At 40.5% G+C, this 57,671-nt stretch carries 54 protein-coding genes, 2 riboswitches and 1 other annotated feature (1 of these 57 only partly in view); of the genes, 43 read left to right on the top strand and 11 right to left on the bottom strand.

All coding sequences use genetic code 11. The features are described 5' to 3' along the window. Positions 1-283 precede the first annotated feature (283 nt). Positions 284-2,230 carry an endonuclease MutS2 gene (locus K0R93_RS12380; protein ID WP_300301734.1) on the top strand — a complete coding sequence of 649 codons (1,947 nt, stop codon included), beginning with the start codon at positions 284-286 and terminating at the stop codon, positions 2,228-2,230. 134 nt (positions 2,231-2,364) lie between these two features. Continuing rightward, complete coding sequence (locus K0R93_RS12375) at positions 2,365-2,610, top strand: hypothetical protein (protein WP_300301731.1); 246 nt, start codon at positions 2,365-2,367, stop codon at positions 2,608-2,610. Between the two features lie 54 nt (positions 2,611-2,664). Here K0R93_RS12375 and K0R93_RS12370 read toward each other — a convergent pair whose 3' ends face one another. Beyond that, on the bottom strand, positions 2,665-4,023 hold the full coding sequence (locus tag K0R93_RS12370; RefSeq protein ID WP_330685156.1) for an NCS2 family permease: 1,359 nt from the start codon (positions 4,021-4,023) through the stop codon (positions 2,665-2,667). Between the two features lie 91 nt (positions 4,024-4,114). Continuing rightward, positions 4,115-4,215: riboswitch (purine riboswitch) on the bottom strand. 322 nt (positions 4,216-4,537) lie between these two features. On the opposite strand from K0R93_RS12370, the gene K0R93_RS12365 reads away from it, so the two are divergent. The 5 genes from K0R93_RS12365 to K0R93_RS12345 all read left to right on the top strand — a co-directional run bounded on the left by K0R93_RS12365 (position 4,538) and on the right by K0R93_RS12345 (position 11,528). After that, positions 4,538-5,941: an NAD(P)/FAD-dependent oxidoreductase gene (locus tag K0R93_RS12365; protein WP_330685155.1), complete on the top strand. Its 1,404-nt coding sequence runs from the start codon at positions 4,538-4,540 to the stop codon at positions 5,939-5,941. A gap of 254 nt (positions 5,942-6,195) precedes the next feature. Beyond that, a complete protein-coding gene (locus tag K0R93_RS12360) occupies positions 6,196-6,906 on the top strand; it encodes a response regulator transcription factor (protein ID WP_300301728.1) in 711 nt (236 codons plus the stop codon). A gap of 3 nt (positions 6,907-6,909) precedes the next feature. Next, a complete protein-coding gene (locus K0R93_RS12355) occupies positions 6,910-8,163 on the top strand; it encodes a HAMP domain-containing sensor histidine kinase (RefSeq protein WP_300301725.1) in 1,254 nt (417 codons plus the stop codon). Positions 8,164-8,259: 96 nt separating this feature from the next. Beyond that, a complete protein-coding gene (locus K0R93_RS12350; protein ID WP_300301723.1) occupies positions 8,260-8,943 on the top strand; it encodes an ABC transporter ATP-binding protein in 684 nt (227 codons plus the stop codon). Next, a complete protein-coding gene (locus K0R93_RS12345) occupies positions 8,940-11,528 on the top strand; it encodes an ABC transporter permease (RefSeq protein WP_300301721.1) in 2,589 nt (862 codons plus the stop codon). Before K0R93_RS12350 ends, K0R93_RS12345 begins: the two co-directional genes overlap by 4 nt. A gap of 69 nt (positions 11,529-11,597) precedes the next feature. On the opposite strand, the gene K0R93_RS12340 is transcribed toward K0R93_RS12345, so the two are convergent. Beyond that, entirely contained in the window at positions 11,598-12,209 is a 612-nt protein-coding gene (locus K0R93_RS12340; RefSeq protein ID WP_300301718.1) for a superoxide dismutase, read from the bottom strand. A 468-nt stretch (positions 12,210-12,677) separates the two neighbouring features. Between K0R93_RS12340 and K0R93_RS12335 the strand changes: the two genes are divergently transcribed. Further along, a complete protein-coding gene (locus K0R93_RS12335) occupies positions 12,678-13,616 on the top strand; it encodes a M15 family metallopeptidase (protein WP_300301716.1) in 939 nt (312 codons plus the stop codon). Between the two features lie 377 nt (positions 13,617-13,993). Further along, positions 13,994-14,368, top strand: a complete 375-nt coding sequence (locus K0R93_RS12330) for a VOC family protein (protein ID WP_300301714.1) — start codon at positions 13,994-13,996, stop codon at positions 14,366-14,368. A gap of 44 nt (positions 14,369-14,412) precedes the next feature. On the opposite strand, the gene K0R93_RS12325 is transcribed toward K0R93_RS12330, so the two are convergent. Continuing rightward, the gene (locus K0R93_RS12325; protein ID WP_300301712.1) at positions 14,413-14,781 is read right to left on the bottom strand and encodes a hypothetical protein; all 369 of its coding nucleotides are present in this window, start codon (positions 14,779-14,781) and stop codon (positions 14,413-14,415) included. Between the two features lie 246 nt (positions 14,782-15,027). On the opposite strand from K0R93_RS12325, the gene K0R93_RS12320 reads away from it, so the two are divergent. Then, the gene (locus tag K0R93_RS12320; protein ID WP_300301710.1) at positions 15,028-15,333 is read left to right on the top strand and encodes a hypothetical protein; all 306 of its coding nucleotides are present in this window, start codon (positions 15,028-15,030) and stop codon (positions 15,331-15,333) included. A 34-nt stretch (positions 15,334-15,367) separates the two neighbouring features. Here the strand turns inward: K0R93_RS12320 and K0R93_RS12315 are convergent, their stop codons facing one another. Next, positions 15,368-16,726 carry an S-layer homology domain-containing protein gene (locus tag K0R93_RS12315; protein WP_300301708.1) on the bottom strand — a complete coding sequence of 453 codons (1,359 nt, stop codon included), beginning with the start codon at positions 16,724-16,726 and terminating at the stop codon, positions 15,368-15,370. A gap of 183 nt (positions 16,727-16,909) precedes the next feature. Here K0R93_RS12315 and K0R93_RS12310 point away from each other — a divergent pair, with 183 nt between their 5' ends. From K0R93_RS12310 to K0R93_RS12225, 18 genes are all read left to right on the top strand, one after another. Then, positions 16,910-17,287 (top strand): DUF2500 domain-containing protein, encoded by a 378-nt coding sequence (locus K0R93_RS12310; RefSeq protein ID WP_300301706.1) that lies wholly within the window; start codon positions 16,910-16,912, stop codon positions 17,285-17,287. Between the two features lie 152 nt (positions 17,288-17,439). Then, positions 17,440-19,047, top strand: a complete 1,608-nt coding sequence (locus K0R93_RS12305; protein WP_300301704.1) for an S-layer homology domain-containing protein — start codon at positions 17,440-17,442, stop codon at positions 19,045-19,047. Positions 19,048-19,186: 139 nt separating this feature from the next. Next, complete coding sequence (locus tag K0R93_RS12300) at positions 19,187-20,254, top strand: toxic anion resistance protein (RefSeq protein ID WP_300301702.1); 1,068 nt, start codon at positions 19,187-19,189, stop codon at positions 20,252-20,254. Positions 20,255-20,539: 285 nt separating this feature from the next. Then, positions 20,540-21,181 (top strand): TetR/AcrR family transcriptional regulator, encoded by a 642-nt coding sequence (locus tag K0R93_RS12295; protein WP_300301700.1) that lies wholly within the window; start codon positions 20,540-20,542, stop codon positions 21,179-21,181. After that, positions 21,174-22,028 carry an ABC transporter ATP-binding protein gene (locus tag K0R93_RS12290; protein ID WP_300301698.1) on the top strand — a complete coding sequence of 285 codons (855 nt, stop codon included), beginning with the start codon at positions 21,174-21,176 and terminating at the stop codon, positions 22,026-22,028. Before K0R93_RS12295 ends, K0R93_RS12290 begins: the two co-directional genes overlap by 8 nt. After that, positions 22,029-23,084: an ABC transporter permease gene (locus K0R93_RS12285; RefSeq protein ID WP_300301696.1), complete on the top strand. Its 1,056-nt coding sequence runs from the start codon at positions 22,029-22,031 to the stop codon at positions 23,082-23,084. A gap of 11 nt (positions 23,085-23,095) precedes the next feature. Then, positions 23,096-24,100 (top strand): ABC transporter permease, encoded by a 1,005-nt coding sequence (locus K0R93_RS12280; protein WP_300301694.1) that lies wholly within the window; start codon positions 23,096-23,098, stop codon positions 24,098-24,100. 14 nt (positions 24,101-24,114) lie between these two features. Further along, positions 24,115-24,240, top strand: a complete 126-nt coding sequence (locus tag K0R93_RS12275; protein ID WP_300301692.1) for a hypothetical protein — start codon at positions 24,115-24,117, stop codon at positions 24,238-24,240. Between the two features lie 216 nt (positions 24,241-24,456). Beyond that, positions 24,457-26,472 carry a sensor histidine kinase gene (locus K0R93_RS12270; RefSeq protein WP_300301690.1) on the top strand — a complete coding sequence of 672 codons (2,016 nt, stop codon included), beginning with the start codon at positions 24,457-24,459 and terminating at the stop codon, positions 26,470-26,472. A gap of 319 nt (positions 26,473-26,791) precedes the next feature. Next, positions 26,792-26,875: riboswitch (cyclic di-GMP riboswitch) on the top strand. Between the two features lie 155 nt (positions 26,876-27,030). Beyond that, positions 27,031-27,594: a signal peptidase I gene (locus K0R93_RS12265; protein ID WP_300301688.1), complete on the top strand. Its 564-nt coding sequence runs from the start codon at positions 27,031-27,033 to the stop codon at positions 27,592-27,594. Between the two features lie 205 nt (positions 27,595-27,799). Next, positions 27,800-28,690: a TasA family protein gene (locus K0R93_RS12260; RefSeq protein ID WP_300301686.1), complete on the top strand. Its 891-nt coding sequence runs from the start codon at positions 27,800-27,802 to the stop codon at positions 28,688-28,690. A gap of 168 nt (positions 28,691-28,858) precedes the next feature. Then, entirely contained in the window at positions 28,859-30,103 is a 1,245-nt protein-coding gene (locus tag K0R93_RS12255; protein WP_300301684.1) for an S-layer homology domain-containing protein, read from the top strand. Between the two features lie 29 nt (positions 30,104-30,132). Beyond that, positions 30,133-31,839 (top strand): hypothetical protein, encoded by a 1,707-nt coding sequence (locus K0R93_RS12250; protein ID WP_300301682.1) that lies wholly within the window; start codon positions 30,133-30,135, stop codon positions 31,837-31,839. A 382-nt stretch (positions 31,840-32,221) separates the two neighbouring features. After that, entirely contained in the window at positions 32,222-33,955 is a 1,734-nt protein-coding gene (locus K0R93_RS12245; protein ID WP_300301681.1) for an ABC transporter ATP-binding protein, read from the top strand. A 161-nt stretch (positions 33,956-34,116) separates the two neighbouring features. Then, a complete protein-coding gene (locus tag K0R93_RS12240; protein ID WP_300301678.1) occupies positions 34,117-35,703 on the top strand; it encodes a spore germination protein in 1,587 nt (528 codons plus the stop codon). After that, complete coding sequence (locus K0R93_RS12235; protein ID WP_300301676.1) at positions 35,693-36,802, top strand: GerAB/ArcD/ProY family transporter; 1,110 nt, start codon at positions 35,693-35,695, stop codon at positions 36,800-36,802. Before K0R93_RS12240 ends, K0R93_RS12235 begins: the two co-directional genes overlap by 11 nt. After that, complete coding sequence (locus K0R93_RS12230) at positions 36,792-38,018, top strand: Ger(x)C family spore germination protein (protein ID WP_300301673.1); 1,227 nt, start codon at positions 36,792-36,794, stop codon at positions 38,016-38,018. Before K0R93_RS12235 ends, K0R93_RS12230 begins: the two co-directional genes overlap by 11 nt. 133 nt (positions 38,019-38,151) lie before the next feature. Further along, positions 38,152-39,897 (top strand): tetratricopeptide repeat-containing diguanylate cyclase, encoded by a 1,746-nt coding sequence (locus K0R93_RS12225; RefSeq protein WP_300301670.1) that lies wholly within the window; start codon positions 38,152-38,154, stop codon positions 39,895-39,897. Positions 39,898-40,055: 158 nt separating this feature from the next. Here K0R93_RS12225 and K0R93_RS12220 read toward each other — a convergent pair whose 3' ends face one another. Continuing rightward, entirely contained in the window at positions 40,056-40,550 is a 495-nt protein-coding gene (locus K0R93_RS12220; RefSeq protein ID WP_300301667.1) for a ferritin family protein, read from the bottom strand. Positions 40,551-40,735: 185 nt separating this feature from the next. Here K0R93_RS12220 and K0R93_RS12215 point away from each other — a divergent pair, with 185 nt between their 5' ends. The 5 genes from K0R93_RS12215 (at position 40,736) to K0R93_RS12195 (ending at position 46,019) form a co-directional block, all read left to right on the top strand. Then, complete coding sequence (locus K0R93_RS12215; RefSeq protein WP_300301664.1) at positions 40,736-42,178, top strand: NAD-dependent succinate-semialdehyde dehydrogenase; 1,443 nt, start codon at positions 40,736-40,738, stop codon at positions 42,176-42,178. A 104-nt stretch (positions 42,179-42,282) separates the two neighbouring features. Further along, the gene (locus tag K0R93_RS12210; protein ID WP_300301661.1) at positions 42,283-42,621 is read left to right on the top strand and encodes a DUF2680 domain-containing protein; all 339 of its coding nucleotides are present in this window, start codon (positions 42,283-42,285) and stop codon (positions 42,619-42,621) included. Positions 42,622-43,108: 487 nt separating this feature from the next. Next, on the top strand, positions 43,109-44,278 hold the full coding sequence (locus tag K0R93_RS12205) for a class I SAM-dependent methyltransferase (RefSeq protein ID WP_300301659.1): 1,170 nt from the start codon (positions 43,109-43,111) through the stop codon (positions 44,276-44,278). Between the two features lie 17 nt (positions 44,279-44,295). After that, complete coding sequence (gene dpaL, locus K0R93_RS12200; protein ID WP_300301657.1) at positions 44,296-45,501, top strand: diaminopropionate ammonia-lyase; 1,206 nt, start codon at positions 44,296-44,298, stop codon at positions 45,499-45,501. 17 nt (positions 45,502-45,518) lie between these two features. Further along, positions 45,519-46,019 carry a GAF domain-containing protein gene (locus K0R93_RS12195; RefSeq protein ID WP_300301655.1) on the top strand — a complete coding sequence of 167 codons (501 nt, stop codon included), beginning with the start codon at positions 45,519-45,521 and terminating at the stop codon, positions 46,017-46,019. Between the two features lie 34 nt (positions 46,020-46,053). Here the strand turns inward: K0R93_RS12195 and tyrS are convergent, their stop codons facing one another. From tyrS to K0R93_RS12180, 3 genes are all read right to left on the bottom strand, one after another. Further along, complete coding sequence (tyrS, locus tag K0R93_RS12190) at positions 46,054-47,280, bottom strand: tyrosine--tRNA ligase (protein ID WP_300301653.1); 1,227 nt, start codon at positions 47,278-47,280, stop codon at positions 46,054-46,056. 48 nt (positions 47,281-47,328) lie between these two features. Further along, positions 47,329-47,534: a binding site (T-box leader), on the bottom strand. Between the two features lie 77 nt (positions 47,535-47,611). Continuing rightward, a complete protein-coding gene (locus tag K0R93_RS12185) occupies positions 47,612-48,247 on the bottom strand; it encodes a TraX family protein (RefSeq protein WP_300301650.1) in 636 nt (211 codons plus the stop codon). Between the two features lie 181 nt (positions 48,248-48,428). After that, on the bottom strand, positions 48,429-48,596 hold the full coding sequence (locus tag K0R93_RS12180) for a hypothetical protein (protein ID WP_300301648.1): 168 nt from the start codon (positions 48,594-48,596) through the stop codon (positions 48,429-48,431). Positions 48,597-48,775: 179 nt separating this feature from the next. On the opposite strand from K0R93_RS12180, the gene K0R93_RS12175 reads away from it, so the two are divergent. The 4 genes from K0R93_RS12175 to K0R93_RS12160 all read left to right on the top strand — a co-directional run bounded on the left by K0R93_RS12175 (position 48,776) and on the right by K0R93_RS12160 (position 50,781). Next, a complete protein-coding gene (locus K0R93_RS12175; protein ID WP_300301645.1) occupies positions 48,776-49,249 on the top strand; it encodes a metal-dependent hydrolase in 474 nt (157 codons plus the stop codon). A gap of 147 nt (positions 49,250-49,396) precedes the next feature. Next, positions 49,397-49,744 (top strand): PilZ domain-containing protein, encoded by a 348-nt coding sequence (locus K0R93_RS12170; protein WP_300301643.1) that lies wholly within the window; start codon positions 49,397-49,399, stop codon positions 49,742-49,744. Between the two features lie 86 nt (positions 49,745-49,830). Next, on the top strand, positions 49,831-50,334 hold the full coding sequence (locus K0R93_RS12165; protein WP_300301641.1) for a PaaI family thioesterase: 504 nt from the start codon (positions 49,831-49,833) through the stop codon (positions 50,332-50,334). A 39-nt stretch (positions 50,335-50,373) separates the two neighbouring features. Then, the gene (locus tag K0R93_RS12160; protein ID WP_300301638.1) at positions 50,374-50,781 is read left to right on the top strand and encodes a GNAT family N-acetyltransferase; all 408 of its coding nucleotides are present in this window, start codon (positions 50,374-50,376) and stop codon (positions 50,779-50,781) included. Here the strand turns inward: K0R93_RS12160 and K0R93_RS12155 are convergent. Both K0R93_RS12155 and K0R93_RS12150 read right to left on the bottom strand, forming a co-directional pair. Next, positions 50,772-50,942: a hypothetical protein gene (locus K0R93_RS12155; protein WP_300301636.1), complete on the bottom strand. Its 171-nt coding sequence runs from the start codon at positions 50,940-50,942 to the stop codon at positions 50,772-50,774. The two genes, K0R93_RS12160 and K0R93_RS12155, sit on opposite strands and share 10 nt — an antisense overlap. A gap of 177 nt (positions 50,943-51,119) precedes the next feature. Then, complete coding sequence (locus tag K0R93_RS12150) at positions 51,120-53,306, bottom strand: glycoside hydrolase family 3 N-terminal domain-containing protein (RefSeq protein WP_300301634.1); 2,187 nt, start codon at positions 53,304-53,306, stop codon at positions 51,120-51,122. Positions 53,307-53,606: 300 nt separating this feature from the next. Here K0R93_RS12150 and K0R93_RS12145 point away from each other — a divergent pair, with 300 nt between their 5' ends. From K0R93_RS12145 to K0R93_RS12125, 5 genes are all read left to right on the top strand, one after another. Continuing rightward, positions 53,607-54,341 carry an N-acetylmuramoyl-L-alanine amidase family protein gene (locus K0R93_RS12145; protein ID WP_300301631.1) on the top strand — a complete coding sequence of 245 codons (735 nt, stop codon included), beginning with the start codon at positions 53,607-53,609 and terminating at the stop codon, positions 54,339-54,341. 122 nt (positions 54,342-54,463) lie between these two features. After that, positions 54,464-55,720: a DNA polymerase Y family protein gene (locus K0R93_RS12140; protein ID WP_300301629.1), complete on the top strand. Its 1,257-nt coding sequence runs from the start codon at positions 54,464-54,466 to the stop codon at positions 55,718-55,720. Between the two features lie 12 nt (positions 55,721-55,732). After that, positions 55,733-55,996 (top strand): hypothetical protein, encoded by a 264-nt coding sequence (locus K0R93_RS12135; RefSeq protein ID WP_300301627.1) that lies wholly within the window; start codon positions 55,733-55,735, stop codon positions 55,994-55,996. Positions 55,997-56,009: 13 nt separating this feature from the next. Next, positions 56,010-56,252: a hypothetical protein gene (locus K0R93_RS12130; RefSeq protein WP_300301625.1), complete on the top strand. Its 243-nt coding sequence runs from the start codon at positions 56,010-56,012 to the stop codon at positions 56,250-56,252. Between the two features lie 107 nt (positions 56,253-56,359). Then, on the top strand, positions 56,360-56,830 hold the full coding sequence (locus tag K0R93_RS12125) for an ASCH domain-containing protein (protein ID WP_330685154.1): 471 nt from the start codon (positions 56,360-56,362) through the stop codon (positions 56,828-56,830). 7 nt (positions 56,831-56,837) lie between these two features. Here the strand turns inward: K0R93_RS12125 and K0R93_RS12120 are convergent, their stop codons facing one another. After that, positions 56,838-57,050: a hypothetical protein gene (locus K0R93_RS12120; protein WP_300301621.1), complete on the bottom strand. Its 213-nt coding sequence runs from the start codon at positions 57,048-57,050 to the stop codon at positions 56,838-56,840. A 363-nt stretch (positions 57,051-57,413) separates the two neighbouring features. On the opposite strand from K0R93_RS12120, the gene K0R93_RS12115 reads away from it, so the two are divergent. After that, positions 57,414-57,671, top strand: partial view of an ASCH domain-containing protein gene (locus K0R93_RS12115; protein WP_300301619.1) — the 5' portion only. It continues 216 nt past the right edge of the window; only the first 258 of its 474 coding nucleotides appear in the window; its start codon is at positions 57,414-57,416; its stop codon lies beyond the right edge, outside the window.

Here is a 57,671-nt window from a genome sequence, read left to right as displayed (position 1 = left end):
TGTTATTTTGTTATCGGTTTAAATTGAAACTTATAAAAAGTCTATTGTCATTCTGAGCGTAGCGAAGAATCTCAAAAAACGAGATCCTTCGACTCCGTTACACTTCGCTCAGGATGACAGATCATAAATTTGGTTGGCGCCCATGAGTACGACCCTAGGAGTATTTACCGGACACCGTATACCGAGCACCGCGAACCGAGGAAATAGAAAAGGTCTATTTTAAAAATCAAAACCAAAAACATGTAGAATCAAAGATATCGTATCAAAAAGGGAGGCGTACAAATTGAACAAACATACCATGGAAATACTCGAATACAACAAAATAAAAGAAAGATTGAGGGGCTTTTCGGTGTCAGAGCAAGCCAAGGAAATGATCGATCAGCTGGAACCCTCTGTGGACATGAAGCAAATAGAGAGAGCCCTAAAAGAAACTACAGAAGCCAGGGCTATCGTAAATATTAGCTCCAGTATTCCCCTACACAGCCTAAGCGGTATGAAAAGAATAAAAGGGAACCTTGAAAAAGGAGCCGTCCTATCTCCAGAGGAGCTTGAACAAATAGCTGGGTTCTTGAAGGAGGGTAAAAGGCTGAAGCGGTTTATGAAGGATAAGGAATATGCAGCACCAACCATTAGTGGGTATACACTGTCCATCCATGAATTGGAAGATGTGACTGAGGAAATCAACCGATGCATTGTTCGCGGCAGAGTGGATGATCAAGCCAGCAGTGCTCTTGGAAAAATTAGAAGAAGAATTGTCCTTGTGGAAGACAAGATTAAGGCAAAATTGGACGCTTATTTGAGGAACAGTGCATTCAAGGGTTATATGCAAAATGAACTGATCAGTCAGCGGGACGGCAGATATGTGATCCCCGTAAAAAGCCAATTTAAAAGAAATGTTGAAGGCAATGTTCTGGATACATCTGGCAGCGGGTCTACGGTATTCATCGAGCCAGCCGAGGTAAAGAAACTTCAGGATGAGCTTAATGATCTACGCCATGACGAGGAGAACGAAGTCTATAAAATATTATCAACCATTACCGTCCAGGTGTCTCAGTATGAAAGGGAAATAGCCATCAATATAGAGACCATGGTGTATTGTGATTTCCTCTTTGCCAAAGGAAAATATAGCAAATCCATTGATGGAAGAAGTGCAGTTCTGAATGATCAAAACTATATCTGTATCAAGAAGGGCAGACATCCTCTCCTAGGAAACAGCGCAGTTCCCTTAGATTTTGAAATAGGAGATAGATATCAAAGCCTTGTGATTACAGGACCCAATACGGGAGGAAAAACTGTGGTGTTAAAAACCGTGGGACTTCTAACCATGATGATTCAATCGGGTCTCCATGTGCCTGTGGAAGAAGGCAGTACCTTCGCCATCTTCGTGAGTGTTTTGGTAGATATCGGAGATGGGCAAAGCATTGAGCAAAGTCTCAGTACCTTCTCCTCTCATATCCGAAACATCATTAATATACTAGCCTGCGCTGATCAAAGAACCATGGTCATACTGGATGAGATCGGTGCGGGTACGGACCCTGGGGAGGGAATGGGCATAGGGATTGCTGTATTAGAAGAGCTATATAGCAAAGGTACTATTACCATTGCCACTACCCATTACAGTGAGATCAAAGACTTTGCCCAGGCCCACAAAGGATTTATCAATGGCTGTATGGACTTCGATACCAAATCTCTAAAGCCCCTATACCGCTTGAGGATTGGAAAGGCTGGAGAAAGCAATGCCTTCTACATTGCCCTGAGGCTGGGGATGAAGCCGGCATTAATCGAAAGGGCCCACCAAGTCACCTATAAAGAAGAGAAGACCTATGGTGCCCAAGGGGACAATGAAGAATGTGTGATTGATCTATCCATTATAGAAAAACATGAAGAACAGTTGGAGAAAAGCAAAAAAGCTGAGAAACGAAGAATGGCAGCAGAAAAGCAAGAGGTAAGATCAAAATTTCAAATAGGAGACTGTGTCCATATCAGCACCATGAACCGGACGGGAATTGTCTGTGAATTGGAGAATAGTCGAGGCGAGGTTGGTGTTATGGTCATGAAGAAAAAGTTTAAGATCAACCACAAACGGCTATCCCTTTATATCGAAGGGGAAGAGTTATATCCAGAGAACTATGACTTTGATATTGTAATGGAAAGCAAGGAGAACCGAAAAAAGAAAAAGCTTCTGGAAAAAGGGTACACACAAGGTGTAACAATAGAAGTGGAGAGATGAATAGGAAAATTTATGGGAAATCATATAAATAAGAAGGAATTTTCATAATTTTCTATAATATAAACAGAGTAGCGATATTTATAATCTATAAGCAGCAAATCTTCATCTCATTACAAAAAAAGGGGGCCAAACGAATGAATAATCTTCACTACTGCGTTGATTGCAGGAGAATCGCTAGTTTTAACGGAGAATGCAGCTATTGTCACTCCACCAGCGTAAAAGATCTCGTAAAAAAAGCACCAGTAAATGTAATTGGGACAAAGACAAAGGGAAAAGTAATGAATGTACGAAATAATATGTTAGAGCTTTTGTGTGTTGATGAAGGAAATATAAAGTCTATTCGTCAATTTGAAGCAGAGCGACTACAAAAAATACTTTAAATTTCAAATAAAAAATCTCTAATCAGCATGATTAGAGATTTTTTATTTCTTGCCTTAACCCAATGCAATTTTAAGTAGAAACAAAGCTGTCAATACATATAGCAAAGGAGAAATCTCCTTGTGCTTGTTTGTAGCGACCTTTAATAGCACATAGCTGATCATACCGAACATGATACCTTCAGAAATGCTATAGGTCAGAGGCATAATGAGAATTGTTAGAAATGCAGGAATTGCATCGGTAAAATTATCAAAATCAATTTCCTTTACCGGAGACATCATGAACAATCCAACGAGGATTAAGGCTGGTGCCGTGGCTGCTGAAGGAATCATGATGAACAAAGGGGATAAAAATAATGCTATAGCAAACATGCAGGCTGTGGATAGGGCTGTTAAGCCTGTTCTGCCACCAGCGGCAACGCCAGATGCGCTCTCCACATAGGTAGTCACTGTGCTGGTGCCAATGATTGCACCAAAGGTAGTGCCTATGGCATCGGCGAAGAGAGCTTCTTTTGCTTTTGGAACATTTCCCTTCTCATCCAGCATGTTTGCCTTGGTGGCAACACCAACCAAAGTGCCCACTGTATCAAACATGTCCACGAACAAAAAGGTGAACAGCACAATCAGCATTTCTGTAGAGAATATATTTGAAAAATCAAATTGGAACAAGATCGGATTTAGGGATGGTGGGGCACTAATAAATTTTAGACTTTCAGGCAGCTGGGTAACACCCATGGGAATACCAATCAATGTGGTGGTCAAAATACCCAACAAAAGAGCACCATTCACCTTTCTAGCCAGTAAAATTCCTGTGATTGCAAGTCCTATCAAGGCTAACAACCCTGAGCCAGAGGTAATATGACCAATAGCCACAGGTACACCATCAAGCTTTCCGTCGCCCACATGAAACATCCCTGTCACAACGATACCAGAATTATATAGGCCAAGAAAGGCAATAAATAAACCGATTCCGACAGATACGGCTTTCTTTAGTGTTAATGGAATGGCATTCACAATAGCCTCTCGAATATTAAAGAAAGTTAGGATAATAAACAGAATTCCTTCTAAGAAAACTGCAGTTAAAGCTGTTTGCCACGAATAACCCATACCAATGACCACGGTAAATGCAAAAAATGCATTGGGTCCCATGGCAGGTGCTAATGCATAGGGAAGATTGGCATAGAGCGCCATCACAAGGGTAGCCACAAGGGAAGATAGTGCGGTAGCTGTAAACAATGCACCAAAATCCATACCTGTTGCCGATAAAATGCTTGGATTAACCACCAGTATATAGGCCATTGTCATGAAGGTTGTAATCCCTGCCATGATTTCTGTTTTTGCAGTGGTACCGTGTTCTTTCAACTGAAATGCTTTTTCCAATGGAGAAATAGAATGATTTGTTTTTGTAATTTCCATGAGTTGCCCTCCTTTTGATGAATAGACTTACATCTGAATTGTGTAAATAGATTTATAGGAAAATCCTTTTGAGGATACGCCCATAAATCTAAATTCAAAAGATAAGTCCATAGTCAGGCAATTTGCGGTTGGCCGGTAGAGACTTCGTGACCATATTTCACGAATTATATTAGACTTGTGTATTAAATTGTTCGACTGTACCATGATAATACACTTCTAGGGCAAAAGTCAATAGAATTTACGAACTTAAAAAATGGATAAATATATATATTCGTACTAATACGAACAATATAATTAAAAATTATACATAAGGTTCATTGTTTACAATCGACAAATTATTTTTTTTGAGCAGGATCTCAGAAAAGATAATATTTTTAACAAAAATATGCTGGTCAAAGAAAGAAAAAAACTGTACAATAAATTTGTGAAAAAGATTAATGTTCGAATATATACGAAATATAAATATTGAATATAGATTTAAGTACGAATAAATGAAATACAATAGAGGGAGTGGATGACATTGAGGTATGATGTGATTATTGTAGGTGCGGGACCATCAGGGATTTTTACTGCATTGGAATTGGTAAGACAAAAATCAGACAAGAAAATATTGCTTATAGAAAAGGGAAAGAGAATTGATAAAAGGCATTGCCCAAAGGAACATACAAAGCAGTGTGTATATTGCAAACCCTATTGTCATATCACCACAGGGTTTTCAGGGGCAGGCGCCTTTTCCGATGGGAAGCTGTCTCTAAGTTATGAAGTTGGTGGTGATTTGCCTGATATTATTGGAATAGATATGGCACAGGAGTTTATCCATTACACAGATCAGATTTATTTAGAATATGGGGCAGATACGAAAATAGAGGGTGTAGAAAGCACAGAAGAAGTAAAAGTTATACGAAGAAAGGCTATCGAAGCTGGATTAAAGCTGGTAGACTGTCCTATTCGCCATTTGGGAACAGAGAAGGCCCAAGATATTTATCTAAAGATACAAAATGATCTGCTGGCATCTGGGGTGGAGATTCAGTTTGATACCATGGTAAAAGATTTGCTGATCGAGGAAGGCGTTGTAAAAGGCGTGCTGGTTGCCGATGCAAAGACCAAAGCAGAAGGGGAGATCATTCAGGGAAATCAAGTCATTGTGGCATCTGGCAGAAAAGGGGCCGACTGGCTGAAGGATATGTGTATAGCCCATGATATTCAGCATAGTGCAGGCACGGTAGATATCGGTGTTCGGGTAGAGGTAAGGAATGAGATTATGGAGATGGTAAATGAAGCCCTTTATGAATCGAAGCTCATTGGATATCCTGCACCCTTTAAGAACAAGGTAAGAACCTTCTGCCAAAATCCTGGAGGCTTTGTTTCCCAAGAAAACTATGACAATGACTTGGCCATCGTAAATGGTCATTCCTATAAGGATCGAAAGACCAATAATACAAATTTGGCCATATTGAGTTCCCATAACTTTTCTCAGCCTTTTAATCAGCCCATTCAGTATGGTAAGAAGGTGGCTGAGCTGGTAAATATGCTGGGAAATGGTAACATTCTTGTACAGCGCTATGGAGATATTCTAGATGGAAAGAGAACCTGGCAGCATGAGTTAGACCGATCCAACGTGCGGCCTACCTTACCCGATGCGGTGGCAGGGGATTTGACTTCGGCCATCCCTTATCGGCCCATGATGAATATTCTTAACTTCATCAAGGCCATGGATACAGTAGTGCCTGGTTTTGCCAGCAGTGAGACCCTGTTGTACGGACCAGAAATCAAATTTTACAGCAACAAGATCAAAATTGATAAGAATTTTGAGACCAATATAAAAGGACTATACTGCCTAGGTGACTCCAGCGGCTGGACTAGAGGATTAATGATGGCATCTGTCATGGGTGTTCTCATGGCCAGATATATAAAATAAGATGAGTTAACAAGTCCCTGATATCAATGATATCAGGGACTTGTTAATTTTTTCTGCCCAGTGGTGGCAACCTAACCTATGAACTGTCATCCTGAGCGAAGTGAAACGGAGTCGAAGGATCTAAGAAAAAAGGGAAAGGGATGTCTGTATAGAAACATATTAGCAAAGGGAAAATTTAAATCATACAACAGCGAGGACCTATGCGTAAACATCATGGGATTATATAGAAAGAAATCAAAAGGGGCGGGATAGAAATGGAAAGGATCTTGGTAGTAGAGGATGATCAGGCATTGGCCATGGGGATAGAATTTGCCTTAAAGAAGGAAGGCTTTGATGTATGGCTGGTGCATAGCATAGAAGCGGCCAAAAATGCTTTTCACGAGGGCCAGTTTGCACTGATACTATTGGATGTGATGTTGCCCGATGACAGCGGCTACAATTTCTGCAGGGAAATACGACAAGCTTCAAAAACACCTGTTATTTTCCTGACCGCCTGTGACGAAGAGGTCAATGTGGTATTGGGCTTAGACATTGGCGGGGATGATTATATGACGAAGCCATTTCGGGTGAAGGAGCTGGTCTCCAGGATTCGGGCGGTGCTAAGACGCCAAGGCAGCCATCAGGAAAAGGGCGAAGAAATTGTCCCATGGATACAGTCGGGAAAGATTACGCTGTATCCCTTAGAGACCAAGGTTACAAGGGACGACAAAGAAATTCCATTGACACCAGCCGAGTACAAGCTGCTCAGTGCCCTAATCCAAAATCCCCTACAGACTCTTGGGCGAGAAAAAATCCTGGAAAAGCTATGGGATATGGATGGTGATTTTGTAGATGACAACACGGTATCTGTGTATATAAGAAGACTGAGAGAAAAGCTGGAAAACAATCCATCGAAGCCCGAGTATATTGTGACCGTTCGGGGTGTCGGCTATAAGTGGAACAAGAAGCATCAAGAAAAGAGGTAGATCATGGAAGGGAATATGATGAAGAATCCTGAAATCAAAGGGCTGCTATTACGGTTTACCGTGATACTGATGATTATACTGGTCCTAGGAGGCTCCGTCTTCTTTAACTTGTGGGATCGTTTCAATAGAGAACTAATAGAAAAAAACATTGGGATCATGGGGAAGCTTATATCAACACATCCAGAACTTAAAGAGGAAATTGTAACGGCATTTGTGAATGAGAGCACGACGAATGAAGTGACCGCAGGGTTGGAGGCCGCTAGAAAATATGGCTATACTGTAGGAATGCCCACCCAAATCACCCCCGTGGCGCAGAAATTTTATGGACGCTTCTTGGGGTGGGGCATAGGTGGCATTTTCATGGGGTTTCTTTTGTTTTTTGGAACATCTTTGGTGTTTATTCGAGGTACTTATAAAAAGATTAGGCTGTTATCAGAGGGAGCAGAGAAAATTGTAGAAGGAGATTTTACTAGCAGATTACCAGAATTAGATGAAGGAGCTTTTGCCAAGTTAGCCCATCAATTCAACCAGATGTCAAAGGTGCTGGAAGGAAATCTAGAGAGATTAAAGATGGAGAAGATTTTCTTGAAAAACATTACTTCTGATATTTCCCACCAGCTAAAAACGCCCTTGGCATCTTTAAAAATGTTTCATGAGCTGATGCTGGATGAGGGTATGGATCAGGATACCCAAAGGCAGTTTCTTCTGAAGGGAGAACAGCAGCTGGAGCGAATGGAGTGGTTGATCAAAAGTCTTTTAAAAATGGCTAGAATTGAAGCGGGCGCCATCGAATTTAAAAAAGAGGAAGCATCGATGCTAAAGACTATAGAAGATGGGGTAGAACACTTGCGGCCAAGGGCAGAAGCCAAAGGACAGTTTCTGGAAATCGAGAACTCAGATGAAGATATTCTTTTTGTCCATGACCCTAACTGGGTTGCCGAGGCCATCAGCAACATGGTGAAGAATGCCATTGATCATACGGAGTATGGTGGGAAAATAGAAATTGGCATTTCAGAGACTCCTATTATGGTGAGAGTAACCATTGCAGATAATGGGGAGGGAATCGCGGAAGAAGATCTTCCTCATATCTTTGAACGGTTTTATAAAGGAAAGAACAATATCCAAGGCAGCGGTACTGGCATTGGACTGGCCTTGGCAAAGGTGATCATCGAAAACCACCATGGGAGAATTGCCGTTAAAAGCAAACTAGGTGGAGGAACAACATTTATAATTAGCTTCTTAAAAGGAATCATCTAAATTTATCTTACAAAACTGTAAGATATCCATTCATCGGATTGTAAGGTAGACATCGTATAGTATACTTACAAGAATATGAAGATAGGAGAATGGAAAATGGATATATTAAAGACGATTGGGTTAAGCAAAACCTATGGAAAGGGAGAAACCCAAGTTAAAGCATTAAGTAATGTAGATATTACCATTGGTGAAGGGGAATTTGTGGCGGTGGTTGGACCTTCAGGATCAGGAAAAAGTACGCTGCTGCATCTGCTGGGGGGATTGGATCGTCCTACTTCCGGAAAGGTTATTGTGGATGGGATAGATATTTACGGGTTATCGGAAAAGGAACTCTCAATTTTTAGAAGAAGAAAAATTGGGTTTATCTTTCAGTTTTATAATCTTATTCCAGTACTTTCAGCAGAAGAAAATATCACCTTGCCATTGCTATTGGATCGGAAGGATGTAGATCACAAATATCTGGAAGAGCTAATGGATATTTTGGGACTAAGAGACCGAAAACATCACTATCCCAATCAACTTTCCGGTGGACAACAGCAGCGGGTTTCTATCGGTAGGGCATTGGCCTATAAACCATCTATTATTTTTGCCGATGAACCTACGGGAAATCTAGATAGCAAAAGCAGCAAGGAAGTATTGGAATTGCTACGTCTGTCGGTTCAAAAGTACAATCAGACCTTGGTCATGATTACCCATGACTTAGAAATTGCATCCCAGGCAGATCGGGTGATTACCATAGAGGATGGTATGATTACGGGAAATCGGGAGGTAAGACGATGAAAAGCTACAGGAACCTTACCTTCCGATATTTGAAAAATCAAAAGAAAAGAACCCTGCTGACGATCCTTGGGGTGATCCTTTCCATCGCTTTGATCACGGCTATAGGAACCATGATGGAGAGCTTAAACCATAAAAATATTGAGGATGTGAAAAAAAACAATGGTCATTACCATACCCAGCTGGTGGATATCACAAAAGAGCAGCTGCATACATTACAAAATCATACCAGGGTAGGGAGAATAGGTTACAAGGTAGAGGGGGGGATGGCCCCTGTTTTAAGAAATACCTATATAAAGGTTGAAGGATATGATAACAACCTGGGGGATATGATGTATCTAACCCTTTTAGAAGGAAAAATGCCTAAAGGAGACAATGAAATCGCCCTTGAAAAGTGGATGCTTCAAGAGATGCCCCACAAGCCAAAGCTAGGGGAAACCATTGTCTTAAATGTACAAAATACATCAGAAGAAGAAGTGCTGGAACAAATTTTTGGAGATAAGAGGAATCAGGAAAATAAGGTTGAGCAGACTACAGCGCATCCATTTATCCTAACAGGCATTCTAGAGAACGATTATGTCTCTCAAATGAGAGGCATTAGTAAAGGAATCGTGATACCAAGTACCGCAGAGAAAATGAGAGAGAATAATGAAGTTCGCTATAATGGGTTTATTCTTATCAAAGAGGGACTACCGATTCAAGAGAGTATCGCTGAGATCGCTCAAAATATAAATGTGGATCAAACCCAAGTGAAGGATAACAATCGATTGCTTTTACTTTTGAGACAGAGTAGAGATCAGAAGAGCAATGATGCAATTGATAACGTTATTGTATTTTTGGTTAGCTTGATCGTAATAGCTACAGCCGCAGTGATTTACAATGCATTTCACATATCGGTGCTGGAGCGTATTCGACAGTTTGGCATTCTTCGGTCTGTAGGGACTACACCCAAACAAATACGGGAAATTGTATTGGGGGAAGCGTTGATCATCGCACTAATTGCGCTGCCATTAGGTCTAGCCAGCGGGGTCCTGGCGGTAAAGATTGTATTGTCCCTGCTGAATATGAGCCAATACTCTGTATTGGCAGCAGTGGAGGTGATCGTTACATCTAAAGTGTTGATAGGCAGTGCTGTCATTGGCGTAATTGCCGTGATTCTATCGGCATTGAGTCCGGCCTATTTGGCAGGAAAGGTATCCTCTATTCAAGCCATTACCAGCCGTCAGAAGGAGAAAAGGGCTATCAGAAAAGCACGAAGCTATAGGCTGATTAGAAGATTTCTAGGCATTGGCGGAGAGATGGCCTATAAAAACCTGAGAAGGAGTCGAAAGAGATTTTTCATCACTGTTTTTTCCATGTGTATCGGAATCGTGATTTTTATTGTATTTAACTCCTTTGTGCATTATACATTCCAAGGAATGCATGGCAAAGATGCCTTCTTAAAGGACTATAAAATCACACAAATGGGTAATGATACAAGAGGTTACGACGAGGGTGATTATGAGAAACTAAAAGATATTCCTGGTGTGAAAACGGTATATAAAGATCAGTTTAAATCTATTATGGTAACTTTTCCTCAAGATAAGCTGAAAGAAGAATATAAGAAAGAATTGGTTTACAGGCAAGGAAAGGTAGAAAGCTTAAAGGGGAGTGATTATTTTAAACCCCTTCAAGGGTCATCATTCTGGGGATATGATGATTTAGGCCTCGCAGAGGCTAAGAAGGTATTGTTAAGCGGTACAGCAGACCGGGAAAAAATCAATCAGGAGAAGGGTGTTTTGATTGTACAAAACTTAGAAATTAGAAGAGGGAAGGACAATCATGCAGCCATTGTTCAAGGGACGGATTTGAAGGTAGGAGAGTATATCTATATAGATATAAACGAAGAATTGTACAAAGAGGGTGCGGGTTTGGATGGCCTGCAAAAGGTGAAGATTGTAGGCATACTGGATAAGGTGCCCCTGTCTTATCCATACCCAAGCGGCAATATTGCTGTGATTTCTACGGAAGAAGTATTTCAAAGCCTTACAGGCATCCATCACTACACAGGCTTTGATATAGAGGTGAATCAGGACGCTGACAAGGATACCCTGAAACCCAAACTGAAAGAGATTGCTGAGGGTGTAAGGGGCGGTTCATTGATTGATTACGGCGAAAGGGCAGAAGTGCAGGCGCAAGCCAAAATCGCAGTATCTGTACTATTGTACGGATTTGTTGCCGTCATTGTTTTAATTGGAGCCCTAAACATTATCAATACCATCAGCACAAACCTAATTCTGAGAACTCGAGAATTTGGGACCCTGCGGGCTGCAGGGATGACCATGGATCAGATGAAGGGAATGGTCATTACAGAAGGCATATTATACGGTATCATTGGAACTTTCTGGGGAAGTATCGTAGGAACTGGATTATCCTATTTGTTATATCGATTTGCCATTGAAATCGAAGGGATGATTTGGATATTTCCAACGAATCCTATTCTCATTGCAGGGGTAGGTACCATTATCATTACGTTGTTGTCCACATTGGTTCCATTGAAGCGAGTAGCAAGGATGAATATTATCGAATCTATCGGAAGAGAAGAATAGAAATAAGTAAATATAAGACCCGAAAAAAGGTTAACCTTTTTTCGGGTCTTATATTTATTAAGGGGAGATTTATCTAAAAGTATTATATCTTTCTTCAACATAGTTCCAATCAATTACATTCCACCAAGCATTGATATAATCAGGGCGTTTGTTTTGATATTTTAGATAATAGGCATGTTCCCAAACGTCGAGGCCCAGCAAGATTTTGTTGCCTTCCATAATAGGACTGTCTTGATTGGCTGTGGAAACTACTTCAAGCTCATGATTCTTATTGAGGATGAGCCAAGCCCAGCCGCTGCCAAATCTCGTTGCGGCAGCTTTGTTAATAAGCTCTTTAAACTTTTCAAAGCTGCCAAAGGTGTTTTGAATGTCTAGGGCGAGCTGACCTTTAGGTGTGCCGCCTCCTTGAGGACTCATGAAGTTCCAAAAGAGTAAATGGTTGTAATAACCGCCGCCATTGTTTCGAACAGCCCAATAAATATTTTCTGGTACTTGATCCAGGGATTGAAGCAACGTTTCAATATCCATATTGGCCAGTTTTTCATGACCTTCTAAAGCAGCATTTAGATTATTTGTATAGGTTGCATGGTGTCGTGAATGATGAATTTCCATGGTTGCTGCGTCGATATGGGGTTCTAAAGCCTCATAGCTGTATTTCAGTTTAGGTAGTTCATATTTCATAATGATTTCCTCCTTCCTGTAGGTTTGTATCAAACCGTTCTTATGGATCTAAGACATAATTACCCGATAAAGATAATGATAATCATTATTAATAAAGAATAATAAAGAAAATATCAGTTTATTAGATGAATCAAAAGGCCGAGATCAAGATTGAGATCGAGTAAAGGCGGTAGGGGAGATTCACGAATGGCCTAAAGGCCCAAGATCTAACTTATCTGTCATCCCTTGTAGGGAAGGCCCCCTGTGGCCTTCCGTTTGTAGGATGGCAATAACATTTGAATTATTACGATACAATATGGCGGAACGGCACGGGGGCGCGTTCCCTACGGATTTTTCTCAATCTCAATCTCGATCTTGATCTATGCGACTACGTCGCAATTTTTATTTTTGAGAACAATTTACAGATGTAAGAAGATGAAAAAAGAGAATACTAATGAGAGACAAAGTTTTAGAAGGGATGAAGGACATATGAAAAAGCTAATTGTTGGAATTATCCTCCTTTCTTTGCTATTTACAGGAGGGTGTATAGAAAGACAGGCTTTAGAGAATCGTGCAGGAGAAGAACTGAAAACAAAGGACTATGAGGTGACGATGAAAAGGGATTTACTTTGTTTGATGATGGCATATCCTCAGGATATGACAGGTGTGGAGGTTGGAAAAGACAGCTTGGTATATGTGGTGATGAAATCAGGAAAACGAATAGTATATGATGATAAAAAAACAAAAAGCTTTGATGGAAAGTTAAACAATGCAGATTTGCAGGATATGCTGGAGCAGCAGTATCCATTAACGGACATACAGAAGCTGATGGATGAAAATACTGATCCGGGGCGGGCTAGGGTCTATGGTTTGTTAAAGGAAGTGTATGGTGGAACCAAGGAACAGATAGAAGAAAATCTGAAGTCTGTCTCCGCAGGAGGGAAAAACGTTGTATTTAACAAAAATAATGGTGCATCCACTGCTCTGGCAGGCGCCATGAAGGAAATTGCTGCTTTGGCACAAAGAAAGCCGTCCATCTATCCTTTTGTATATCCGGTGAATGGCACCTATAACTACCGTGTCATTGCAGGAACCAACCAGCTGAGCCCCCATGCCTTCGGCACAGCCGTCGATTTAAAGCGGGATGATCGGGATTACTGGAAGTGGGTGTCAAGGGAAGAAGGCCAAAAACGTTTGGATATGTATCCTCGAGAGGTGGTACAGATTTTTGAAAACCATGGCTTCGTATGGGGTGGAAAATGGAGTCATTTTGATATTCTCCATTACGAGTATAGACCCGAATTGATTCTAAAAGCGAAGTACTTCTCAGAGTCGCCAAACTTACAGAAACCATGGTATGATGGCGTAGATTATACAGATGATAGAATAAAAGCATATATAGAAGCCATTGAGAGGGTGTTGCAGTAAATCATTTGGCCCATTTTAGGGAAGCGACATAGTCGCATAGATCAAGATCAAGATTGAGATCGAGTAATGGCGGTAGGGGCGAACAGTGTTCGCCCGCAGACCCAAAAACCCAACTCACCTATCATCCAGAACGTAGTGAAGGATATTGTTATCTTCTTTGGGTAGGGGTCGCATAGTATGCGACCCGGGAAAATAGACTAGATCCAAATCGGGTTGCATACTATGCAACCCCTACGAATTTTTAGCTTAATCTTGATCTCGACCTTGTGTCGCATTCTTTATTTATCACACCATAATCCCTATACCCTTTTATTTTAGAGCAAAAAGAAGTAAGATAAAAAGTAGAATAAAGTCTTTAAAAAGAAAGGGGAATACATATGTTTTTAAGCTTAGCCCATGTATCTGTCCGTGTAAAGGATATTAACGAATCTAAAAGATTTTATGGAGAGGTACTAGGTTTGCAGCACGTTCGGGATTTTGAGCATGAACGCCTGAAGTTTGCTTTTTATAAGATTGGAGACACAGAAATCGAATTGACAGAGTCCAAGGTAGAAGCCTACGAGGCACGCACAGTAGGCCCTGTAGATCATATGGCTTTTTTTGTGGATGACATTGAAAAAGAAATTGCCCGATTAAGAGAATTGGATGTTGTCTTTACAATGGATGCAGTGATAGAAGTCATGGAATTTAAGGTTATTTTCATTCAGGGACCTAATGGAGAGAGAATCGAGCTCATGGAACGAATAAAATAGCAAATATAAACAAAGAAGCGTCAAAAATATATTTTTGACGCTTCTTAAAAATTCGCAAAGTACATGACGATACTGAAAACTCCTAGACCCATCATCAGAATCAACGATATATTATACCGATCGGTTTTTCGACGATGTCGCTTGGCGTTAATCAGTAACCCAACGATACAGAGAGCGCAAAGGGTGATCATGAGATAAAGGGCATACTGTAGGAGGCCAAAGTCCCAGGTTTGACGGACTTGAACCTTAAAAAGGCGGTCAAAGAATGTTTCCATAGGCGGTCTTGCCCGGTCTGTGATGTAGAGGATAAAGAACATGATGCCCCAGGCGGTTATACCCAGCCAGTTCACTAATTTTACCCAAACATCGGGACCTTTCCTGCGATTATAGTATTCGACTTTTTTATGAGACATTCGCTTCACCCCTATTCAGTGATTTTTTCTATATAGATGCAGAACAGGCATGTCTGTTCCCTACACTTGTGCATATCCTACGCATTGAAAACCTATATCTATATATATTCGAAATATTTTACTAAAAACCTCCATTTTTTCTCAATGAAAAAATAATGAAACTATTTTATCTATATTTCGTCTTAACTGTATAGACGATAATGGGTATAATAAGTCTGTAACTTATATAAAGGAGGTTGAATAAGGATGCCTAGATTTCTTGGAATTATATTGATCATTTTAGGGATGTTCTCTTTGGTTACTTATCTCCTGCATCGATTCTTTAAGAACAAATATATCAAATATATTCCCACGGTGGCAGCACTGATCTTTGCGGTTTATAATTTCTACGGGGCACGGACGCTGCCATCGGAAGGCTTTCAAGACTTGGCTAGGGTGATTCTCGGTGTCATGCTGATGGCAGGATTTTTATCGGGGATTGCCACAGGTGTGATCATAGACTATATCATTCCCATGAGAAACAGAAAAAGGATAGATCGAAGCGGACAGTAGAAAAACTGGCTTCCTCCGGGGAAGCCAGTTTTTATTATTGAGCAATGATATTTTCAGGTGTGATAACAGGGAATACCACGGCTTCATCAAACCCATAGTATTGGAATGTTCCTTGGGCCGTGGTGACATTATGGATTGGTCCTTGACTCATGGTAATGGTTTCAAAGATCTGCATGTCTTTAAAGAGTTTGGTTTCAGGGTCAATAAAATACTTATAGGTGACTTCGATGTCCATGCTGTCGAATAGGGTGTATATAACTTGGGTCATTTCTTCCTTGCTAGGGACAGGTGTAGTGTCACTGTTACTGCTTTGCTCCATAGGCATTAGGTCAAATGTGGTTTTCATCATTTCTGTAAGCATTTTTTTGAAAGCATTCTTATCTACGGTGATATCGATCACATAATAATTCTTTTCATCTACAATAGTATCAGGATCATAGGTTGCATACATTCCAAACAGTTCCATTTGCTGTTGTGAAAGGCCTACATTGGTCATATCCATGTTACCTGTAAGGCTTTGTAGTTGCTTCAATAGCGGCTGGATATCCATCTTTGTCCATTTATCTGTATTTGGCATGCGCAAGAACATGCTTTGACCATCGGTATAGACCTCGGTGCTCTGTTCAGTGGCAATTTCTGTATCCAACATATTTAGCGTTGTTTTAGCATAGGATTTTTGAGGTTTCTCAAAAGCCCCTTCAATTTTCATAGACATTTTAACCTTGTGGTTTCCTTGTTCAGGTACACTGGCGTTTACTTCCATATCCATGGTACCGCCATATTTGTAGGTAGACAAACTGTTGATTTTGCTGCTGGCGGAGTCTAGCATCTGAAATGCGCTCAATCCTTCTCTTGTATAACTGGAAGCATATAAAGCTTTTAAGTTTTCCAACATGCTTGCGGCTTCATCTGGAGATAGCTGAGCCTGGGGATTGAAGATATCAGAAGTCTTTTCAATGATCCCTTGAGACAGAGCAAAGGCAACATATGGTTTTGCCCAAGAAGAAATACTATTGCTATCTGCAAAAGAAAGAGCATTCTGAACGGTTTCAGCAGTCAATTTATTAACTTTTCCTTGACCACCTAATGCGCGAACCATCACAATAACTGCTTGTTCCTTTGTGATGGCATTTTGTGGCTTGAACAGGCTCTCGGTGCCAGACATAATACCGTTTTTAAAAGCAGTTTCAGTATAAGCAATGTCCTCAGGGCTTGTTATATCTGAAAAGGTAGAGGACGCACCTTGAAGAAGCTCCACCTGGGTAATCTGGAGAACTTCCTTAAGAAAGGCTAAGCGGTTTATCGCCAGGGTATCACCTTCAGCCATGGTCGATAGTGGCAGCGCCAAGATGAGCAACGCTGTCAGGAGTAGCGTGGTAAGTTTTTTATACATGATTTTCCCTCCAATGTGTAAATGTGAAATTTTTCACTACTTTTCTATTATATACTTCTTAGGATAGAATGAAAACCCAAAAATGGAATATTTATGAACATTAAGGAAATATGAAAAATTAAAAACAATGAAGGAAATTCAATTCGGTCATTCGAATATATTGGAAGAAGGGAGGTCGTAAAAATGTATAATACTGGTCCATTTGATATGTTTTCCATCATACCGATTATCGTTCCGATATTTTTTATCTTTGTATTTGGAATGATCCTGTTCACGATTTTCCGCGGGATCAAGGAATGGAGCTATAACAACAAACAGCCCATATTGACGGTGGACGCCAAAATCGTTGCGAAAAGGGCCCATACCAGTAGGCATACCCATAATCATAACAATCATATGTCTACTTCCAGTAGCACAAGCTACTATGTAACCTTTGAGGTAGAAAGCGGCGACCGCATGGAGCTTCATGTACCAACCAAAGAATATGGCTTGCTTGCCGATGGGGATCATGGAAAGTTGACGTTCCAAGGCACCCGATATCATGGTTTTGAGAGACGGTAGTGTAGGGACCGAAAGACCCATTATAATTTTTTAAAGTCTTTTGGTCTTTTATTTTTTTGATCCTGCGGGTGGTTTACATAATTTGTGAATTGCTTTTATATCCCTCTGTATATTAAGGTATATACAGGAAGGCTTATACAGGAGGAATGTAAATGAAGCAAAAGAACACCCTTGGAAAGATCATCGCCCTGGGCAGTGCATGTATCATCACATTTTCAATGATGGCGGCAGTGCCTGTGGAGGCAAAAGCAAGCAAAATGAATATGGCCTATCTTTATGGAGGAAATATTAGCACGTATAAATCCCTTGTGGAGAAAACAAAAAATACACTACAAGAGGTATCCCCCAGTTATTTTGATCTTACAGTCGATGGAAGCCTTAAAATCACAGGAGCAGTAGATACTGCTTTTATCAAGGAAATGCACAAAAAGGGCGTCAAAGTCATTCCTTTTTTGAGTAACCACTGGAATCGAGAGATAGGAAGACTGGCTCTGAAGAATCAAGATAAGCTGGTGGAAGATCTCGTAAAGGCTATAGAGAAATACGATTTAGATGGTATCAATGTGGATATTGAAAATGTCACAGAAGAGGATCGAGATGACTATACGGCATTGGTAAAGAATCTAAGAGATAAGCTCCCTGCTGAGAAGTCTATTTCAGTTGCAGTGGCGGCAAACCCTAATAAATTGAAAAAGGGTTGGCATGGATCCTATGATTATGCTGCCCTTGCCCAACATAGTGATTATTTGATGGTAATGTCTTACGATGAAAGCTATACGGGGAGTTCCATTAATCCAGTGGCTAGCATAGGCTTTGTGGAAAAATCCATACAGTATGCTTTAGAGCATGTGCCCAAGGAGAAAATCGTTCTGGGTATTCCTTTTTACGGGAGATATTGGAAGGATGGAGAATCCTTTGGGGGTTATGGAATCAGCTTAAATGCGGTAGATAGTTTGCTTGGTAAATATAGCCATCAAGTGACTTTCGATCAAAAAGCCCAATCTCCTATGGCGAGGGTTACTATAGGTCCAAATGATCCGAAGGCCTATGCCTTTGGTAAAGAATTAACGCCGGGTACTTACACGGTTTGGTATGAGAACGAGGCATCCATCAAGGCAAAACTTCGATTGGTACAGAAGTATGGATTAAAAGGCACAGGCAGCTGGAGTCTTGGCAATGAATTAGGTACCACTTGGGATTATTATGGATTATGGTTGAATGGAAAGTATTTTGGAGATATTCAAGGCCATTGGGCCCAAGAGGATATTTTATCCGTAGAAAATAAAGGCTGGATGACAGGAATGTCTAGCACGAGCTTTTCACCTAACACTTCTTTAACGAGGGCCCAGGCAGCGTCCACTTTGGTAAGGGTTATGGGACTGGCGCCTGTGGAAGGAATCAGAAGCTTTCAGGATGTGCCTGATAACCATTGGGCAAAGAAGGATATCGAAGCAGCGAAGCAGCATGGGTTGATTCAAGGAGTGGGCAATGGAAAATTCGCCCCTGATACCCCGGTAACCAGGGAACAGATGGCGGCCATGCTGAACAAGGTAATCATTGAGCCAGAGGAATCAACGAGCCTTGAAAAAAAGTTTCCCGATGTAGCTGATAGCAGCTGGTCCTATGCACCTATCATGCAGATGACTGGTAATAATGTATTCAGCGGTTATCCAGATGGTAATTTCCGCCCGAAGGAAGCCATTACTAGGGCACAAATGGCATCATTGATGAATCGTATCGCAAGATACGTGGAAAAATAGGTGGAGCAATAAGTCTAGGAAGAGAAGAATCTTCCTAGACTTATTATTTTGGGTATTTTGTGATAAACTACAAATATGGAATAAGTTGGTTATCTATAAGGATATATAATATGGATGTCATAGAAAGGGGCCATGGTGAATGGAAGAGCAGTTGATTCATGGGGGAGAAATCCAAAAATACACAACTGAGCAGCAGGAAAAAATCAAGGAAATCGTTGAGACCATTAATATACAAGATAATCATTTTATTTTGCAATATGGGGTAGAGGCCCAGAAGAATATCTCCAGCTTTACAGACAATATGCTGTCTCAAGTGCGAGCCAAGGAAGCAGGGTATGTAGGGGAAATTATGAAGAATCTCATGTTCAAGATTAAAGAATTGAATGTGGATGGTCTTGGGCCTAGAAAGAAAGGTTTTTTATCTAGAATTCCCCTTCTAGGATCTGCAGTGGATGAGGTAGAGAAGTTTATTGCTAAGTATCAAAAACTTAGCGGAGATATAGAAAATATCGTTAATGAATTGGAACATGCGAAGGATCAGCTGACCAGGGACATCATCATGTTTGATCATCTATATCAGAAAAATGGAGAATACTTTCAGCAGCTGGATATGTATATTGCTGCGGGCAAGCTAAAACTCCAGGAAATCTATGAAGAAATATTGCCAAGGCTAAAGGAAAAAGGAGAGCAAACCAACGATGGCTTTGACATACAGCAGTACAACGACATGTCCCAGTTGGTCAATCATTTTGAGAAAAAGCTTCATGATTTGCAGCTTAGCCGTACCATTGCAATTCAGACAGCACCTCAGATCCGGTTGATTCAGAACAACAATCAGGTGATGGTGGAAAAAATTCAAAGCTCTGTGCTGAATACTATTCCTCTATGGAAGAATCAAATCATTATTGCTTTAGGACTGCTTCGACAAAACAAGGTACTTCAGCTTCAAAAGGAAGTAACAGAAACCACCAATGATATGCTGTTAAAGAATGCTGAAATGCTAAAGGATAGTACCATAGGCGTTGCCAAGGAATCTGAGCGGGGGATTGTAGAGGTTGAGACCTTGAAAAAGGTTCATGAGGATTTATTACATACCATCGAAGAGGTCATCCAAATTCAAGAAGAAGGAAGAAGCAAACGACAAGAAGCAGAAGCTGAACTACAAAACATGGAGAGAGAACTGAAGAATAAGCTAATGTCGATGTAGATTGACGCGTAGCAAAGTTACGCAAGGTTAAGGTTGTAGGGGCGATTCACGAATCGCCCATGGATTAAAAATTTTGATGCAATGGAGCGCCCCCTGTGGCGTTCCGTTTTTTTTCAGAAAAAATTCATATAAATAATTAAGCATAAAAGGGAAAAAATATATAGGGAACTTGACAAAAATACAAAAAGAATATACAATGTGACTATAGAGTCATATGACTAACTGGTCACATTTTTTTAAACATAAAATGACCTTAAAGTCATGTTGAAAAATAGGAGGAATACCATGCCAAAGAGTACTTTTTTTAATCTGCCCGAAGAAAAAAGAGAGAAAATCATGGAATCTGCCATTGATGAGTTTGCCCAGTATTCCTACCAAAAGGGAAGCATCAATAGAATCGTTGAAAGGGCAGAAATTGCAAAAGGAAGCTTTTATCAGTATTTTGAGGATAAAAAGGATTTGTTCAAATACATCTTGGAAAAAAGCGGAGAGGAAAAAATGGTATATCTAACCCACATTATCGGGGATTTGGATAAACTAGATTTTTTCCATACCATAAGGGAGTTATATATAGGGGGTATTCGTTTTGGTCAAGAGCATCCAAAGCTTGCGGCCATCGCAGATCGATTTATGAAGGATGCAGACCAGCAGCTGATGGAAGAAATGTTTGGAGATTCCAAAGGAAAGAGTCAGATGGTTTTTCAAGGACTTCTGTTAAAGGGAATTGAAAGAGGAGAGGTAGATCCTAAAATTGATGTGGAGTTGGTGGCGATGCTCATTGCTTCAATGAGTTTGTCTATATCAGAACACTTTTTAAAGGAAAAGAATACGGGAAACCTGATGGACATGATGGAGGTCCTAGATAAGATGTTGTATGTTATCGAGCATGGTATTAAGGTAAAGAAGGAGGGTGAAAAGAATGATTAAGGTAAAGAATTTGTATCATTCCTATACCAATGATCGTGCCTATGCAGTGGAAGATATCAGCTTTGATATTGGAAAAGGAGAGATTTTTGGATTTTTAGGTCCCAGTGGTGCGGGGAAATCCACTACCCAAAAAATTCTTATCGGGTTATTGCCCCTTCAAAAAGGAGATGTCAGCATTGCGGGGATGGATATTCGAAAGCCTACGGAGGAAATGTTTAATCTCATCGGTGTATCCTTCGAGCAGCCAAATCTTTATAAGAAACTAACGGGGTTAGAAAACCTAGAGTTCTACCGGAAGATGTTCAGTGTGCCTACAGAGGATCCTATGAAGCTCCTGAAGATGGTTGGATTGGAGCAGGCGGCTAAAAAAAGGGCTGGGGGATACTCAAAGGGAATGATGCAGCGATTGGTTTTCGCCAGATCCATGCTGAACACACCTAAAATGTGGTTTTTGGATGAACCAACATCTGGGTTGGACCCTACTACCGCCAGCAACATCAAAGAGATCATTTGGCAAAAAAGAAAGGAAGGCGCCACCATATTCTTAACAACCCACAACATGCATATCGCCGATGAACTTTGTGATCGGGTGGCATTTATCCACGATGGCAGGATTGAGCTGATTGATTCTCCTAGAAATTTAAAGCTACAATACGGAGAAAAGATGGTACAGGTGGAGCACAGAATGGGAGAAACCTTTAAGAAGGAGTATTTGTCTATCTTGGAAGAAAAAGATAGACAGAGATTAAACCATTTGATTAACCAGGGAACCATCGAAACCATGCATTCCCAGGAAGCGACCCTTGAAGAAATCTTTATTAAGGTAACCGGGAGGGGGTTGAAATAAATGTTTCAAAGATATGGTGGGCTATTAACAAAAGATATTGTGACCGCTTTTAGGAACTATTTCTTCCTCATTGTTCTAGGGGTTGCCCTGCTCTTTGTGGGTTTAACGAACTTTCTGATCCCAAAGGAATTATCTATCAAACCAGCCGTATATTATTATGTGGATTATGACGGAGGGCTGGAATCTGTAATCGATGAAGCTATATTGCAATCCCAAGAGAAGCATAGCAAGATTCAGCGGGTAGAAGCCATAGAGGATATAGCGAAGAATATGGAGAGCAACTTTAACAGTTTGGGAATGGTCATCAAGGAGGAAAATAACCAACCCCATATTCAGTTTATTCTTCAGGGACATGAGAACGAAAAACTTAGAAATACATTGATCTTATCGATGAAAGATGACTTGAGGAGCAGGATGCAGCAAAAAATAGAAATAGAACGTATTTTCCTAAATAAGGATATAGAAGTGGAGAGGATTCCATTCAATCTAGGGATGATTCCTATTTTTATTGTCATGGAGTCCATGCTGCTGGGGTTCTTTTTGATCGCTGCCCTTGTTTTCATGGAGAAAGATGAGGGAACCATTCGAGCATATTTGGTTTCACCAGGAAAGATACCAGAGTATCTGATGGCAAAGATTACATTGATGGTACTATTGGGATGCATATCTGCTATTACCTTGGTAAGTCTTACTCTGGGTACTGGTGTTGACTATATAGGAATGCTGGCGTTGGTGATTTTGGGAAGTATAGCGGCGGCTATAGGCGGACTGATACTGGCCAGCTTCTTTCAAAATATTTCCCAAGCCAGCATCTGGATTATTGTTATAGGCATTGTGTTGTCACTGCCTTTTATGTCTTACTATATGCCCAGCTTTGCACCAAGATTTGTGAAGTTGATTCCTACCTACTCGTTATTATTTACAGCTAGAGAAATTTTGTTTCCAACAGGTAGTCGAGAAATCATATATTGGACATCTTTGGGTTTGATGATCTTCAATGTTATAGGATATATGGCAGCAGTTGCAGCCTATCGTTTTAGCGTGAAAAGGGACTAGGAGGGATAAGAATGAGAAGAGTATGGATGATATTTCGTCGTGATTTATCCAGCAGCATACGGGAATTTCTCCTATTGTATATGATGGCAGCACCAATTATTCTGGCCATTATATTTAAGATGTTTATCCCCAGTGCCAATTCAGCGGCATTACAGTTTGCCGTAGATGCAGAAACAGCAAAGGATATGGGCATATACAAGACAATCAGCCAATATGGAAGTGTGGAGGTTTACCAAGACTTTCAAGATTTAGAGAAGCGGGTTCGCGGTACAGATGACATTGCTGGCATCATCAAAGCCCAGAACGGCAGTTACCAGATTGTACTAGAAGGAAACGAGAGCCATGATACCAAGGTTATTCCAGAAATGATTTTACGGGACTACCTCAGCAAAGAGGCCCTAGCCATGACCTTTTCTATCCGAGATTTGGGGTATACCCAATCACCCATAGCAAGGGTAGGAGCAGCATCATTAATTTTAACTACGTTAATTTTGGCTGGAGCGGTGATTGGTTTTAACATGATCGAAGAAAAGGAAGGAAAAACCCTTAGTGCTCTGAGTGTAACGCCCATGAGAAGATGGGAATTCATCTTAGGGAAAAGCATGATAGGCATTTTACTTCCTTTGGTGATTGTGTATGTTATCCTGTGGCTTTTAGACATGTGGTATGTGGATAAAGCCATGGTCTTTGCTATGACTTTGATTAGTTCAGGGCTGACAGTCATGATGGGTTTTCTGATCAGTGTATTTAGCAGCAATCAAATATCAGGTATTGCGAACATGAAGATCCTTTTACTACCATTGTCAGCATCAGTGATTGGGGCGCTCATGCTTTCGCCAAGTCAACAGGTATTTGTCTATTGGCTTCCAACCTATTGGTCTTTCCTGGGCTTTGACGGCATCATTCGGAACACAATGACTTGGGGGCAAATAGGTTACTATGGCCTATGGATTTTAGGTCTAACCTTTGGGATGTTTCTATTATTAAGAAATAGAATTAAGAAGAGCTTTATATAAGAGGAGGGGTAAAGATGGAAATGAAGTGGTGGATTTTACTGATTGCCCTAGCAGTGGTCGCTGTGCCTATTAAGCTGCGGATACTAAGAAACTGGCAGGAGCGAAGAAAAGAGCAGGAAGAAGAAAAAGAAGACTTTTAAAGAAAGCCTCTTCAGTGTGATTGCTGAAGAGGCTTCTTTTAGATTTTATATGACAATAATGCAGAAGAAGATTTTATAGGAAGAAAGAAAAAATAGGACTCAAAACCTAAGAAAACTAGGAGGAAAGTACCGGAAAATATCGAATATTAGGAAAATATAGTAAATAACATAAGCTTATTTGAAATGCAAGAAAAAATAGAGCGGGGGCTAAATTACATGCTGAAAATGGGAAAGACAGCAAGGGAGTGGCTAACAGCAAAACAGAGAAAGATGGAGAATGATGAGACTATACCGACAAGGAAGTTACTAAAGTATGGCAGCGGCCCAATCCTTACCATATGTGCGATGTTGCTAACTCAGTTAATTTATTCAGAAACCAATATGAGGATTGATATCACAGTAGTGCTAGCGCTGCTTATTATTTATACCTTTTCTATAGGTGGATTGTGGATGGGAGGCATAAGTGTAGGATTAAGCCTGCTTTATTGTTTCTTGTTTAGCATTGAGGGTACAGGGGCCTTGGGAAAGGAGGCCCATCTGGAACTGATGATCAATCATTTCGGCATGTATGGCATAGCAGGTTCTGTAGGCTTGTTACATCATATTTTTGGAACAAAATACAAAGCGTTACAGGTAATGCGAGGGGATCTGGATCGGGCAGAGCAGCATGCCGTGATGATGGCAATACAAAGCAGCTTAGATGGAAAAATAACGAAGGTGCAGCCTGGCTTCTGTAAACTGGTGGGTTATACAGAAAAGGAATTGCTCACCATGAACTTTAAAGATATTACCCATACGGATGATCTACAAAAGGAAGCGAGGCTTTTTAAACAAGTGTCAAAAGGACAGATAAAATCTATTGAAATAGAGAAAAGATACATTGCTAAAAATGGAGAGATCAAATGGGTATACCTAAATGCGTCATTGATTACAGATAAAACTGATAATCCAAAAGGATTTCTAGCATATGTAAAAGATATTACTGAGCTAAAAGAGACAGAACAAGCGTTAAAGGAAAGTGAAGAACGATATAGGTCAGTGATAGATCTTTCACCCATTGCTATATTTATTCATGATGAAAACAAGTTGGACTTTGTGAATCAGGAAGGGGTAAGACTTCTAGGGGCTGATTCTTCTGATGAGGTGTTAAAAAGAAATATTCTTTCATTTATCGAAGAGGAAGTAGGTCAAGGAAAAATGAAAGAGCACATAGCATTTTTGAATCAACGAGGTGGGTTTTTGTACTTAGCTGAGAGAAGTCTTCGACGGTTGGATGGTAGCACGGTGGATGTAGAGGTGACGATAACAACCATTCCCTATAGAGACAAGCATATGTTTCTAGTCTTTGTACAGGATATCAGTGCAAAAAAACAAGCAGAGGCGTTACAGAAAAATGTGGAGGAGAATACAAAGCTCCTTAGTGAGGCCATAGAATATGATATCGTGAAGACGGAGTTTTTCGCCAACATATCCCATGAGCTGCGAACCCCATTGAATGTCATATTGGGCACCCAGCAATTGCTTCAAATCATGGGAGAACAATGCGTAGATGAAGAGAAGCGCGTAAAGTTCCATAGATATCTACATGTGATGAAACAAAATGGCAACAGACTATTGCGACTGGTGAATAACTTGATTGATATTACCAAGATGGATTCAGGGTATTTTCAAATTCATTTGGCAAATCATGATATTATCAGTGTAGTAGAGAATATAACACTATCGGTGGCGGATTATGTGGAAGGGAAGGGAATGAACCTCACCTTCGATACAGATGTGGAAGAAAAAATCGTGGCCTGTGACCCTGATAGCATGGAAAGGATCATGCTAAATCTTCTGTCCAATGCTGTGAAATTTACAAGGTCAGGTGGAGAAATCCAGGTTCATATTTATGATAAAGGAGATAGAATACAGATTGTTGTAAGGGATACAGGCATTGGTATACCAAAGGATAAGCAGCAGATGATCTTTGAGAGATTTCGGCAGGTGGATAAATCTCTTACAAGAAACCACGAAGGAAGCGGTATAGGACTTTCTTTGGTAAAATCCTTGGTGGAGATGCAGGGAGGCAGTATTTCATGTGAAAGCGAAGAGGGCAAGGGAAGTGTCTTTATCCTCGAATTCCCTGTATGGGTGCTGGAAGAAGATATTAATCAAACAAAGGGAGACCGCACGAGACAAAGCCTCATAGAAAGAGTCAATGTAGAGTTTGCAGATATTTATTCTGCATAGGCGTTTTAAAGGAAAGGTATAGGGATGCTAAATAAAGTAATACGAATAAACAATGAATTTTAAGTACCGATAAATAGAAAATATTATTGACAAAATTTACAGCAGAAAAAAACAGAAAAATGGTATAGCAATTGTAAACAGAGAATCCGAGGATTCTCTGTTTATTTTTTGGAAAATACTCGAGAATCGAATTATAAGTGACCTTATACAACTATGAAAAAATTTGAAGAAAGATTATAAAAATCGACAACGCAATTTTGGTTTATTCTGGAAAAAGCTTGTTTATAATTAGAAAGGGAAGTGTGGCATGACAACATACAACTGTGTGGAAAACTGTGAAGTACATTCTGTATTTGGGCACTTGGAATGTATGGAGTAAGTAGTGCAACCGGTCCTTATGCATAGATGATTGCATTAGGAGCGGTTTTTTATTGGTTATGGCCAATATAAGCTTATGAGTTTTTAAATGAAGAGCAATATGTATATTAAGGAAAAATAAGGTAATAATTTAAACCGATGAAGAGACGTAATCTTTTATGCTAAGGGGGAAAAGAACAGATGATAAGGGCAGTTTTAAAATGGGCAGGGAATATATTAACTGCTGTCTTAGTAGTAGCTATTGGATTTGCCATATTTACCATGTTTCAGTCTAAGAAAGATCCAGGTTATATACCAAATATTGTGGGGTACCAACCTATGTCTGTTTTGACAGGCAGTATGATGCCACTATTAGAGCCAGGAGATATGATCTTTGTTAAGGAGATTGAAACAAAAGAAGTTGAAGTTGGAGATGTGGTCACCTATCGGGTAGATCAAAGTACCTTGGTCACCCATAGGGTGGTTGAAGTGATACAGGAGAATGGGGAACTAAGCTTTAGAACCAAAGGAGACGCCAACAATACGGAGGATCATGCCCTGGTAACTAACGAACAATTGTTAGGAAGTTTGGCATTCAATATCCCAAAGGGCGGATACATCGCAAATTTTGCCAGAAGTCCAAAGGGTTTTATATTGTTTATCATTGTACCTATATTTTTATTGATTGCTTCTGAGCTAAAAAACATATGGATGGAATTGGGCAAGGGAAATAAAACCAATCCCAAAAATCCTATGGATGTATAGCTGGAATAGAAGATGGACTAATGGTTAGAGCATATTTGGTGATAGTGGCCAAAAGATAATTTGATAGGGGGGAGTATGAGAAAAAGGCAAAGAAAAAATGGGTATCTCCGCTAAGATCACCCAAGAAGTAAAGAAAAAAATACTTATTAGTTTATTGTATCACACAGAGAGAAAGAAAAAAACAATATTTGAGGAGGATTTAGGAATGAATAAAAAGGTTTTATTAAGCATTTTATTAATCGGTGTTATGATGTTTGGTATCGGTATGGGAACCTATGCATGGTTTACAAGCACAGCTACTAGCCAGAATAACTATTTTGAAGCTGGTGAATTAGAAATAACTGGCCCAGGAGCTAATAAAGTAGCAGAAAATGTAGTAGATGTTCGAAATATATATCCAGGCTGGGAACAACAAAAAACTATAAACATTCAAAATACTGGTACAATACCATTCCAATTCAAGGTAAGTGCTACATCTAATAACAACACTTTATTGTATAACGGACAACATAATATACAAGTTAAGGTTAATGGCGGTGAATATGTAGGAATTAATAGTTTTAATAATGTTTCACTAGGTACAATTGCAGCAGGTGGAAATAAAGACGTTACTTTCACATTTAAACTTCCTACAACTGCAGATAATAATTATCAAAACTTACTAGATAGCTTTAATTTTGTATTTGACGCAACTCAAATTGAAAATAATGGGACTGGTTGGGATACATACGCACTTGTTAAGACTATAGACTCAGGTCAAAATGCTACAAATGCAGGTTTAAACAGACCGCACATTAACTATACAGTAGCTGGAAATCAGATTACATTTGAATTTGTAAATCCTACAACAGGTGCATATGCTTTTGATTACAGAGTAGATGGAGAAGCAGGAACTAGGGGCCAATGGGCAGATACAATAATTAAGGGTGGAGAATTAAAAGATCAAGAAATAGGAGAATCATACAATCTAGTAAATGTTCCAAAAGGTGAAACTCGCACAGTAACTGTTACTGCTGCAGAAGAAGTTTGGGCTGGATTAAGACTAGGACCTGAAAATGATTATTATTTAGATTGGATTAAGTTTGAAGTTCAGTAGAAACAATAATTGTTTATTTTTCAAGTTTATGAATAGTGCAAAAAAAGCATAAATAAATCATATAGATAGCCGAGCAAAAGCTCGGCTATCTATAAAAATTTATAAATTCCAGAAGTACTTAGAATCTAAGTTTTTCTAGAATTTATAAAAGAGGGGAGGGGGAAAGGAATGGGAAAAAGATATATTCAGGCCATAACATCTATTCTGACCATAGCCTTAATATTTGTAGCATTACTTAGTCAATTAATAGGCACTATTACATATGGAGCAGAAAAAGAACCCAACGTGATACTTAACCTTTATGATAATCAGAATACCCTAGGAAATCCTATCTTTAAAAGTGAAGGGAATGTCGCAGAAGGGCTTTGGGCACCTGGAAAAAGCCGGAGTGGTATTTTGAGAATATATAATGGAGGCTCTCAAAGGATACAAGTAGACAATCTTGCATTGCGAATGAGCCTTAAAAGGCTAGAGGGGCAAAGCTATGTAACTGTTTCTGATCAAGGCCTACGGGAATACTTTGCTGAAAGCATGAAGTTAACGATTAAAAAGGGTATATTTCCGAATTTTTTAATATCAAATACAATCTACAATAAAAGTTTTCTAGAAATGTTATATCAGGAAGATATTGCAGGAAGAAAAGGTGCAAATTTATCTTTACTAGATCAATTTAGTATAAATAAGAATCAATTCATAGACTTAGAATATACTGTGCAAATGAAAGAAGAGGCAGACAACCGATTGCAGGGCGTAAGGGCAACGGTGGACTTTGTCATCAATGCCCATGAGAATCCTGTTTCAGACCAGCCAGAGGATGACAAAGACAATGAAGATGAACCAGTATTTGAAGAAGAGCCTGTAGATATTATTCCAGATATCGGTGGGCATTGGGCCCATGATTGTATTGTGACTCTGGTAGAGCATGATATTGTCCAAGGATATCCAGATGGATCTATCAAGCCTGATGAAAAAATTACTAGAGCAGAGACAGCAGTACTTATAGGAAAGGCGTTGAAGCTAGAGGAGCAAGATAAGTTTTTCTCAGGATACTTTGATCCTATTCCGGGCTGGGCAAGGGGTTACATCATAACAACCACAGAAGAGGGTATATTTAAAGGCTATCCAGGAAAAATATTTAGACCTGGAAAAGAGATTTCTAGGGAGGAAATGACTACGGTACTGATGCGAGGCTTTGACAAGGAGGCTGAAATAGAAAGGGCTTTAACATTTACAGATAGGGATAGAATATCGGATTGGGCGTTAGAATATGTAAAGACGGCTGTAAGCAATGAAGTGATTTTGGGATATCCTGACCATACCTTTAAGCCTCAGCATGATATCACTAGGGCAGAGGCCTTTGTGATGATCTGTAAGCTTTTGGGATATCATGAGCAACACACAAGAAATGAATAAGGAGGACTTTGTGAGAAGGAGGTGAAAATGTGAATAAAGAAAAGAACAGTATTCGATTTCTAACGTTTCGCGTTATATGTTGTCTTCTGTCAGGATTTTTGGTAAGCATGGCTCTAATGGGAACTATGGACACCTACTCGTGGTTTAGCAGTACATTGAGTAGGAGTATAGAGGTCAGTGCTGCATCCACGTCGGATATCTTTACAGAACTTGCTGTAACACCTAGCAATGAGAATCCCACAAAGATTACACTTAAGGGAGCAGATTCAGAAAAATTGGATTTTTATGAGCCTATTCTATATTTTGCAGTAGAAGGGGAAGCCGCAGAATATATTATTCATATCAATCCAATACGTGTCAAAAGAAATGATATTGCTGAAGCCAATATCAAAATTTGTGTAGATCAAAGCAAATTCTCTTTATTAAAAAACGGAGATATAATCAAAGGGAGTATCTATGTAAAGTATCTCAACGAATTTATAGATGAAAAGATAGACATTACCTTCACAGGGAAATATTTGAGAGATCAAGCATTAGGTAAAAATATAACGGATTCATCCCAGTGGGATGCACAGATTACGAGATTTATTACCGATATTGCTCAAGAGAAAACCTGGGAAGAGGCAAACTGGACCCAAGAAGAACAGTCTCAAGAGGAACTCGTTAATCTGTTAACAGCAGACTTAGGTAGTGAAGAAATATCCCTAAGGGCATTCAATACTACGCTAATAGAGGATGATATAGCGGAAAATGAAATAATTCAAGTACCCATCAGTCCGTTGGCCATCACAGAGGAACAAAAACAGATTTTAGATATTATTATTCCTAAGGCATCCCAATATCTACAAGACATCTATAATGTAGTAGTAGATCTCGTGCATCAATTAAATGAGAAAATACAGGAAATCGCTCAACTGAAGACAATAGAAGCAGAGCTAAGTATTCAACTGAATGAGCTAGAAGTTGAAAAAGAAACACTACTGAGTGAAAAGGAAGATTTACAAGCTCAGGTCGATAAATTAAAACTACAAAATGAAGAATACCAACGGGACATTCATTCCCTAATTAGTGAAAATCAATACCTAACGCAAGAGCTCATAGCTATGGAGCAAGAAATTGACATGTTAAGAAGTCAAGCATCTACAGGTGGTGCGATTGGAAACGTAAGTAATCCTGTTGTTACTGCACCATCCACTGGTACAGAGGCACCAACTACGTCACAGCCAGATGCAAGCAATGGGCAAACACAAGTAGAGCAGCCTTCAGACCTAGTGGGTGAGATGCCCCCACAAGAGGAAGAAAACCCTATTGAACAGCCAGGGGATACGCAGCAAGATACGGAAGGAACTGATTCAGCAGATACTACACCAACAGAGGAAGTGCCAGAATTACCTGATACTGGGGAGACAGATGCAGAACAAGGTGAACCGATAGATGTTACAATACCAGCTAACGAGGCCCAAGAGGATCAGCAGCAAGAGTCTACAGAACCTGAAGAAGATGCTACAGAACAAGGGGAAAACCAGGAACCAGTAAGAGCCGAGACGACAAACCCAATAGTTGTTGAGACATCTAAAGAATCCGAGGACTTGAATACAGTTCCTGAGACTGAAACAACTGAAGCGGATGATACAGAGGAACAACCAGAGGTAATTTATAATGATGGTAAATCGGATATCCAATTAGATATTATCAAAAAGGAAGATGAAGAGGAAACTTATCTTCCACAAGAATAATCGTTAAAAAATCTGAAAGGTCAGTAGAACCTTTCAGATTTTTCTATTGTATAAGAAAGTATAGATTTTGTTTAGTATCAGCCTTAGTAAGAAGAAGCAGTATAAGGATTTTGGAATATCTTACAATATAAAATCAGGGGTGCAGGGGAAGTTTCCCATGCCGTAGTCAGAGGGGTGCTCAGGCTGCTTAGCAGCCGTCGAAGGGGAACTAGGTTCCCCTAGCGAAGGCATCGTTAGATGCATTTTTTATACAGAAAGATTATCGTAGAATGATGAAAATAAAATTAGTACGCTGGAAAAGTGTAGCGAATAGAAAAATATGGTATAATATTCTAGTTGATATTTAGATAAACGAAACATTATTCAAAGAAGGTGAAATATTATGCTAAAACGATTTTCAAAATACTATCGTGCCCATCTGCCTTTATTCTTCCTAGACTTTGGCTGTGCCTTTGTCATGGCGGGGATGGATTTGGTTTTTCCCATTGTGGTAAGACAAATGGTGGATGATCTGTTGCCCCAGAGAAATCTTCCAGTGATCTTATGGGCGGGATTGGGATTGTTTGTTTTATACATTGCCCGGGGGTTACTCAATTATATTGTAGATTATTATGGTCATGTGCTAGGGGTACGGATGGAATATGACATGCGAAAGGATTTGTTCGACCATATCCATAAGCTGTCTGTTACCTATTTTGACAACACCAAGACAGGTCATATCATGTCTAGATTGGTAAACGATCTGAATGAAATTTCAGAGCTGGCTCACCATGGACCTGAGGATATATTTATTGCAGCGGTAACCTTGTTGGGATCATTCATTATCCTGGCTACGATCCATTTGCCATTGGCTTTGATTGTATTTGCTTTGATTCCTATCATGCTGTGGTTTGCCATTAGCAAAAATAAGGCGATGCAGAGTTCCTTCCGAGATATGCGACTGAAGGTAGCGGATATCAATGCCCAGGTGGAAGACAGCATCTCTGGGGTAAGGGTAGTAAAATCCTTCACCAATGAGTGGTATGAGAAGGAGAAGTTTGAAGAAGGAAATGCAAATTTTAGAAAGTCCAGGGAGAATGCCTTTAAAGTCATGGGGCAGTTCTTCTCTGGGATTAACTTTTTTTCAAATATTATTAATCTGGCGGTCATTGTGTTTGGTGGGATTTTCTACTACTACGGACAGCTAACCATGGGGGAATTGGTAGGATTTTTACTCTATATCTCCATGTTCCTGCAGCCCATCCGAAGAATTACTGCCTTTGTGGAGAACTACCAAAAAGGAATGGCAGGGTTTCATCGCTTTACGGAAACCATGGATATAGATCCCGATATCAAAGATGATGCCGATGCCAAGGCAGTGGGCAGGGTACAGGGAAAGATTAATTTTCGCGATGTGACCTTTAGCTATAACAATAAGGCAAAGGTGTTGGAAAATATAAGCTTAGAGATTCAGCCTGGGGAGACTGTGGCTTTTGTAGGGCCTTCTGGGGGAGGAAAGACAACCCTATGTAGTTTGATTCCAAGGTTCTATGAGATCACCGATGGAAAGATAGAGATTGATAATATGGATATCCAAAAGATTACCCAGCGATCTCTAAGAGAGAACATCGGGATTGTGCAGCAGGATGTGTTCCTGTTTTCTGGAACAGTGAAAGAGAATATCGCCTATGGTAAAATTGGCGCTACTGACGAAGAAATTATGGAGGCAGCAAAGAGGGCCAATGCCCATGAATTTATCATGGCGTTGGAAAATGGCTATGATACGTATATCGGCGAGCGGGGCGTAAAGCTTTCTGGGGGACAAAAGCAGAGGATTTCCATTGCCAGGATATTTTTGAAGAATCCACCGATTTTGATCCTGGATGAAGCAACCTCTGCCCTGGATAACGAGACAGAAAAAGTGATTCAAGAATCCTTGTTTCAGCTTTCTGAGAATAGAACGACCCTTGTGATTGCCCATCGACTGGCAACCATCCGAAGGGCTGACCGAATCATGGTACTTACGGACGAAGGCATCGTGGAAGAAGGCAGTCATGATCAATTGATTCAAAAAGAGGGAATCTATTCCCGATTATATAAAGCCCAATTTGATGGCTTCATTCCAGATATTGCGTAAAACTCCTGATTTTTTTCAGGAGTTTTTCTTTTTCGGAACGATGAGGGCATCGTTCCCTACAGTGTACTTCAGGATTGGTTTCTTTTGAGCTTATCAAGGCATAAAACATGGCTACCATGAGGAAAATAGAATTGTATCTATATAATGTGGGGAATGATTGCATGAGATTGATAGATAAAATCAAGGGAGTGTTTAGAAAGAAGGCTGTAGAAAAAGATAAGCTATTTCAATACGAGGAATTTAAGGAGAGATATGTTTCTAAAAGCTTAAAAGAAAATAGAGATTATCTTCAGCAGGTATTCACCCATACAAAGGACATTATCATCAGAAATATAACCATCCGGGCAACCAAGCAAAATCTTATGATCGTCTTTGTAGACGGCATGGTGGATAGAAATGTGGTAAACGAACACCTCATAAAGCCTATCTTGATAGATATGGCGCCAGAGAACTATGGGAGACGGCTATCCTTTGAAGAGATCCGGGATAGTTTTATCTCGGCAGCAGAAATCAAAGAAGCAGAGACTTTTGATGAACTGGTGCTGCAGCTGTTATCGGGTGATACCCTTCTTTTCCTTGAAGGTCAAAACAGAGGGCTTATCATTGGCAGTAAGGGATGGGAGAGCCGGGGAATCAGTGAGCCCACCACAGAAGCAAATGTGCAGGGGCCTAAGGATTGCTTTGTTGAGACCTTGCAAAACAATATTACATCTATTCGAAGAAGAATTCGTGATCCGAACTTGGCCATCGAGATGCTCAAGGTGGGAAGAAGAAGCAAGACAGATGTTGCAGTCGTATACTTAAAAGGCGTGATCATGGACGGCCTTGCGCAGTCAGTCATAGAAAAAATAAAAAAAGTGGATGTGGACAGTCTCCTGGATAGCAGCCAGCTAGAGTATTTGATTGAGGAACGAAAATGGACAATATTTCCTCAATCGGTGAATACAGAGCGCCCAGATAAGGCATGTGCAGCGATCTTCGAAGGCAGAATTGCCATTTTGGTTGATGGATCTCCCTTTGCAGTTTTGGTTCCATCTACCTTTTCTATGTATTTGGATGCATCTGATGACTATTATACTAGACCGTTGGTTGCTAGTTTGGTCAGATTCACAAGGTATTTCTGTTATTTTCTATCAGCTAGTTTGCCGGGACTCTATGTGGCAATCACCAATTTTCACCCTGGTATGCTTCCGCCTAGATTAGCATTGGCCATTACCACCACCAGGGTAGCGCTGCCTTTTCCTACCTTTGTGGAGGTGTTTATTATGGAATCGGTCATAGAAATTATGCAGGAGGCAGGACTAAGACTTCCCCAAGCCATTGGACAAACGGTAAGTATCGTAGGTGGAATTGTCATCGGACAAGCCGCTGTACAAGCAGGCTTGGTAAGCCCTATCGTTACGATTATTGTAGCTTTAACGGCCATAGCATCCTTTACACTGCCAAACTATAATGCCAATCTTACCACCAGAACCCTAAGAATACCCTTCATCATTGCAGGGTCAACCTTCGGTTTTTTTGGCATTGTTATGTTAGCTCTTGCCATATTATCCCACATGTCAGCTATCGAGACCTTCGGGGTAGGCTATTTTGAGGACTTCTCACCCTATCGACTAAGGGATTTAAAGGATACGATGGTTAAAGTACCTGCCTCTTTGATGAAGGACCGACCAGAGCTTTTGAAGCCCCAAGATACTGTGAGACAGGTCAACAATAAAAGTAGTGGGGAGAATCAAGATGAAAAATAAATTTGAACTGAGCAGTATAGACATGGCAACATTTTTGATTATGTCTATTTTTGGTGTACGGATACTGACCTTGCCTAGAATATTGGCAGCAAGGATGGACTTGGGATCATGGGTTTCAGTTTTGATGGCTGGTTTTATCACATTGATTCTATCTTTTATGATGTATTGGTTTGGTATCAAGTACCCTGGAAAAAATGGTTCAGAAATTGTTTTGATTACCTTTGGAAAATATATCGGGACATTGGGGATATTTGCCATAAGCATACATATACTGGGAGCAGCTGGGATGGGACTCCGATTGTTTGGAGATACATTAAAATTGTACCTCCTACCAGAGACGCCTTTTTATGCCATCGTGATTATTATGATAGGTGTATCCTTTTATGCCTTTGACAATGGTCTGAAGTCCATATCCACCTTAATCAATATACTACTTCCAGTCCTAGTGTTACTGATATCTATCCTGTTGTTATTGCCCATCACAAAGATAGACAAAACAAACCTTATCAACCCATTTGGGTTAGGTGTTATGCCTATCATAAAAGGTACTATTCCAGCTCTGGACGCATTTTATGGATTTACCATCCTTACATATATCATGCCTTATTTTAAAGAACCTCAAAGCGTAAAAAAGTGGATTGTTGTGGGCGTAGGTATTCCTATCATCGTATATGCAGCCATTGTATTTCTATGTGTGCTTGTTTTTGGAGATGACGAAATGGCATGGCTATTATATCCAACCATTACATTGATCAAATCTATCCAGGTTGAGGTTCAATTGTTTGAAAGGGTAGAAAGTCTTCTTATTACCATGTGGATCATTATCGTATTTATGCTATTGGTATTATCATTTTATTCCAGCTATCTAAATACCCGGGCACTCTTTAAAACAAAAGCAGGTACCCTAAAGGATCGATTCAGTCGTTATGTGCAAATTATTGTATTGGCTGCATTTGCATTTCTCCCTAAGGATGTAATTGAGCAGCAGATATATAGAGAGTACATTCAGATCCTTGGTAGAGTGTTGATACTTGGCTTTATACCAGCAATTGTCATGATTACCCTTCTAAAGGAAAGGAAGAAAAAAGGTGAAAAATAAGAAGCTTATTTTATTACTTATGGCAGTATATTTTCTTACAGGATGCTGGGACAATCAGGAAATACAAGAGAGGGGTTATGTTTTAGGAATAGCCATAGACAAAGCATCACCGCTTCCAAAAGGACAGGAGTCAATGGACGAATATTTAAGTGAAAGAGATATGGAAGAAATGCCAGTTCAAAAAGGACAACCTAAATATAGCTATACCATACAAGTACCTATCCTCGCCAATGCCAGAAATCAACCATCGGGTGCTGGAAGCGGCGGTGGTAGTGGGGAAGAAGTAACCTGGGACTTGACCATACGAGGAAACAGTTTTATGGAGGTCAATAGAGAATTTTCCACTCGTCTCGATTATCCACCTTATTATGAACATTTACAGGCTATTATTATTAATGAAGATGTGGCCAAAGAGGGGTTAAGTCAGATTCTAGATATGTTTTTTAGGGACCATGAGATGAGAAGAAGAACAAGAATTTTCATTACACCCCATGAAGCAAAGTACATATTAGATGTACAGCCAAGAATTTCTGATTTTCCCAGTGTTTATTTAGGAAGATTACCTATGAATGCAGAAAAAACCTCCAGAATTTTGCATGTGACAGATTTAGGGGAGGTTTCAAAAAGCATACATACAAAAACGGACTTTGTACTCCCGAGAGTCACCTCCTCGAAAGATGAAATCAAAGATGCGGGGAGTGCTGTTTTCAAGGGAGATAAGATGGTGGGATGGTTAGGAGAAATTGATACCATCAGCTTAAAGTGGATTAGGGATTCAGTAAAGGGAGGGTTAGTAGTAGTCAATATGCCAGAGGATAAGGAGGGAGGAGGACTTGTAAGTCTAGAAGTAATAAAAGCAAAGACTAAGGTAACGCCAATCATAGAGGACGATGGCATCAAAATGAAAATAGATGCTGAAGCTACCCTTAACATGTCAGAAAAATTCCAAGGACATCATGATGTTGCCCTCGACAAATCTTTTATTGAGGTGGTAGAGAAAAAAGTAGAGGTAGATATGAAAAGAAGGATGACAAGTACTATAAAATATGTTCAAAAGGAATTTGGAGCAGATATCTTTCACTTCAACAGAATTATGAGAAAGTATGACCCTAGATATTGGGCTGAAATCGAGGGCAACTGGGAGGAACTCTTTAAGCAAGTAGAGCCCATCGTCAATTTCAAGGCTGAGATAAAACAAATCGGCACCATGAAATGATGGTATAGAACAAAGGCTCAATTACAGAAATTATATTTTTGGAATTTTCAAATCATGTTTTATGTAATATACTATTAATGGATTGTCATATTTAGGATACGGGGTAATTTTAAGTACACAGGGGGAAAATAGGATGACTTCTAACTTAAGTGAGATAGAAGCGGGGATATGTACTGCGGAGAATGAAGAAAAAGTAGATCGGCTAAACAATGTTTCCAAGGAGATCAATATCAGAAACCCAAAGAGGGCCTTGGCATTGGCAGAACAGGCCTATGCTTTGGCGAAGAAAAGAAACTATACGTGGGGCATAGCCAGAAGTCTTTTGATGATGAGCTATGCAAACCGGAGTTTGTCCAATTATGATGGTTGTATGATAAATGCATTGGATGCCATGACTATTTTTCGAGAACTTGGAGATCGGGAAGGTGAGATGCGGGCATTAAACCTTGTGGGAATAAACTATTTTTATTTTAGTCGATATGAGCAGGCATTGGAGTACTTTGGAGAAAGCTTGAGATTTGCTCAGGAGATTCAAAATGAGGAGCTGCAGGCTAGTACATTGAATAATATCGGAGAAATCTACCGAGAGTTGGAAAAATACTCAGAAGCATTGGAGAATTATAATAAAGCCCTTGTAATTAGCGAGAAAATTAATAAGATCTACAATGTGGCTGTCATCCGTATGAATATCGGTCATATCTACAACAGCCTTGGACAAAATGAAAATGCTTTAAATAGCTATGAAGAGAGCCTGAAAATCAGTGAGAAAATCGGTGATCATATCAGCAAAGGGGAAGTGCTGAACACCATTGGACAAGTCTATGAGAAGCTTGGACAAAAGGAGATCGCACTGGAGTATTATCTTCAGAGTCTGAATATATTAAGAAAGTATGAGAATAAGTTTTATCAGGTGGATGTTTTATTGAATTTAGGAAGCTACTATGCAAAAGAAGGACGATATGAAGAAGGCCTTGATTTTCTTCAAAAGGCGCTAACGATGGCAGAAGAAGCGACTGCCAATAAGAAGATCTATACGGTACATGCATATTTGGCTCAGTATCATGAGGAACGAGGGGATTTGGCCCAGGCCCTATACCACTATAAAATATACCGTGATATGGAGAAGAAGGTTATCACAGATAATCTTGAGGAAAAATTGAAGATTTTAACCATAGAATATCAGGTGGATAAAATTCAGAAAGAATCGGAGATTAATCTTTTAAAAAATATTGAGTTGAAGCAGAAGAATGAAGACATTGAAAGCAAAGCAGAACAATTAGAAGCCATCAATAAGGAATTACAAAAAGAAATTTTAAAAAGAAAAGAGCTGCAGGAACGTTTAGAGCAGGTGAATAAAGAACTGGAGCGGATGTCCTTTGTTGATGAGTTAACAGGGATACCGAACCGAAGGAGTTTTAACAATACCTTAGAAAAGGAATGGAATCGGTGTTTGCGGGAGGGCGTACCCTTATCTTTGATATTTGTGGATGTGGATCATTTTAAAAATTTCAATGATTATTTTGGACATCCCATGGGTGATGATTGCCTGCGAGATGTGGCAAAGACCTTAACCAATACATTGAAGCGTTCTTCGGACTTTATCGGGAGACATGGCGGTGAAGAGTTCGCCATTATTTTGCCGAACACTGATTATGCAGGAAGCATTGTGATTGCGGAGCAAATGCGGGAAGCCATTGAAAACTTAGAGATTAATCATCCTCAGTCCCATGCGGGACGGAATATTACCATTAGCATGGGAGTAGCCAATGTAGTTCCGTCAAAGGAAAGCAGCATCTATGAACTGATCGAGGCCGCTGATCGGGAATTATACCATGCGAAAGACCAAGGACGCAATCGGGTATGTGGCGTAGAGATATAAAGTAAGATTGAGGTTAAGGTGCGTAGGGGCGCGGGTTTCCCCGCCCATAGGCCACAAAGGCAAACCAGCTGGTATTTGGTGAATGATGTAAAAAAGGGGCAGGATAACCCTGCCCCTACAATTTTTCTCGGTCTTGATCTGAAGCATTTATGTAGATACTATAACCCTAGAAGAGGAATAGCGGATTCGAATTCTCTTTGAAGAATGGACTTAAGATGTCGTTTTTCTTCTGCTAAGGCAAATTGAATTTCTTTTACATCTAAATCCACATTGAGCTGCATTAATTCATACAAGAAGATAATGGTATCTCTTTCAAGCTGCTCCGCAATGGCTAAAGCATCCTCTTTTGCATAGGATTTTTTAGCCTTTTCTATTTCCTCAGGGTTGGTAACAAAGAAGTTTGTAGAGATGAGAAGCTCTAAATATTCTGCGTCTTCTACATCTACTTCCGTTGATTGGTTTTTTTGAAGATTGGTTAATAAGTCTGTATAGATTTGCTCGTGCTTTTGCTCATCCTGGGCCAGCTTTACAAAAAGGTTCTTTGCTTTGCTGTCCTCCATTTGAGAAGCGATTTCCAGGTAGAAGCTGTACCCTGTCTGTTCTAGTAATATCAAAGTTTGAAGCAATTTTGAGGCATCAAAATTTCCTTTCATGTTTCCGAACTCCCTTCATACATATTTATATAAATGTATACCGCTGGAAAAAGAAATAAAACAAAAATACAGAAGTTTCTTTTAGAATAGGATGAAAAATATAGTTGGATTTTCAGTCAAGACAGAAATTGCAAGGTTTGATATAATCAAGGATAGAAGAAATATCAAAAAGAAGGAGGCTGCTTATGAAAGACTATGGATTATACATAAATGGTACATGGATGGAGATAGAGGGCCTAAATAAGATTGATGTCATCAATCCAGGCACAGGGGATATTGTGGGGACAGTACCAAATGGAGGAGAAACAGAAGCAAAGCAAGCCATAGATGCAGCAGTAGAAGCCTTTGAACCATGGGCTGTCTTACCTGCCAATGAACGGGGAAATTATTTAAAAAGATTATACGATCTAATGATTGAGGAAAAGGAAGACCTGGCAAGAATCATGACCTTAGAGCAAGGGAAACCTCTTCAAGAGGCATTGGGCGAGGTCCTTTATGCTGCAAGCTTTGTGGAATGGTATGGAGAAGAGGCAAAAAGAATTTATGGAGAAACCATCCCTGCATGGAAGGAAAACAAACGAATCATGGTGCTAAAGCAGCCTGTGGGCGTAGTAGCCGCCATTACACCTTGGAATTTCCCTGCGGCCATGGTAACCAGAAAGCTGGCACCAGCCCTGGCAGCTGGGTGCACGGTGGTATTGAAACCAGCTACCCAAACACCGCTGACAGCCATGAAGCTATTTGAGTTATTTGAGAAAGCCGGCTTCCCAAAGGGAACTGTAAATATTGTCACAGGCTCAGCCAGTGCTATCGGGAAAGCATTCATGGAGGATGGAAGGGTTAGAAAGATTACTTTTACAGGTTCCACAGAGGTGGGAAAGGTGCTGATGAAGCAATCTGCCGATACGGTGAAGCGTGTATCCATGGAGCTTGGCGGGCATGCACCATTCATTGTTTTTGATGACGCAGACCTTGACAAAGCTGTGGAAGGGGCGGCAGCATCAAAGTTTAGAAATTGTGGGCAGGTATGTGTAGCTTCTAATCGCTTCTATGTGCAGGAAAGTATTGCTGCGACCTTTGTAGAGAAGCTGCGAGATAAGCTAAAGCATTATAAGGTTGGATATGGTCTAGAGGAAGGGGTCAATATCGGACCATTGATCGATAAAAAAGGCTATGAAAAGGTAAGGGAGCATATTGAGGATGCTGTGGCGAAGGGTGCGAAGATAGAAGCTGGGGGCAAGGGTTATCATGATATCGAAGCAGAAGATGCGGGATATTTCTTTGAACCCACCGTTCTTTCCCATGTGACAGAGGATATGCTGATCATGAAAGAAGAAACCTTCGGGCCTGTTATGCCCATTGTCACCTTCAAGGATGAGGCAGAAGCCATTCGCGCAGCCAACAACACAAATTATGGATTAGCAGCCTATTTGTTTACAGAGTCTCTATCTCGTGGGATTCGTGTTTCAGAAAAGCTAGAGTATGGAATTGTAGGCTTAAATGATGGATTGCCTTCCACAGCCCAAGCACCCTTCGGAGGGTTTAAGGAAAGTGGCTTAGGAAGAGAAGGCGGTCATCATGGACTAGAGGCATTTTTGGAAACGAAATATATTTCCATGGGAATATAGTGGAAACAAAATATACACATTATTTTAGAAAAAAATTTCCCTTCATAATTCCTTCACAATTGGCTTTTATAATAAAGTCATAAAATAAAGAAAGGGTGAAGGAAATGAAAAAAATACTTATGGTATCGATTGTGGCAGTGATGGTGTTATCGTTAGGTTTGGTGGCTTTTGCTGAGGCTGATACAGCTGTAGAAACACCAGCATGGTTCACAGAAATGATCCAGTGGAAAAAGGATCAAGTACAGAAAGCAGTAGATGCAAAGGAAATCACAGCGGAGCAAGGAAAGCTTTACATGGAAAGATTTGATTCCATGGAAAAGTATCATCAAGAGAATGGCTTCAACTTCCCGAATGGCTGCGGATTTGGCAGAGGCGGCAGAGGTTTTGGCGGTGGAATGATGAGAGGATTTAACGGCGCAGCACCAAGAACAAACAGCTGGTAGAAATGAGCTCCTTCGGGGGTTCATTTTTATGTTTCAAAACCATATTAAAGGGTCGCGTTAGATGAAAGATGCGCCATAAATGTCGCATAGGCTAAGGTTGAGGTTAAGGTTAAAAGCGTAGCGGCGAACAGTGTTCGCCTAATTATTTCGTGAGCACCAAACATTCATGATAATGCTATAACCCCTATCATGCAGAGCGCAGTGAAGCATCTCAAAGACCTAACCCCAGATCCTTCACTACGTTCTGGATGACAGAAAGGTTGGATCTTGGGTCTTCGAGCGATTCGTGAATCACCCCTACAGCGGAACAGATATATCTGTTCCCTACAACCTTAACCTCAGCCTCAACCTCGCGTAGCTTTGCCACGCAATATCCTACAATCATGTCATTCATGATGAGATACCTAATTTCACAGCATTTATGTTTAAATATGGCAATATGATATATAATAGTAAATAGACCAAAGAGAAAGGAAGAGCCAGGAAAATGGAGAATGTACGGGAACTAGTGGAACGAATCATAGAAAATGAAATCCTCATCGACATGGTACTTAGCAATGTGCGAAAGAAGGATCCTGAAGGTTTTCAAAAAGTGAATCTCCGTCCGGTAATCCTCAAGGGTGAGCGGCGATATCAATTTACATACCATTATGAAAAGAAGGTTACCCATGAAAATCTTAGTTCCACGGAAACGATAACAAAGGTTATGGAGCTTCTGGAGAACTATTTCAAGCAAGGGCAATGCTATACCATGGAAGCAGATTACCAGATATTAATCAGTAAGAAGATGAAGGCCAATATTTTAAAGAAGAAAGCGACCAAGGAGCAGACAGAATTGGCCCATAATCGGAAAAAGCAATATATTATCCCTGACAATGCACCCAATCCGTTTCTTATTCGCCTGGGGGTCATGAATGAAAAAGGAAAGGTATTGGCAAACAAGTATGATAAGTTCAGACAAATCAACCGCTTCTTGGAGATGGTGGCGGATGTGATGCCAGCCCTGGAAGGGAAGGAAGAGCCCCTTCATATTATTGATTTCGGCTGTGGAAAGTCTTATTTAACCTTTGCGTTGTACCATTACTTGATTGATATACGGAAGCTGAAGGTAAATATCATTGGTTTAGACCTGAAGAAGGATGTGGTCAACCACTGTAATGCTGTGGCAAAGGAATTGGGATATGAAGATTTACAGTTTCTTATTGGAGATATTGGAAAATTCCAGGGAAAAGAGAAGGTAAATATGGTGGTGAGTCTCCACGCCTGCAACACTGCCACCGATGCGGCTCTGGTAAAAGCCATCGAATGGGATGCCGATGTGATATTATCGGTACCCTGTTGTCAGCATGAGCTTCTGCCCCAGATTCACAATGAAATCATGGCACCTATGGAAAAGCACGGCATTATTAAAGAAAGATTATCCAGCTTGATTACAGACAGCGTGCGGGCAAACCTGTTGGAACTCATGGGTTATTCAACCCAGATGTTGGAGTTTATTGATATGGAGCATACACCGAAAAATTTATTGATTCGGGCAGTAAAAACAGGCAGGATTCCTGCCCATGCTGTGGAAGAATATAAGAGGTTTAAGGCCTTTTGGCAGATTGATCCGTATATGGAAAGGGCATTGGCAGAAAGATTAAAGGAGATATTTTAGGAATAGGGGAGTGGCATATGAGGTCAGGGGAATTACAGTGGATTATCAACCGTCAGGCTCGGAATACCCAGGATAAAAAAGCAAACCCGGGCTTTTTATCAACAGATGAAATTGACCAAGCAAGGAACTTTCATCGGAAGTTTGAAAGCTACCAACCAACCCCTTGTATCAGCTTGGATCAATTGGCAGCCTATCTAGAGGTAGATAAGCTTTGGGTCAAGGATGAATCCTATCGATTCGGGCTCAATGCCTTCAAGGTATTGGGAGCATCCTATGCCATTGGCAAATTCTTAGCGAACAAACTAAATACAGATATCAAGGAGCTTTCTTTTGAAAGATTAAAGGCAAAGGAAACCAGAGATAAGCTGGGAGAGATTACTTTTACCACGGCCACCGATGGCAACCACGGCAGGGCTGTGGCTTGGGCAGCCAGGGAGCTGGGTCAAAAAGCAGTGGTGTACATGCCAAAGGGATCATCTCAAGAAAGATTGAATGCCATACTAGCCACAGGGGCTGAAGCCAGTATCACAGATCTAAACTATGATGATGCAGTAAGGCTGGCTGCGGAAAATGCTGAGAAGTTTGGCTGGCATGTGATTCAAGATACAGCTTGGGAAGGGTATGAGGAAGTTCCTGGCTGGATCATGCAGGGATATGGAACCATAGGGGCCGAAGTCCAAGAACAGCTGAAAGAACAGGGGATTGAGAAACCCACCCATATCATCCTTCAGGCGGGTGTAGGTTCCTTTGCAGGAGCAATTCAAGGTTACTATGCGGCACTATTTGGGGAAGATCGACCCATTACCATCATTTTGGAGCCGGAGAAAGCGGCATGTATTTATAAATCTGCCCAAATAGGAGACGGAAAGCCCCATGCTGTAACAGGAGATTTAAACACCATCATGGCAGGATTGGCTTGTGGAGAGCCTAATCCCATTGGTTGGGAGATTTTGAGAGACTATTCCGATGCATATTTTTCCTGCTGCGATTATATAGCGGAAAAGGGAATCCGCGTATTGGCCAATCCCCTGCCCGGGGACATGAAGATCATATCAGGAGAATCGGGAGCTGTAGGGATAGGACTTATGAATATGTTAAGAGAAGATCAGCGATATGAACATCTATTAGAAGTTTTAAAGATTACAAAGGATGCTAGAATTCTTGTGATTAGTACGGAAGGGGATACCGATCCCGAAAGCTACAGAAGAATTTTATGGGGATAAAAGGGGAGGAAACGTACGTGAATGATATAAAAAGAATTGTCACCGATGACAAAGAAAAATTTTATAATTATATGAATTTAAAGCTTACAGGATTGATCTGCGAGGAGCCCGACTGGCTGGCCAATCTTTCCAATGCATCTGCCCTATTATGGTTACTGCTGGATGAAATCAACTGGGCAGGCTTTTATCTATATAAAAATGGAGAACTGGTATTGGGACCTTTCCAAGGTAAGCCTGCATGCACCCATATTGCTATAGGAAACGGGGTATGCGGTACAGCAGCCAGAGACTTGGAAACCCAAGTGGTAAAGGATGTCCATTTATTCCCAGGACATATAGCCTGTGATGCTGCATCCCAGTCAGAGATTGTGGTGCCCATTGTCCATGAAGGAAAGCTCATGGGGGTATTGGATATAGACAGCCCGATCAAGGAGCGATTTGATGAAGCCGATGCCAAGGGCCTTCAGAAGTTTGTGGATACATTGAATAAATATATGGATTGGTCTAAGATTGTATAACATAAAAAAACCGCTGTTAAGCGGTTTTTTTATGTTATACAAGACGAACCTGATGGTATACCTTTTTGCCTTTACGGATCATCAAAGTACCATCCTTGAAATCATCTTCATGGATGATTTTTTGAGGATCGGTTATTTTTATATCATCAATTACGAGGCCACCCTGCTGTACAAGACGACGACCCTCGCTTCGGGATGGAATTAAGTTTGTTTTTGTCAGTAACGCCATAACATCCATACCCTCTGTGAATTCAGAGCGGGGAATCTCTGTGAAAGGAACGTTCTCCAAAGATGCACCACCGCCAAACAAAGCCTTTGCTGCTTCATCAGCTTTTCTTGCTTCTTCTTCTCCGTGGACAAGCTTTGTTACCTCAAAGGCAAGGATTGCTTTCGCCTGATTGATTTCTGAGCCTTCTAATGCACCGAGACGGCGAACTTCTTCCATCGGCAGGAAGGTTAACAAGGCTAAGCAGTTTTCTACGTCAGCATCATCCACGTTTCTCCAGTATTGGTAGAACTCATAGGGTGAGGTTTTCTCTGGATCTAACCAAAGGGCACCAGATTCTGTCTTGCCCATCTTTTTTCCTTCACTGGTGGTTAAAAGGGTGAAGGTCATGCCATAGGCGGCAGCGCCTTCAGATCTACGAATGAGGTCAGCGCCCTGAATGATATTGGACCACTGATCATCACCGCCCAGCTGAAGTTTACACCCATATCTTCTGTATAACTCCAGAAAATCATAGGACTGCATCAGCATGTAGTTAAACTCTAGAAAAGATAAACCCTTTTCCATACGGCTTTTGAAGCATTCTGCTGTCAGCATACGGTTGACAGAGAAATGTCTGCCTACCTCTCGTAAAAATGGGACATACTGCAGATTCATCAGCCAATCAGCATTATTCACCATGATAGCCTTATCTTCAGAGAAATCTAGGAACTTAGAAAGCTGGACCTTGAAGCGTTCCGCATTCTGCTGTATTTCTTCAAAGGTAAGCATCTTTCTCATATCAGTTTTTCCAGAAGGATCACCTACCATGGTTGTACCGCCGCCAATGAGTACAATGGGCTTATGGCCTGCCCGCTGCATATGAGCCATGGCCATTACTTGCAAGAAGTGACCTACGTGTAAGCTGTCGGCTGTAGGATCGTAGCCTGTATAGAAAGTTAAAGACTCCTTTCCGAGAAGCTCACGGATCTCTTCTTCGTGGGTAGTCTGCTTGATAAATCCACGTTCTTGTAGGATATCAAAAACATTTGCCATACATAAAAACCTCCTTTGTTATAAAATAAAAAAACGGGCTTCTACATCCGTAAGGACGAGAAAACCCGTGGTACCACCTTAATTTACATGATAAACATGCCTCAAACCATGATAACGGATGGAAACCGTCGAAGGTTTGGCCTTCGAAGCTCCAGAGTGTATTTCACTGGGTCATGTACTACAGATCTCTCACCTACCGATCTGCTCTCTGGGTTGTAACCATGACAGCTACTGTGCTCCTTCAAAGCAAATATATACAATTATGACTATATTTTATCCTATATTACCATATGTATGAGTACATGTGCAAGGTACAGAAAAAAATTTATTATTATGTTAATCCTTGCTTAATAAACCATAGCAGAAGAATATGGGCTGGATAGAACCAATAGAAAATATATTTGTTGATATGGAGCCTTATGTTCCAGGGATGACAAATAGGAATTAAAGCGAATAAGCTAAATATCTGAAAACCATAACGAGGTACGGCACAATAGGTCAGGGTTATCAGGATAATAGGGAGTATGGCCTTTTGCAAGTTATCTTGATGGATGTAGAAAAATAACATCAGCATAAGCCCATAGATCCCATAACTGGCTCCTGAAAAATGAGCGATGAAAGCCACCAACAGCGCCAGCCAAGGCTTGTTTTCCTTGTAGGCTTGGATGACCATTACGCCAAAGGCCAAAGAAAAAAAGATATTGGGAGAAGGTCTAAAGTATATGGTGTAGGGAATTTGAGAGATCAGGGCAAACGAGAATAGTCGCAAGATATATCGGTGGAGATCTTTAGTATATCGACAGCCAATAGCGATGTGGTAAGCAAAAATAGGGAAAGCCAGCCTTCCAATATAGCGCAGCACCATCACCTTAGGAAATAGGCCATAGCCTATATGGTCGATAAGCATAGAGATGATAGCAAGCAACTTTAAAACATCATTTTTTTCATGCTGATGGGTGGCATCCACGAAAATACCTCCTAAACCGATAAAGTACGAAAAATGTATATGTATATATTCTATGAAAATGGAGAGCATACCTGCTGGGATTTTATCTAGGATGACGTAAAAATCAAAAAAACTAAGAAAAGCAAGAACTGCAAAAGCCCATGCCGCTTAAAGGAAAAACAAAATAATATGAAATATAAGATCAGCTTTTATAACGAAGCCTGCTATATTCTGCAATATCAGAATTTAATATGCGGCTGGTAGAGAGGACAGCATCATCCTGCAGATTTTCTTGGGATTCCTCAATCAATTTATATAGAATACAACGCAATTTATTAATATGCTCCAGCATCTCTTGAAGATCAGCCATAGGTAAAACACCTCCAAACAGTACAGTGTATGAGAAGGAGATAGAAATTATACTAGAAACAAGGGCTATGGGTATTTTAAATGATGGAATTTCAAAGGACAATCTATAAAATCGCCCACCATCTAATATACTTTAATAATTGCATTTAGGAGGTGGTTGTCTTCAGAGGTAGAACCCATGTGATGATATCTACGCTGCTGGGATTATTGCTTGTGGAAAAACTAAGGATACCGCTAAATATAAACTTAACGGATTACATCATCGGGCTGATTGTTGGTGCCCTCTTGCCAGATGCAGATCACGAAAAAACTTGGGCAGGAAAAATTATGCCCTTATGGAGAATCTGGAAGCATAGAACTGCAACCCATTCCATATTTGCATTTATGGTGCCTGTGCTGTTGGTAAAGCTGTTTCCTGGCTTCTTCTATCTTTGGCTGGGATTGTTTATTGGGCTATTTGGCCATATCGTGGTGGATATGCTGACACCGGCAGGATGCCCCCTGCTGTACCCTCTAAACAAAACCAAGTTTAGATTCGCTCAAATCGATACAGGTAGTTTAAAAGAAGATATGATCATGGTTGCAGTGATGTTGATCACGGTATATAAGTTTTATGACTATCTCCATGTGGCAGCTGTCTCCATTATACATTAGGAAATGGAGGACTTTTGACCAGGAGATGTTATAGAAAAGAAGGATTGTCAGAAGATATATAGAAATAATCATTGTTGGAAATAATAGAACAGCTGGTATTTCAAGGACAAATCAGGTTGAAAATACGGATAAAGGCGGGGAGAAAAGATGGATGAACGAAGGAGAAATAAAAGGTTACCCCTTAAGCTGGAATTAAACATATCTTCGCTATTTAAGCAAGATAATCTAGGCATTACAAATCTTGATGAGCATATTGAGGTCATAGATATTTCTAAATCGGGTGTGGGCTTTCGATGCAAGGATGAATTGCCCCTTGATTATTATTTTGATGCCAAAATCGAGCTAACCCAGGAAAAGTTCTTTTACGGTGTATTGAAAATTGTTCGTGTTGAAAAACAGGGAGACAGCTATTCTATTGGTGCGGAATTTGTGGGATTGGCAGAGATATTGAGTAAGAACATTGAAGAGTATGGTCAGGAAGTGGAGCCTAAATAGCAGGATATAGACAGAGATTAGGAGCAATCCTAGTCTTTGTTTTTATAACGGATTTATTGAGCAATCATTAGGAGGATAAAGATAGAATGAAACATAGAGTAATAAGGAAACAGCAAAACAGTAAAAAGTGTTTGGTATGTGGTCTGAAAAATGACCTAGGCTTAAAGACATCATTTTACGAGTTGGAAAATGGGGAATTGGCAGCTATATTTACCCCTATCGAAGAGCATCAAAGCTATCCCGAGCGGATGCATGGAGGTATTGCAGGGGCTATTCTGGATGAAACCATTGGACGGGCTATTATGATAAAGGACGAAAACATCTGGGGTGTCACGGTAGAATTAAACGTAAAGTATAAGAAACCTGTACCCCTCCATAAAGAACTGCGGGTAGTGGGAAGAATTACAAAGGATTCCAGTAGGTTGTTCGAAGGGACAGGAGAAATACTATTGCCCAACGGAGAGGTGGCAGTAACTGCTAAGGGAAAATATATGAAAATGCCCATCGAAAGGATCGCGAACTTTGATGTGGACCATGAGGAATGGCAGATTGTATTATCAGATAAAGACCCTCAAGAAATAGAGCTATAGGATAGCAGAAACGGTATGATGGGAAGGAGAAGCTTAAGGATGGAAATAAAGAAACTGAATAAGGAAGAGGTCTGGGATATAAGACATAGGGTGTTATGGCCAGATCGAGATAGGGCATACATTCAACTTGAGGATGATGATGAAGGTATTCACTTGGGACTATTTGTGGAGGACAAGCTGGCAACGGTAATTTCCCTTTTCTTGAAGGATGACGTTGCCCAATTTCGGAAATTTGCAACGCTCCAAGAGGAGCAGGGAAAAGGCTATGGCAGTACACTGTTGGAATATGCCCTTAAAGAGGCATCCCTATTGGGTGCAAAGAGCATATGGTGCAATGCGAGAAAAAATAAAACCTACTTTTACAGTAGGTTTGGTCTTGTGGAAAAGGGTGGTGTCCTTGAAAAAGGAGGACAACAATATATTATTATGGAAAAAATCTATGATTGATCATACTGACTGCCTACCAATAGAAATACAATACCAATCAATGCGGTCAGGAAGAATAACGAGAATATTCCACTGATGGAATACTTATTAAATAGGATGGCCATTGGGCCCGATGACACTGCAAATGTTGTCAAATATGTAAAAAGTTTTTCCTTGATCATTACCTTCCCCCCTTTCTTTGCTATTGTTTATCATATACCCAGCAAAAATGTGAATATTCAATTAATTTTGACATAAAAACAGGCTGAGATATTTTGAAAATATCTCAGCCTGTTTTCTTTTATTTTTTAAATTATGTGATATCCTAAAATTCCTTTCTTAGGTCATCAAGATTATTTTTAAGATACAACCTCAAAAATGGTTTTCAGAAGATCCGTATCCCTGGATGAAGGGCCTACCATGATTTCAAAGGTACCTGGCTCCACCACGTACTGGCACTTTCGATTGACCAGGCCAAGAGAAGCAACTGGCACAGTGATATGAACAGCAGCCTTTTCTCCGGGCTTCAAATGTATGCGCTGGAATCCCTTCAGCTCCTTGATCGGCGTGGTGACAGAACTAAATATGTCATTGATATAAAGCTGAACAATTTCAGTTCCCTCATATTTTCCTGTGTTCTGAACATCCACTGAAACAGTTAAGTGATCATTCACACCTAGGCTTGAGGATGAAACCACCAAATTAGAATATTCATATTGGGTATAGGATAGACCAAAACCAAAAGGAAACAATGGTTCTCCCGTCATTTCTACATAAGTATTTCCATGCCAACCGGGAAGCTGATTGTAGAATACGGGCTGTTGACCCACATGACGGGGGAAGGAAATGGTCAGTTTGCCACAGGGATTAAAATCTCCAAAGAGGATCGAAGCTACCCCATTGCCGCCCTCCATCCCTGGATTCCAAGCTTCAAGGATAGCATCAGCATTTTCGGCAATCCATGGAATGGTCAAGGGTTTTCCATTCACAAGAACAATAATTAGAGGTTTGCCTGTGGCCTTTAAGGCTTCCAATAGCTTTTGCTGGGCACCGGTGAGATGCAGGTCTACCCGATCCCTCATTTCCCCATTGAGTACATTGGTATCCCCTACCACGGTGATGATGGCATCAGATGCCAGGGCTGCTTCCACAGCCTCCTCAATGGCATGATTATTTTCATCCAAGAGGTCACAACCCTTTTCATAGGCGATCTGAACTTGATGTGGACATCTATTTTTGATGCCCTCTAAGATGGTGACGATAGGACTTGGATCATATTCAGGATGATAATTTAAAGTAGGTACTTCTGGATATGCCAATTCCCGGGCGCCAAAGGACCAGTCTCCAAGCTGGGCCTGCACATCATCACAGTTTGGACCGATGAGGGCAATCTTTTTGATTTCCTTTGAGAGGGGAAGAATATTGTTCTGGTTTTTCAACAATACCATAGACTCCAATGCCATGTCATAGGCAGCTTTCCGATGTTCAGTACATCCTAGGATTGTAGATGCCATCCCTTGATCTGGAAAGCGTTTATGATCAAATAAGCCCAGTTTAAATTTTAGTTCCAGAATACGGCTGCAGGCGTCATCCAGTAAAGACTCGGAAATGATTCCCTTTTCTATAAGGGATAAGGCATGCTCATAGAAGGTAGGTGTAGACATCATCATATCATTTCCAGCAGTGAGGGCAATATTACAAGCTTCTTCTAAGGTAGCCGCCACTTTATGATCTTCATGGAGATGGCCGATGTTGTCCCAATCGGTCACTACGAAGCCTTGAAAACCCCAATCTTCTTTCAGTACATCATGAAGAAGCCATTGATTAGCTGAGCAAGGAATACCATCAATGGCATTATAACCTGTCATAAAGGTAGCGCAGCCAGCTTTGACAGCTTCCTGGAAAGGCGGAAGGAAGATAGAACGAAGCTTCCGCTCTGATACATCAGATTCAGACGAGTCACGCCCCCCTTGGGTCTCACCATAGGCGGCAAAATGCTTGGCACAGGCCAAGATACTATAGGGATCGGACAATTGACTGCCCTGATAGCCTTGAATCATGGCTTTCGCCAGGACGCCAATAAGATAAGGATCTTCACCAAAGGTTTCATCAACCCGGCCCCATCGAGCATCCCTGCCGATACAAAGGACGGGGGAAAAGGTCCAATGAAGGCCTGTAAGGATAACCTCACAAGCGGTAATGGCAGCAACTTTTTCTAGAAGTTCAGGATTCCAGCTGGATGACATACCCAGTTGGGAGGGAAATACTGTAGCGCCACTCTGAAAGGCATGACCATGGATGGCGTCAATGCCAAAGAGAATGGGAATGCCCAACCTCGTTTCAAGGGCCATTTTTTGCAATCGAGCAGGTTCATCTCCCGTCACATGAAGAAAAGAACCAATATGCTTTTTATAGATCCAGGTTTCAGGATCATGACGCCCATCGACCTGACACATTTGTCCCACCTTTTCTTCTATCGTCATACGACTAAGTAAGTCTATGGTCCTTTCCCTAGGAGAATAGGAAGGATTTTTATAGATTTCCATAAATACTGACCTCCATCATCCATACAAGTAGAAACGTGTATTTTCTTTATGTATTCCATTGCCTTTTTCCAAATCCTGCAAAAAACACTGTAAAATAAATAATAATTTATTCATATATAGGAAATTATGGTCACCTTTGCCGTTTTCAGGAAGGTGCTCAGGCTGTCTTGCAGCCGTCGAAGGAAACCTAGGGTTTCCTAGCGAAAACAAATTGCCGATAGGCAACTTTGTTCAATAGGGGCTTAAATTTCATTTTTGAGGACATCTGCATATTATATAAACACAGGAAGGAGTGAGAATATGAAGATTATCATTGACCCAGGACATGGAGGAAAGGATCCCGGGGGTGGCAGCAACCAGGATTTCAAAGAAAAAGATATGGTATTGCAGATATCTAAATATATGTATGATCGTTTTAACGAATTGGGCATAGATGTAGCGCTCACAAGGATGGACGATGTTACCCTAACTTCAGGAGAGCGGACGAAAAAAGTGAGGGCATCAAGGGCAGATATCTGTATCAGCAACCATATCAATGCCTATAACGGTCAAGCCCAAGGGGCAGAGACGATCTATAGTATCCATTCTGATGGAAAGCTTGCAACGATGATATTAGACAATCTAGTAAAAGCGGGTGCAAAAAGACGAAGAGCCTTTACTCGCACATTACCTGAAAGCTCTAACAAGGACTATTATTTTATGATCCGTGAAACAGGAGATGTTGAGACGGTTATTGTAGAGTATGGATTTGCAGACAATCCTAAGGATGCTGAAAAAATTATAAATCATTGGAGAGCGTACGCCGAAGCGGTGATCAAAAGCGTCTGTGATTACAAAGAAATTCCATACGAGACGTCTGCAGCAGAACCTTTAAAGGAAGCTTTGGAGATATTGGTGAATGCAGGAGAGATCAATCGACCAGATTATTGGTTAATCAATGCTGTACCAGGAGGGTCCGTCAAAGGAGAATATGCAGCTATCGTATTGAAGAAATATGCAGAAACAGTAAAGAAGCTTGAGAATGAAAATGGGTAAGGTGAAGTAGAGAGTCAATGCTCTACTTTATTTCACTTTATTTTTTATTTCTTTACATAGAACACATGTTCGATATATAATAAGCATATACTATAGAAAATAATGGATAAGATGGTGAGTCTATGAAGCAAAACCGTATCATCTTTCATATTGATGTAAACTCTGCCTATCTTTCATGGGAGGCGGTATACCGTCTGCAAAATGGAGCATCCCTTGATTTACGAACCATACCTTCGGCTGTGGGAGGAGATCCTAAAAGCCGTCATGGAATTATATTGGCCAAAAGCATCCCTGCAAAGCAGTATAACATTCAGACGGGAGAAACCCTTCATACTGCCCTGCAGAAATGTCCTAATCTCCATATTGTTTCTCCATCCTATGGCTTATATATGCAGTGTTCTGATGCAATGATGAAACTGCTCGAAGAGTATTCGCCAGTGATTCAAAGGTTTTCGGTGGATGAAGTATTTCTCGATTATACAGATATGGAGGGTCATTGGGGAGACCCCATTGCCATGGCCCACAAAATAAAAGACAGGATCAAAGAGGAATTAGGCTTCACTGTCTCCATAGGAATATCCAGCAATAAATTGTTGGCAAAAATGGGATCTGATCTGAAGAAGCCTGATGCGGTAACCACGGTTTTTCCCGAAGAAATTGCTAGAAAAATATGGCCCTTGCCCGTGGAGGATCTTTTCTATGTGGGCAGAGCTACCTTGCCCAAGCTGAATAAGATGGGCATTTATACCATCGGTGATCTTGCCAATTATGACTATGAACACATAAAGTATAGGTTAAAAAGCCATGGTGCCTTGATTTGGAATTATAGTCATGGGCAGGAAGCCTCCCCTGTCCGTGGAGGAAAGCATGTGGACATCAAAGGAATTGGCAATAGCAGCACCATTGCCTTTGATGTGGAAGACAGGATCACGGCCTGTAGAATTCTTCTTGCCCTTACGGAGACGGTAGCCATGCGCCTTCGGCATACGGAAAATGTATGTGGATTGGTAGCGATCAGCTTGAGAGATTCGGAGCTAAGGAACTATTCCCATCAACGGAAGTTATTTTCGCCCACAGACTGTACAAAGGAAATCTTTGAAATCGTCACAGAATTGTTTGATGAGGCTTGGAAGGGTGAACCCCTACGAAATCTGGGGGTGAGGGTATCAGAACTGTCCAGCAATGAGCTACAGCAGAAATCATTATTTGATGATGTGGATCAGGAAAGAAACAGGGCATTGGATCATGCCATTGACCAGCTAAGGCTTCGATATGGGTCCAAGGCGATTATGAAGGCGACATTTTTAAATTCAGGGGTTAAATCCATGATTGGCGGCGTGGGTGCCGATGATTATCCCATGATGGCCAGCTTGCTGTAGGAGGTGGAAGATATGAGAGTGGTTGCAAAGCCTATAGATGTCATAGCAAAATTTAATAAAGAAGGTATTCCAACACCTATAAAGTTTAAAATAACTGGGGAAGACGAAGCAGAAGTAACCATAAAGGTAGAACGAGTGATTACCAGGGACCTGGAGAAGCTGGCAGGAAACAAGATGTTTGTCTTTAGATGCCAGAGTGTTATCAATGGAGGAGAAAAGATTTATGAATTAAAGTATGGCTTGGAAACTTGTAAGTGGATGTTATTTAAAATCTAGGAGGGAAGATTCTATGATCAATCATATGCTGAAATATTCCTTGGAAACCCATATGCCCATCAACATTATGTATCAAAAAGGAATAGAGATATCCCAACGGCAGATTCAGGTAAAGAAAATAGATGGAGATACCATTCAAGCATATTGTCATAGCAAAAATGCCATTCGAAATTTTAAAAAAGAAAATATACTAGCAGCCATCATACCTGGGATATACCCTGGAACCTGCGGGAACACAAGTATAGGCTCTGCATAATGAAAAAACAAACGGAAAAAGGAATATAATGGAATGTGTGGAAGTAATAAGGGTGAGATGTTTTGAATTTCTGGAAACAAATCTTTCTATAAGAGGAGGAATTCATGATGAGTCAATCAGATTCAGTGGAAACCATGTGGGAAGGATATTTGAATTCTTTGAATGAAGGCCCATGCAGCACAGAGAAAACCTATAAATCCTGGCACTTCTGTGACAACGAAGAAGATGCAAACGAACTGGCAGAACTGGTGTTAAAAGGAATAAAGAGGGCTACGGCTTCCTTGTATCTTGGCTATGAATATGAGAATGAAAAGGTGCCTGAGGCTGGGGATCATAGCATCATTACTGACTGGAACGGCATGGCCCAATGCATCATTCGGACGAAGGAAGTGACCATCATGCCCTATAAAGAAGTATCAGAGGAATTTGCTGCTACAGAAGGGGAAGGGGATGGATCTTTGGAATACTGGAGAAATGCCCACTGGTCTTACTTTTCAAGAGAAATGGAAGCTATAGGAAAAGACCCCACAGAAGATATGCTGGTGGTATGTGAGGAGTTTGAAGTGGTTTATAAATAAGGTAGGGTTATGGAAGGTCTGATTTTTTAAGCTGGTTTAATTTGCTTTCTAATTCATCAATTTTAGACGTAGCAATGCAAAGATCATTTTCTAAGGTTTTTAATTTTTTTGGTAATTTGAAAATCAAGTAGACAATACCCCATATAAGGCCTATTAGAACGAATGTGTTCATAATCTGAAATATTAGGGTATAGCTTATCTCAACCATTCCTGCTCTCATCGTTACATCCCTCCAGTTTTAAAAGCTAGTGGTTCATATGCCTAATATGTTATCATATTTAAAAGGAAAAAGGAATTATTTTACAAAAAATATCGCGTAGATCGGTAGGAGCGAACAGTGTTCGCCAGTAGATCCCAGATACCAACCCACCTGTCATCCAGAACGTAGTGAAGGATCTAATATTTGGTTTTATGTAGGGGGCGCATAATATGCGACCCGGGGAAATAGGCTAGAACCAAAGCGGGTTGCATACTATGCAACCCCTACGGATTTTTACCTTGATCTCGATCTTGATCTATGCGACTGTGTCGCATCATTTATCTATTAAGAAACAATGCTAAGCTTTTAAAAGGAGGATGAATAATGAAAAAGGAACATCCCTCGGTTTTAAACATGTGGAAGGGTTTTCTGGAATCTATTGGTGAGAATGTTGAAGAAACAGAAAAACAATATTCATCATGGCACTTTGAAATCACTGAAAAAGGTGCCAATAGGTTAGCGGGATTGGTAATTAATGGGATGAAAAAAGCAACGGCTGCTTCCCTATGGGTAGAGGAGCATGACAATGGATATATCCCAAAGGAAGGGGATTACAGCATCGTTACAAATTGGGATGGGGTT

This window comes from Anaerosolibacter sp. (genome assembly GCF_029240175.1).
In the GTDB taxonomy this organism is placed as follows: domain Bacteria; phylum Bacillota; class Clostridia; order Peptostreptococcales; family Thermotaleaceae; genus Anaerosolibacter.
Note: the sequence above shows the minus strand (reverse complement) of the source record. Positions and strands in the feature narration are given on the sequence as shown.

Bases quoted from the DNA above. Each gene is read 5' to 3' on its own strand.
- K0R93_RS12265 (WP_300301688.1), top strand. From the start codon at position 27,031: ATGATAAGGGCAGTTTTAAAATGGGCAGGGAATATATTAACTGCTGTC.
- K0R93_RS12255 (WP_300301684.1), top strand. From the start codon at position 28,859: ATGGGAAAAAGATATATTCAGGCCATAACATCTATTCTGACCATAGCC.
- K0R93_RS12245 (WP_300301681.1), top strand. From the start codon at position 32,222: ATGCTAAAACGATTTTCAAAATACTATCGTGCCCATCTGCCTTTATTC.
- K0R93_RS12210 (WP_300301661.1), top strand. From the start codon at position 42,283: ATGAAAAAAATACTTATGGTATCGATTGTGGCAGTGATGGTGTTATCG.
- K0R93_RS12320 (WP_300301710.1), top strand. From the start codon at position 15,028: ATGCCTAGATTTCTTGGAATTATATTGATCATTTTAGGGATGTTCTCT.
- K0R93_RS12260 (WP_300301686.1), top strand. From the start codon at position 27,800: ATGAATAAAAAGGTTTTATTAAGCATTTTATTAATCGGTGTTATGATG.
- K0R93_RS12140 (WP_300301629.1), top strand. From the start codon at position 54,464: ATGAAGCAAAACCGTATCATCTTTCATATTGATGTAAACTCTGCCTAT.
- K0R93_RS12165 (WP_300301641.1), top strand. From the start codon at position 49,831: ATGAAACATAGAGTAATAAGGAAACAGCAAAACAGTAAAAAGTGTTTG.
- K0R93_RS12365 (WP_330685155.1), top strand. From the start codon at position 4,538: ATGACATTGAGGTATGATGTGATTATTGTAGGTGCGGGACCATCAGGG.
- K0R93_RS12355 (WP_300301725.1), top strand. From the start codon at position 6,910: ATGGAAGGGAATATGATGAAGAATCCTGAAATCAAAGGGCTGCTATTA.
- dpaL (WP_300301657.1), top strand. From the start codon at position 44,296: ATGAGGTCAGGGGAATTACAGTGGATTATCAACCGTCAGGCTCGGAAT.
- K0R93_RS12145 (WP_300301631.1), top strand. From the start codon at position 53,607: ATGAAGATTATCATTGACCCAGGACATGGAGGAAAGGATCCCGGGGGT.
- K0R93_RS12335 (WP_300301716.1), top strand. From the start codon at position 12,678: ATGAAAAAGCTAATTGTTGGAATTATCCTCCTTTCTTTGCTATTTACA.
- K0R93_RS12280 (WP_300301694.1), top strand. From the start codon at position 23,096: ATGAGAAGAGTATGGATGATATTTCGTCGTGATTTATCCAGCAGCATA.
- K0R93_RS12360 (WP_300301728.1), top strand. From the start codon at position 6,196: ATGGAAAGGATCTTGGTAGTAGAGGATGATCAGGCATTGGCCATGGGG.
- K0R93_RS12240 (WP_300301678.1), top strand. From the start codon at position 34,117: ATGAGATTGATAGATAAAATCAAGGGAGTGTTTAGAAAGAAGGCTGTA.
- K0R93_RS12340 (WP_300301718.1), bottom strand. From the start codon at position 12,209: ATGAAATATGAACTACCTAAACTGAAATACAGCTATGAGGCTTTAGAA.
- K0R93_RS12350 (WP_300301723.1), top strand. From the start codon at position 8,260: ATGGATATATTAAAGACGATTGGGTTAAGCAAAACCTATGGAAAGGGA.
- K0R93_RS12305 (WP_300301704.1), top strand. From the start codon at position 17,440: ATGAAGCAAAAGAACACCCTTGGAAAGATCATCGCCCTGGGCAGTGCA.
- K0R93_RS12215 (WP_300301664.1), top strand. From the start codon at position 40,736: ATGAAAGACTATGGATTATACATAAATGGTACATGGATGGAGATAGAG.
- K0R93_RS12295 (WP_300301700.1), top strand. From the start codon at position 20,540: ATGCCAAAGAGTACTTTTTTTAATCTGCCCGAAGAAAAAAGAGAGAAA.
- K0R93_RS12345 (WP_300301721.1), top strand. From the start codon at position 8,940: ATGAAAAGCTACAGGAACCTTACCTTCCGATATTTGAAAAATCAAAAG.
- K0R93_RS12370 (WP_330685156.1), bottom strand. From the start codon at position 4,023: ATGGAAATTACAAAAACAAATCATTCTATTTCTCCATTGGAAAAAGCA.
- K0R93_RS12270 (WP_300301690.1), top strand. From the start codon at position 24,457: ATGCTGAAAATGGGAAAGACAGCAAGGGAGTGGCTAACAGCAAAACAG.
- K0R93_RS12235 (WP_300301676.1), top strand. From the start codon at position 35,693: ATGAAAAATAAATTTGAACTGAGCAGTATAGACATGGCAACATTTTTG.
- K0R93_RS12205 (WP_300301659.1), top strand. From the start codon at position 43,109: ATGGAGAATGTACGGGAACTAGTGGAACGAATCATAGAAAATGAAATC.
- K0R93_RS12290 (WP_300301698.1), top strand. From the start codon at position 21,174: ATGATTAAGGTAAAGAATTTGTATCATTCCTATACCAATGATCGTGCC.
- K0R93_RS12120 (WP_300301621.1), bottom strand. From the start codon at position 57,050: ATGAGAGCAGGAATGGTTGAGATAAGCTATACCCTAATATTTCAGATT.
- K0R93_RS12275 (WP_300301692.1), top strand. From the start codon at position 24,115: ATGGAAATGAAGTGGTGGATTTTACTGATTGCCCTAGCAGTGGTCGCT.
- K0R93_RS12300 (WP_300301702.1), top strand. From the start codon at position 19,187: ATGGAAGAGCAGTTGATTCATGGGGGAGAAATCCAAAAATACACAACT.
- K0R93_RS12310 (WP_300301706.1), top strand. From the start codon at position 16,910: ATGTATAATACTGGTCCATTTGATATGTTTTCCATCATACCGATTATC.
- K0R93_RS12375 (WP_300301731.1), top strand. From the start codon at position 2,365: ATGAATAATCTTCACTACTGCGTTGATTGCAGGAGAATCGCTAGTTTT.
- tyrS (WP_300301653.1), bottom strand. From the start codon at position 47,280: ATGGCAAATGTTTTTGATATCCTACAAGAACGTGGATTTATCAAGCAG.
- K0R93_RS12180 (WP_300301648.1), bottom strand. From the start codon at position 48,596: ATGGCTGATCTTCAAGAGATGCTGGAGCATATTAATAAATTGCGTTGT.
- K0R93_RS12160 (WP_300301638.1), top strand. From the start codon at position 50,374: ATGGAAATAAAGAAACTGAATAAGGAAGAGGTCTGGGATATAAGACAT.
- K0R93_RS12170 (WP_300301643.1), top strand. From the start codon at position 49,397: ATGGATGAACGAAGGAGAAATAAAAGGTTACCCCTTAAGCTGGAATTA.
- K0R93_RS12150 (WP_300301634.1), bottom strand. From the start codon at position 53,306: ATGGAAATCTATAAAAATCCTTCCTATTCTCCTAGGGAAAGGACCATA.
- K0R93_RS12220 (WP_300301667.1), bottom strand. From the start codon at position 40,550: ATGAAAGGAAATTTTGATGCCTCAAAATTGCTTCAAACTTTGATATTA.
- K0R93_RS12155 (WP_300301636.1), bottom strand. From the start codon at position 50,942: ATGATCAAGGAAAAACTTTTTACATATTTGACAACATTTGCAGTGTCA.
- K0R93_RS12135 (WP_300301627.1), top strand. From the start codon at position 55,733: ATGAGAGTGGTTGCAAAGCCTATAGATGTCATAGCAAAATTTAATAAA.
- K0R93_RS12225 (WP_300301670.1), top strand. From the start codon at position 38,152: ATGACTTCTAACTTAAGTGAGATAGAAGCGGGGATATGTACTGCGGAG.
- K0R93_RS12325 (WP_300301712.1), bottom strand. From the start codon at position 14,781: ATGTCTCATAAAAAAGTCGAATACTATAATCGCAGGAAAGGTCCCGAT.
- K0R93_RS12125 (WP_330685154.1), top strand. From the start codon at position 56,360: ATGAGTCAATCAGATTCAGTGGAAACCATGTGGGAAGGATATTTGAAT.
- K0R93_RS12315 (WP_300301708.1), bottom strand. From the start codon at position 16,726: ATGTATAAAAAACTTACCACGCTACTCCTGACAGCGTTGCTCATCTTG.
- K0R93_RS12285 (WP_300301696.1), top strand. From the start codon at position 22,029: ATGTTTCAAAGATATGGTGGGCTATTAACAAAAGATATTGTGACCGCT.
- K0R93_RS12330 (WP_300301714.1), top strand. From the start codon at position 13,994: ATGTTTTTAAGCTTAGCCCATGTATCTGTCCGTGTAAAGGATATTAAC.
- K0R93_RS12130 (WP_300301625.1), top strand. From the start codon at position 56,010: ATGATCAATCATATGCTGAAATATTCCTTGGAAACCCATATGCCCATC.